Genomic DNA, 47,330 nt, shown 5'->3' with positions numbered 1-47,330 from the left:
TCAATTAACACTAGTCCCCACTCCTCGTTTTTTCTTTTGTGTTGTGTTTCGCGTTTACCTGGGTTTCACCCGCTACCTGCGCTTCGGGCGCCCGGCGATGTGCCGGGCGCCCTTCGCGCTGCCTTGAGGACGGTGTCCTCAGTCGTCGTCCCTGCCGTTCTGGAAGTCGAACGGGTTCTGCGGGGTGGCCGGTGCCGTGGGCGGCCCCGAGGTGGGCGGCTGGGTCGTCGGCTGGTCCGTGGGCTCCTGCGTCTCGGTCTCCGTGGGCGGCGCCGAGGTCGGCGGCTCGCTCGGCGTCTCCGACTCGGTCGGCGAGCTGGAGGGCGACTCCGAGGGCGACTCGGAGGGGCTCTCGCTGACGGTCGGAGTGTCCGTCGGGGCGACGGCCGCGCCCTGCGTGGTCTTGAGGTCGAAGGGAACCTTCTCGGTCACGCCGAAGGTGTACGCGGCCCAGATCTGCGCCGGGTAGCCACCGCCGTTGATACGGCCGGGCGGCGGGAGGAGTCCGGTCGCCCCCGTCATCGACACGTGCGCGTTGCCCCGTTCGCCGAACAGGCCGACGGAGGTGACCAGGTCGGGCGTGTAGCCGGTGAACCAGGCGGACCGGTTCTCGTCCGAGGTACCGGTCTTGCCCGCCACCTGCTGGCCGTTGCGCAGCGGGTTGTTGGCCACCGACTGCCGGGCGGTGCCGTCGTCGACCACGCCGGTGAGCACGGAGGACACCGTGTCGGCGGCGTTGCGGCTGATCACCTGGCCGCCGATCGGGTTCGGCATCTGCACCGTACGGCCCTTGCTCTCCGCCGACTTGATGAGGGTCGGGGTGACCTTCTTGCCGTGGTTGTCGAGGGTGGCGTAGATGCCGGCCATCTCCAGCGGGCTGGCGCCCATGGAGCCGAGCGTCTGGGCGGGAACCGCCTGCATGCCCTTGGTGTCCATGCCGAGCTGCTTGGCCGTGTCCATGACCTTGCTCATGCCGACGTCCACGCCCATCTGCGCGAAGACGGAGTTCACGGACTTGTTCATGGCCTGCTGGACGGTGATCTTGCCGTAGTCGGCGTCGTCCTCGTTGGGCGGCGCGAAGCCGACCTCGGTGCCGTGGTCGGTCACCGGGTGGCGGCTGGTGCCGTCGTAGACGGTGTTCGCGTCGATGGGACGGCCGTCCTGCGTGGTGGCGCCCTGTTCCAGCGCGGCCGCGAGGATGACCGGCTTGAAGGTGGAGGCGGGCTGGTAGTCGGGCCGGGTGGCGTTGTTGGTCCAGTGCTTGAAGAGATCCTCGCCACCGTAGAGCGCGACGACATGGCCCGTCTTGGGGTCGACCGAGACGGCACCGGCCTGGATGTCGCCGTCGACCTTGCGCTTCTTCGGGTCGAGCTTGGAGGTCAGCTGCGACTTGACGGCCTTCTCCAGCGCGGCCTGCTTCTTCGGGTCGACGTTGAGGGTGATGGTCCAGCCCTTGCCGACGACCGCGTTCTCCGCCTGGGAGGCGGTCAGGCCCTGCTGCTTCATGAGCTGCTGCTCAAGCTGCTTGTTGGCGAGGTCGACCAGGTAGCCCGTCTGCCCGTCGAGACCGGGGGCGGGCCTGGGGTCCTTCGGAATGGGGAACTTCAGGGTGGCGCGCTTGGCCTGGGACAGCCAGCCCTGCTTGACCATGTTGTTCAGGACGTAGTTCCAGCGGTCCTTGACCAGCTTCCGGCCGGTGGGCGTGGCGGCCTGCCAGTCGTACTGGCTGGGCGCCTGGAGCAGGGAGGCCAGATAGGCGCCCTGCTCGACCGAGAGCTTCTGGGCGTCCTTGCGGTAGTACGCCTGGGAGGCGGCCTGGATGCCGTACGCGTTGCGGCCGTAGTAGCTGGTGTTGATGTAGCCCGCGAGGATCTCGTCCTTGGTCTTCTCGCGCTCCACCTTGAGGGAGATGACCAGCTCGTTGAGCTTGCGCGTGACCGTCTGGTCCTGGCTCAGGTAGTAGTTCTTGACGTACTGCTGGGTGATCGTCGAGCCACCCTGCTTGCCCTTGCCGGCCAGCGTGTTGATGAGGCCGCGCGCGGTGCCCTTCAGGTCGACGCCGTGGTCCGTGTAGAAGGACTTGTTCTCGGCGGCGACGAAGTCGAGCTGGACCGGCCTCGGCACCTTGGTCAGGTCGACGATCTCACGGTTGACCTGGCCGGAGCGGGCCATGACCTTGCCGTTGGCGTACTTGTAGATGTTGCTCTGCTGCTGGGCGGCCAGATTTCCCTCGGGAATGTCCACCGACAGATACAGCGCGACAAAGGCGCCGAGGCCCAGCAGACAGACGCCGAGGAATGCCCCGAGCATCTTCTTCCAGGTGAAAAGCCCGCGTATCCAGCTCTTGGCGGGCTTGTCGCCGGGCGCCGGGGACGGCGAGCGGCCTCCGGGTGCCGCGCGGCGGCCGCCACGCTGACGCGCTCGTCTCTCTTCCGCTCGTCCCATGGGTCCCTTCGCTCCGCTTCCGTCTCGGGGTCAGCTCCGAAAGCTAACACCCCTCTATGTGACAAAGAGCGCCTGATCCGCTCCTTTGGGGACGTGAGAATGAGCACCCCGCCCTATCGGAACCGACGGAATCAAGAGGCCGAAGGTTGCCTCCCGGGGCGCGATCGGTCCCACGAGTTTATTTCCGGACCCACTATGAACCCGGTGTATACACCGTGTGTAGAGTGCTCGCCATGTCCATCGGTCACTCACTCCTGGGACTCCTGGAGTCCGGCCCCCGGCACGGTTACGACCTGAAGCGGGCCTTCGACGAGAAGTTCGGCCACGACCGGCCGCTGCACTACGGCCAGGTCTACTCGACCATGTCCCGGCTGCTGAAGCACGGGATGGTGGAGATCGACGGCGTCGAGTCCGGCGGCGGACCCGAACGAAAACGGTACGCCATCACCGATGCCGGGATAACCGACGTCGAGCGCTGGCTCGCCACCCCGGAGAAGCCCGCCGAGTACCTCCAGTCGACCCTCTACACCAAGCTCGTCCTCGCGCTGCTGACCCGGCGCGACGCGGCCGGACTGCTCGACGTCCAGCGCTCCGAGCACTTGCGCGCCATGCGCGCGCTGACCGAGCGCAAGCGCGGCAGCGACCTCGCCGACCAGCTGATCTGTGACCACGCCCTGTTCCATCTTGAGGCCGATCTGCGCTGGCTGGAGCTGACCGCCGCGCGCCTGGACCGGCTCCGCACGGAGGTGACCTCGTGATACCCCCCGAAGGCTCCCTGCTCCACGCCCGGGACCTGCGCAAGACCTACGGCTCCACCACCGCCCTCGACGGCGCCGGCTTCTCCGTCCACCCCGGCGAGGTCGTCGCCGTGATGGGCCCCTCCGGCTCGGGCAAGTCCACCCTGCTGCACTGCCTCGCCGGGATCGTGCTGCCCGACTCGGGCACGATCACCTATGCGGACCGCGAGCTGACCGCGATGAGCGACGCCGGCCGCAGCGCCCTGCGGCGCGGCGAGTTCGGGTTCGTCTTCCAGTTCGGCCAGCTCGTCCCCGAACTGACCTGCGTGGAGAACGTGGCGCTGCCGCTCCGGCTGAACGGCACCGGGCGCAAGGAGGCCGAGAAGGCCGCGCTGGAGTGGATGGAGCGCCTGGAGGTGGACGACCTCCGGCGCAAGCGGCCCGGCGAGGTCTCCGGCGGCCAGGGGCAGCGGGTCGCGGTGGCGCGGGCGCTGGTCACCGGGCCCCGGGTGCTGTTCGCGGACGAGCCGACCGGCGCGCTGGACTCGCTCAACGGCGAGCGCGTGATGGAGCTGCTCACCGACGCCGCCCGCTCCACGAACGCGGCCGTCGTCCTCGTCACGCACGAGGCCCGGGTCGCCGCCTACTCGGACCGCGAGATCGTCGTACGCGACGGCCGCACCCGGGACATGGAGCGGGCCGGATGAGCCTGCGGCAGTACGCCCGCGCCCTGGGGATGGGGGTCCGGTTCGCCGTGACCGGAGGGCGCGAGGGGTGGGTCCGCACGGCACTGACGGCGGTCGGTGTCGGTATCGGAGTGGCGTTGCTGCTGCTGACGACCGCGATCCCGCGCATGATGGACGCGCGCGGCGACCGCGAACTGGCGCGCCAGGACATCGTGTTCAGTACGAGGGACCGGCCGAAGGCGGACAACACGGTGGTCGTCGCGGCCACCGACACCGCATGGCGCGACAAGGACGTCCGGGGCCGGCTCCTCGATCCGGAGGGCCCGAAGGCCCCGCTGCCGCCGGGTCTGAGCCGTTTCCCGGCCAAGGGCGAGATGGTGGTCTCCCCCGCGCTGCGGGACCTGCTTGCCTCCCCGGACGCCCGGCTGCTGCGCGAGCGGCTGCCGTACAAGATCACCGGGACCATCGGCGAGAGCGGTCTTGTCGGCCCGCGCGAACTCTCCTACTACGCCGGTGCCGAGGATCTGAAGCCCCGGGCGGGCGGCGCCCGCACGAACCGGCTGACCCACTTCGGGCAGACCCAGTCCTGGCAGGGCAAGGACGACCCGGTGCTGCTCCTGCTGACGTCGGTCGTCTTCGTGACGCTGCTGCTGCCGGTCGCCGTGTTCATCGCGGCCGCCGTGCGCTTCGGCGGCGAACGGCGCGACCGCAGGCTGGCCGCACTCCGGCTGGTGGGCGCCGACGGCCGTACGACCCGGCGCATCGCGGCGGGCGAGGCGCTGGCCGGGTCGGTGCTCGGACTCCTCCTCGGCGCGGGACTCTTCCTGGCCGGACGTCAGCTGGTGACCCTGGTGGAGATCCGGGGCGAGAGCTTCTTCCCGAGCTATGTCACCCCCTCCCCCGCCCTGGTCCTGCTGGTCGCGGTGGCGGTCCCGGTGTGCGCGGTGCTGGTCACCCTGTTCGCGATGCGCACGGTGGTGGTCGAGCCGCTCGGCGTGGTGCGTTCGGCCACGGCCGCCCGGCGCCGGCTGTGGTGGCGGCTGCTCCTGCCGCTGTCCGGTCTGGCCCTGCTCTGGCCGATGATCGGCAAGGGCCGTACGCACGGCGACTTCAACCAGCTCCTCCTCATCGGCGGCGTCCTGCTGCTCCTGGTCGGCGTGACCGCGCTGCTGCCCTGGATCGTCGAACGGGGCGTCAGCCGGCTCGGCGCGGGCCCGCTCTCCTGGCAACTGGCCGTGCGGCGGCTCCAGTCGAGCGGCGGCATGGCGGCCCGTACGGTCAACGGCATCGCGGTGGCGGTGGCCGGGGCGGTCGCGCTCCAGATGCTGTTCGCGGGCGTGCAGAGCCAGTACATGAAGGACACCGGGCACGACCCCGGCCGTGCGCAGATCGAGGTCGACCTCACCGACCGCACCGACCCCGCCTCGGCCACCGAGGCGTTCGCCCGGACCAAGGGCGTGCGGGCGTCGGTGGGGCTGGCCACCACGCATCTCGGCGACAAGCCGCTGGAACCCGCCTCCTACCTCGACCTGGTCGTCGGCGACTGCGGCGCCCTGCGGGAGCTGGCCCGGCTGCCGTCCTGCCACGACGGTGACATGTTCGCCCTGAACAGCCCCGACAACTCCGGCGCGTTCGACCGGCGGATGCGTGAGGCCGGGCTGCGGCCCGGTCAGCGCGCCTGGATCGACCCGCGCTTCGTGGGCGGTCCCGGTCTCGCGGTCCCGCTGCGCCTCCCGGCGTCGGTTCCGCACGTGGCCTTCCGCGGGGATTCCCTGATGCCGAGCGTCAACGGGCTGCTGATCACCCCGTCCGCGCTGCCCGCCGCGGCGAAACCGGCGCTGTCCGGCCGGGTCTTCCTGCGGCTGGACCCGGCGGTGCCGGACGCGCGGGAGTACGCCCGCAACACCGCCGCGCGGGTGGACCCGGTCGCGGACGTCCTCGCCTGGGTGCCGACCACGACCGACGGGGGGTTCGCCTCCCTGCGCACCGGTCTGTTCATCGGCGCGACCTGTGTGCTCGCGCTGATCGGCGCGAGCCTGCTGGTCTCCCAGCTGGAGCAACTGCGCGAGCGGCGCAAGCTGTTGTCGGCGCTGGTGGCCTTCGGCACCCGGCGCCGGACCCTGGGTCTGTCGGTGCTGTGGCAGGCGGCGGTGCCGATCGCGCTGGGCGTCGCGCTGGCCTCGGTGGTGGGCATCGCCCTGGGCGCCGTGCTGCTGCGCATGACGGCGACGCCGGTACGGGTGGACTGGACGAGCGTGCTGTCCCTGACGGGCGTGGGCGCGGCGGTGGTCGCGGCCATGACCCTGCTCAGCCTGCCGCCGCTGCTGCGGCTGACGCGGCCCGAGGGGCTGCGCGCGGAGTAGTCCCCGGGGGCTGAACAGCCCTCAGGGACGGGCGGGGCTCCACGGTGCTTCACAGGGGCCCCGCGGTGCTTCACAGGGGCCCCGCCCTCTCACGCCTCCGCGTCCAGCACCCGGACCGGCAGCGGGCGCAGCGACTCCCGCAGGGCGGCGGCCAGTTGCTGGTACTCGCTGCCCCGGGCCGCGCCCGCGCGCATCGCGAGGCCGACCCGGCGGCTGGGGGCCGGGTCGGCGAAGCGGGCGGTGCGCAGCCGGTCGCCCCGGGCGGTCTCCAGCTCCATCGCGGTACGCGGCAGCAGGGTGCAGCCGAGCCCGCCCGCGACCAGCTGGACCAGGGTGGAGAGCCCGGCGGCCGTGGTGGTGACCGGCGCGGCGGCCGGGCGCCCGCCGCGCCCCGCGCCCCGGAACTCGCGCCCCGCCTCACGGCAGATCTCCAGCGCCTGGTCGCGCAGACAGTGGCCCTCGTCCAGGAGGAGCAGGTTCAGCTCCTTCAGCGCCTCGCGCGGGATGACGCCGTCGCCGCCGCCGAGCGGATGGTCCGGCGGGGTGACCAGCACGAAGTCCTCGTCGAACAGCGGGAGTTCGGCCACCCCAGGCACGGCGAGCGGCACCGCGAGCAGCAGCAGGTCGAGCCGGCCGGAATGCAGGCCCTCGACCAGGTTCGCGGTCTGCTCCTCGTGCACCTGGAGGTCGAGCTGCGGATAGCGCTCGTGCACCAGGCGCAGCACGGTCGGCAGCAGATACGGCGCGACGGTGGGGATGACCCCGAGCCGCAGCATCCCGGTGAACGGCGCGCGCACCGCCTCGGCCTCCTCAAGGAGCGCCCCGACCTCGGCGAGCACCGCCCTGGCCCGCACCGCGAGGCGTTCACCGGCGGGCGAGAGCAGCACCTTGCGCGTCGTACGCTCGACGAGGGTCACGCCGAGCGTCTCCTCCAGGGCCGAGACCGCGCCGGAGAGGGCGGGCTGGCTCATCCCGATGGCCGCCGCCGCGTCCCGGAAGTGCAGCTGCTCCGCCACGGCCGCGAAGGCCCGCAGCTGCGCCAGACTCGGCTGCTTCCGGGTGCCGCTACCACTGGTCACTGATAACCACCTCCGATCAATGACACCGAGTGTAGCTATTTCCCTAATCAATGCACCCTGTGCCACGATCAACCCAGTCCAACCCATGGGAAGCACCTCCCGACCAGGGGTGCTTCCTCGCTGCAAGGAGAGCAAGTGCTCACTGTCGGTGACAAGTTCCCCGAGTTCGAACTGACCGCCTGCGTCTCGCTGGAGAAGGGCAAGGAGTTCGAGGAGATCCACCACAAGTCCTACGAGGGCAAGTGGCTCGTCGTGTTCGCGTGGCCGAAGGACTTCACCTTCGTCTGCCCGACCGAGATCGCCGCGTTCGGCAAGCTGAACGACGAGTTCGCCGACCGTGACGCGCAGATCCTCGGCTTCTCCGGCGACTCGGAGTTCGTGCACCACGCCTGGCGCAAGGACCACCCGGACCTGACCGACCTGCCGTTCCCGATGATGGCGGACTCCAAGCACGAGCTCATGCGCGACCTGGGCATCGAGGGCGAGGACGGCTTCGCGCAGCGCGCCGTCTTCATCGTGGACCCCAACCGCGAGATCCAGTTCACCATGGTGACCGCCGGCTCCGTCGGCCGTAACCCCAAGGAGGTCCTGCGGGTCCTCGACGCGCTCCAGACGGACGAGCTGTGCCCGTGCAACTGGACCAAGGGCGAGACCACCCTGGACCCGGTCGCCCTGCTGGCCGGTGAGTGACCCATGTCCCTCGACTCGTTGAAGTCCCGCGTCCCGGACTACGCCAAGGACCTGAAGCTCAACCTGGGCTCGGTCATCGGCAACTCCGACCTTCCCGCGCAGCAGCTGTGGGGCACCGTGCTGGCGACCGCCATCGCCTCGCGCTCCCCGATCGTCCTGCGCGAGCTGGAGCCGGAGGCGAAGGCGAACCTCAGCCCTGAGGCGTACGACGCGGCCAAGTCCGCGGCCGCCATCATGGCGATGAACAACGTCTTCTACCGCACCCGGCACCTGCTGTCGGACCACGAGTACGGCACCCTGCGCGCCGGCCTGCGGATGAACGTCATCGGCAACCCCGGCGTCGACAAGGTCGACTTCGAGCTGTGGTCCTTCGCGGTGTCCGCGATCAACGGCTGCGGGATGTGCCTGGACTCGCACGAGCAGGTGCTGCGCAAGGCCGGTGTCGAGCGCGACGTGATCCAGGAGGCGTTCAAGATCGCCTCCGTGGTCCAGGCGGTCGGCGTCACGCTGGACGCGGAAGCCGTTCTGGCCGAGTAATCGGCTCTGTCGGCCGCCGGGGCCTCGCTCACTCCTTGTGGGCGAGGCCCTCGGTGTTTTCCTGGGCGTCCCCGGGGGCTTCGTCCCCGGACCCCCCGTCGGCCTGAACGGCCTCGTCCTCAAGCGCCGGACGGGCTGGAAAATCCACAGGCAAGCCGGACGGTTGCTCCCCCATCGAGTACTGCCGCAGATACCCCACCACCGTGTTCGTCACCGCCACCAGCGGCACCGCCACCACCGCCCCGCCGATGCCCGCCACCATGCCGCCCGCCGCCACGGTGAGCACCACCGCGAGCGGGTGGACGCGTACCGCGCGGCCGAGGATGAACGGCTGGAGGATGTGGCCCTCGATCTGCTGGACGGCGAGCACGACCACCAGCGTCATGACGGCGGTGAAGACGCCCTGGGTCACCAGCGCGACGACCACCGCGAGCGCCCCGGAGGCGACCGCGCCGACCAGGGGGATGAAGGAGAACAGGAAGATGAAGACGGCCAGCGGCACGGCCATCGGCACGTTGAGGAAGTAGATGCCGAGGCCGATGAAGATGGCGTCGATGAGGGCGACCAGGACCGTGCCCCGGACGTAGGCGGTCAGGGTGCTCCAGGCGCGCGGACCGGCACCGGCGACACCCGGGCGGGCGGCGGCGGGGACGAGCTTCAGGAACCACTGCCAGATGCGCCTGCCGTCGTAGAGCAGGAACAGCGTCGAGAAGAAGACCAGCAGGATGCCGGTCAGGGCCTCGACCACGACCTGGACTCCTTCGAGCCCGGCGGACGTTATCTGGTCGGTGTTGGCCCCGATGGCCTCGCGCAGGCTCTTGGCGATTTGGTTGATCTGCTTGTCCGTCACATGGAACGGGCTCTTCAGCAGCCAGTTGCGCAGGTCGTCGATGCCGTTCTGGATCTGGTCGGAGAGCGTGTCGATGTTCTCCATGACCTGCCACGTCACGAACCAGCCCATCAGGCCGATGATGACGAACCCCGATATGGCGCTGAGCGCGGTGGCCGGGCCCCGGGGCAGGCCGTAGCGCATCAGCCGGGCGACCGTCGGCTGGAGCAGGGCGGTGACCAGCAGCGCGATGACGAAGGCGAACACCACCAGCTGGACCGCGCTGATGACCCGCATGAGCACCCAGACGGTGCCCGCGAGGACCAGCAGCCGCCAGCCCGCCTCGGCGGCGACCCGTACGCCCCAGGGGACGGCCTGCGCGGGGTCCGGGCGGCGGTCGGCGCCCGCCTGATGGGGCACCACGGCCTTGACGGGGTCCACGGGTTCGGCGGGCGGTCCGGCCGGCGGGGCGTGTTCCTTCTCCACCTCGGCGCGGAGCTCGTCAAGACGCTCGCTCATCTCGGTCAGACCGGCACCCAGCCGGCCGAGCCACCCTGGCATTCGCGACATCATCCGTCCCTCTTCCCCGCGTCCCGGGGGCGCTGCGAGCCGTCCGGGTACGACCGTACAACGCGAAAGCCCCTCCCCCTAGGACGGGGAGGGGCTGTGCGGGGTTGAGCCGGGTGGCGGCCTAGTACCAGCTGTTGGCCTGCCAGAACGACCAGGCCTGGCAGGGGCTGCCGTACCGGCTGTTCATGTAGTTCAGGCCCCACTTGATCTGGGTGGCCGGGTTGGTCTGCCAGTCGGCGCCGACCGAGGACATCTTGGAGCCGGGCAGGGCCTGGAAGAGTCCGTAGGCGCCGGAGGAGGCGTTGACCGCGCGGTAGTTCCAGCTCGACTCGTGGTTCACGATGTTGCTGAAGCACTGGAACTGGTCGCCCGCGACCATCTGACGGGCCATCGCCTGGATCTGCGCGACGGTGTAGCTGCTCTGCGGGGCGAAGCTGGAGGCGTCGCGGACGTCGTCGCGGCTGGCCTCGGCGGCGGCCTTGGTCTCGGCGCGCTCCTTGGCCAGCTTGGCCGCCTTCTCGGCGGCCTCCTTCTTCGCGATCGCCGTCTCGGCGGCGGCCTTGCGGGCCGCGGCCTCGGCGTCCTTCTTGGCGCTCGCGTCGGCCGCGATGGCCTGGGCATCGGCCTGCTGCGTCAGGGACGCGGTCTGCACCTCGGCCTGCTGACCCGCGGGGATGTCCGCGAGAAGCGTGGCGTCCGCTGCAGTCGCCTCGGGGTCGTTGGGCTGCGCGACGCTGCCCGAGGCAACTCCGACGACGCTGCCTACGGCGGTGACCGCGGTGGCGGAGGCCACTGCGAATCCCCGGACCGAAATCCGGCTCACACGGTTTCCTTCCAGCATCGCCCGCTTCGGTGACCCTGGCGGACGCAATCGTGCCCTTGGCGCTGGCCTCCCAACTGAGGGTCACGGGAGACACGGGCCCGATGGACAACTCCCTTGAGGGGAGCGCCGCGTGGTGCTCGGGCGGCATACGACGGAAGTATGGAGTTGGAATCGTGCTCCCGGTGGTGCCGCACCCTCCCTGCCAGGGGCGAGGGCGGTACCCGGGGGTACAGGTGTGTCGTATGCGGGGCCTGACAGGAATGAGACTCTGCCGTAACCGGACGGCGGGTGGCAATTCAGAGTTGCGTGTGAAAGCTCACACCTCGTTTGGCCCAGGGGATTTCAGGAAACGCCCGCGCATGAAGACGCCGCCCGGCTAAGCTCTTCGGCTTCGCCGGGCGGCGTCCTGGGGTTCCGAGCAGGCGTCAGATGTGGCCGTCCTCCAGCATTTCGGTCACAAGCGCCGCGATCTGGGACCTTTCCGAACGGTTCAGGGTGACATGCGCGAACAGCGGATGCCCCTTGAGTTTCTCCACGACGGCCACCACACCGTCGTACCGCCCGACACGCAGGTTGTCGCGCTGGGCCACGTCATGGGTGAGGACCACCCGCGAGTTGGCGCCGATGCGGGACAGCACCGTCAGCAGGACGTTCCGCTCCAGGGACTGGGCCTCGTCCACGATCACGAACGCGTCGTGCAGGGAGCGGCCGCGGATGTGGGTGAGCGGCAGGACCTCCAGCATCCCGCGCGCGGTGACCTCCTCGATGACCTCGCGGCTGGTGACCGCCGAGAGCGTGTCGAAGACGGCCTGGGCCCAGGGGCCCATCTTCTCCGCCTCGCTGCCCGGCAGATAGCCCAGCTCCTGCCCGCCGACCGCGTACAGCGGCCGGAAGACCATCACCTTCTGGTGCTGCCGGCGCTCCAGGACCGCCTCCAGGCCCGCGCACAGCGCCAGCGCCGACTTGCCGGTGCCCGCGCGGCCGCCCATGGAGAGGATGCCGATGTCCGGGTCGAGCAGCAGGTCGAGCGCGATGCGCTGCTCGGCGCTGCGGCCCTTGATGCCGAACGCCTCGCGGTCGCCGCGCACCAGCCGGACGTTGCCCTCCGGGGTGACCCGGCCGAGCGCCTTGCCGCGCTCGGACTGGATGGTCAGACCGGTGTGCACGGGGAGGTCGGCGGCCTCCGGGACGTACACATGGCCCTCCTCGAAGAGGACGTCCACCTGGTCGCCGGGGAGCGTCAGCTCCGACATCCCGGTCCAGCCGGAGGCGTCCGTGATCGCCAGTTCCGCGCGGTACTCCTCGGCCAGCAGGCCGACCGAGGACGCCTTGATGCGCAGCGGCAGGTCCTTCGACACCACGGTGACGTCGAATCCCTCGGCCTGGAGGTTCCGGGCCACCGCGAGGATGCGGGAGTCGTTGTCCCCCAGGCGATAGCCGGTGGGCAGCACGCTGGGGTCCGAGTGGTTGAGCTCGACACGGACGGTCCCGCCCAGTTCGCCGGTCGGGATCGGGGCGTCGAGGCGGCCGTGCCGGACCCGGTAGTCGTCCAGCAGGCGCAGGGCCTGGCGGGCGAAGTAGCCGAGCTCGGGATGGTGCCGCTTGGCCTCCAGTTCCGTGACCACCACGATGGGGAGCACGACCTCGTGTTCCTCGAAGCGGGTCAGGGCGTTGGGATCGGCCAGCAGGACGCTGGTGTCGAGAACATAGGTGCGCCGGTCGGGCTTGCGGCGCTTTGTGCTGGTCACCACGGAAGGACGTACCCCCTCGGATGAGGTCGGGGAGCGACGAAGAGGAGCTGGACCGGTTTCCGGCCCCCGCGTGCGGCGGGCCGGACACCGGCCCTCCGCGGCTGCTTCCGCGCGGGGACCGCACGGTCGGGCTGGTGCAAAGGGCCTCCCGGGCGGACGGCCCCGAGCCGCCCGCTGAGATACGACACCCGTGGTTCGGGCGTCGACCTGCCTTCGTTATGCCCGGCAACCCCCGCCACCATGCCGAACCCCCCTCTGGCACGCCGGTGAACTCGGTGTTACATCCGGGTGGAGGGGGGTATACGGGGCGATCGTCTCGTCGGCGGGGTCCGTCAGCCGCCGAAGCGGCGGTGGCGGGCGGCGTAGTCGCGCAGGGCCCGCAGGAAGTCGACCTTGCGGAAGGCCGGCCAGAAGACGTCGCAGAAGTAGTACTCGGAGTGGGCGGTCTGCCACAGCATGAAGCCGGACAGGCGCTGCTCGCCGCTGGTGCGGATGACCAGGTCGGGGTCGGGCTGGGCGCCGGTGTAGAGGTGGCGGCCGATCATGTCGATGTCGACGGACTCGGCCAGCTCCTCCATGGAGACGCCCTTGTCCTGGGCGTCGAGGAGCATGGAGCGCACGGCGTCGGCGATCTCCTGGCGGCCGCCGTAGCCGATGGCGACGTTGACCACTATCCCGTCGACCTCGCGCGTCGTCTCCTCGGCCTCCTTGAGGGTGCGCTGCATCCCGGCCGGCAGCAGGTCGAGGGTGCCGACGTGGTGCACGCGCCAGCGGCCGTCGGCGGCGAGGGTGCGTACGACGTCCTCGATGATGCCGAGCAGCGGGCCCAGCTCGTCCTGGGGGCGGTCGAAGTTGTCCGTGGACAGCAGCCACAGGGTGACGACGCCGACGTCGGTCTCGGAGCACCAGCCGAGGAATTCCTCGATCTTCTCGGCCCCGGCCCGGTGCCCGTGGACGGTGCTGGAGCCCGCCGCCTTCGCCCAGCGACGGTTGCCGTCCATGATGACGCCGATGTGCTTGGGCACCTGAGCGTGGTCCAGGTGACCTTCCACCCGGCGCGCGTAGAGCCTGACGAGCAGGCCGCGCAGCTTGTCGCGCAGGTTCACGTGTGAGCCCCTCCAAAACGGCCGCGGTTGCGGTCCCCGCGGAGGCCGAGCCTACCCCCGCCCATGGTGCGCCGGTGGCCGGGGGTTTCGGTGCCGGAGCCGTCCCCGAAGAAAAACGGGCCGGTCCGTGGGGGGGAGACGGACCGGCCCGAGGGGGGGTTTCCACCATAACCCTTCGTGAGGGATGGTGCGTGCATCAGCGCGCCACAACTACTCTGCGGAGTCACCCGATAGCGGCCTGGTGGGCATGGAATGCTTGATTCAGTAGCCTCGGATGGCTGATTCACGACGGAATCACAGGAGAAGCGGCCCGATAGACAACGAACAACAGGGTTTGAGCCGTCTCGGTGACCGCGTGGCGAGTTGTCCCGGGTCCCCCCTGGGAGCGACCCCTTCAGCGAACGGCGGACTTGACGATTCCGCTCCGGGACAGGGGGACTTCAGGGGGCCGCGGGGTCCGGCGGGCACCCGTGTCCGGGGTTCTGGTTTTGCTGCCGCGAACGGGGGGTGGCGGGCGGTGGGACGGCCGGCGCCCCGGCGCGGATAACGATGTGGTCACCGCCGGGCCGGCTCCCCCGGTTTCCGGGCGTCGAAGAGGTGCCGGGTGCTGTGGGCGACGAACGGTCCCTCCTCGGTGATCCGCTCGTGCAGCGCGCGCAGCCTCGGCTCGTACGCCTCGACGGTGAACCCCGGGACCATCCAGACGACCTTGCGCAGGAAGTGGACGACGGCGCCGATGTCGTGGAACTCCATCCGCAGCCGCTCGGCGCGCAGGCCGGCGATCTCGAGCCCGGCCGCCTCGGCCCCGGCCCGCTCCCGCCCGGGGTCGCGGCCGGTGCGGACCTCCTCCGGCTGGGGTCCGAGGAAGTACTCGACCAGCTCGAAGGCGCTCGCCGGTCCGACGTGCTGCGCGAAGTACGTACCGCCCGGGCGCAGCACCCGCGCGATCTCCGCCCAGTCGGGGGACACCGGGTGGCGGCTGAGGACCAGGTCGAAGGTGCCGTCGGCGTACGGCAGCGGGGCGCCGTCCGGCACCTCGGTCACGACGACGCCGCGCGGGCGGAGCAGTGCGGTGGCCCTGGCCGCGTTCGGCCGCCGGCCCTCGGTGGCGGCGATCAGCGCGGGGCGGGCCGGCGCTGCCACGCCCAGCGCGAAGTCCAGCACCTCGCCGCCACCGGTCTGCACGTCCAGCGCGGCCTCGGCACGGGCGAGGCGGTCGCCTGCGGAGCGGGCGTATCCCCAGGAGGGGCGTTCCTCGGTCGCGCGGCCCTCGAACCAGGAGAAGTCCCAGCCGTCGGTGGGGGCGGTGGCGGCTTCGGTGACGAGGGTGTGGAAGTCGGTGGGGGCGGGCCGGGCTTGGTCGGTGGCGGGCCGGGCGGGGGCGGGGGCGGGGGCGGTCATGGGGGCCATGGTGGCAGCGGGCTCCCGGGGTCGTCGTCTCCTTTTTCCGTGACCGGGATTCCGTCATTCCGTGCTTCGTGGGTGGGTACGGTCACGGCGGAGGTGGTGCGGGGATGGGGCGGCGGTGGCGGGACGGGGCGGGGACGCTGACGGTGCACGGGGCGGGGGGTGCGGTGGAGGTTCCGCTGGAGATCGCGGCGTCCTACCGGGCGCGGACCCGGGGGCTGCTCGGGCGCGACGCGGTGGACGGCGCGATGCTGCTGACGCCGGCCGGGAGCGTGCACACCTTCCGGATGCGGTTTCCCATCGACGTGGCGTACCTCGACCGGCGCCTCACCGTGATCGCGGTGCGCACGATGGTGCCGGGGCGCCTGGGGCTGCCCCGGCCGCGCTCCCGGCATGTCCTGGAGGCGGCGGCGGGGGCGATGGCGGGGTGGGGAGTGGGGGCGGGCGTACGGGTGTCGGTGTCGGGGGCCTCTACTGGCCGGTCTGACCGCTCTGACCGGTCTCGCCGGTGCGGGGGAAGCTGACCTCGACCCGGCGGTTCTTCTTCCGGCCCGCCTCCGTGGAGTTGTCGGCGATGGGGTACTGCTCGCCGTAGCCGCGTACCTCGAACGTCACGTCCGGGTCGTTGAGGTCCTGGTCGAGGACGGCCTGTACGGCGTTGGCGCGGCGCTTGGACAGGACGTCGCCGTGTGCGGACGAGCCGAGGTCGTCGGTGAAGCCGAACACCCTGATCCGTGTCGCGTTCTGCTTCTTGATCTCCTCGGCGATGGTCGCGATACGTGCCTTCGCGTCCGACCCCAGCTTGGCGCTGTCCTTCCCGAACAGCACCTCCGCCTGCAGCGCGAACGTCACATCCGCGTTCGTGTCCTCCCGCCGCTCGTCCCCACTCTGATCCTCCACCACCGACTTGATGTCCAACACCTTCGGCTCCGCCAGCGTTCCCCCCTCCGGGAGCTTCAGATCCGGGTCCGTGGGGTCGACTTTGACGGGGGCGCTGGCTGTGGGCTCCGTCCCCGGGGGCTTACCGGGGGTGGTGTCGTCGGCCTGGGCGGGGGTGTCGAGGAGGAGGGTGGCGGCGAGAAGGGCGAGGGGGAGCGCGAGGCGGGGGATGGTGGTCATGGGGGGCCTCATCAGGAGAGCTTGATGGGGACGCTGGAGAACGTGGGCAGTTGGAGGGTCAGCTCCTCCGTGCCGGAGGGCGGCGACGGGAACTGCATGAAGACGGGGATGCTCTGACCCGACTGGATCGTCGTCAGGCCGGTGGTCGTCAAGGGGCGCCCCTCCGTGTCGCGCAACACGTAGTAGCGCTTCTTGCCCTGTGGGTCCACGAGCGTGGCGCCGCCCAGCGATGTGCCGTGCTGCACGATCTCGGTCTCGTCGCCGCGCAACGCGGACGGGATCACGAGAGACTGGCTGCCGTCGTTCTTGAAGTTCCCGTTCAGGGTGACGAAACCACCCGAGTCCCGCTCAACGGACGTGATTTGAAGAAGGAGGCCGTCCTGGCCCCTGAGTTCGGCCAGCGGCTCCTGCGACTCGCCTTCCTGGGGAGTGGGCCGGGAGGCGCCGCCCTTGGGAGCGGAAGCCCGGGAGTCAGGCTTCTTCTCGTCTCCGCCACCCCCGCAGGAAGCCGCGCCGAGGACCAGACCGGCCGCAACGGCCAGCGCGGCGATCCCCCTCCCCGCCCTGGCACTGAACCCACCGTTCATCGCACCGCTTCCTTCGTTCCTAGTCGTCTCGTTCGTCAGTCGGCCAAGTGGACGTCGAAGAGGTCTTCGGGCTTGGGAAGGCTTTCCTCGTCATCCGGTTTCAGGTCCCAGTCCTTCCCCCCGCAGGTGAGGCGCGGCAGCGCGTCACCTTCTCCGGGGAGTCGGTACGTGCATCGGAAATCGATCACGGCGGTGGCGGAAGCCGTCGCCTTGAGGTTTTCCGTTCCGGGCACGATGGAGTCGCCGACCGTCTTGTTGGTCGTGACCTCGACCGTGTAGCGCAAGGGCGGCCAGTCGCAGCTCTCGACGCGTGCGTCGTTCCGAGCGGCCAGGTCGGCCGCGGGCCCGCACGGGTTGTCGACCTCCACGTCGCCGGAGAAGATCTTCGGCCATTGGGTGGGGTCGAGCAGGTCGTCCGCCCATGCACCCGCCAGCTGGTCACGTACGTCCTGCGCGGCTGCCAAGGCTGCGGCGTCCGCGGCCGTCTGGGCGCCGGACCGGTTCACCGCGGCCTGGCCGACGGCGAGGTACGCGAGCGCAAGAAAAAGCAGGCCCGCCACCACCGTGATGTAGATGGGAAAGGCCTGCCCGGAATCGCCGTTTCGGAAAGGAAGCCTCACACGATTTTGTTGATCTGCGCCAGGATCTTGTCGAGGATCGCGGAACCGATGCTGGTGCCCGTCACCGCCAGCACGATCGCCACCACCACCGCGATGATCCCCAGATACTCCACCGCGGTCTGGCCCTTGTCGTTCGCGTGGCGCTGTAGCGCGGTCACCAGTTTCAGGATCGGATCGCTCATGACGCTTCCCTCCGGCTCGGGCTCCGATCCGTTCACCGTAGGGCGGGAGGGGTGGGAGGGCCGAGGGTCCAGGGGCCCAGGAGGGGGCCCAGTCGGTGGGGTGGGGGGGCATTTCAGTTCACCCCCAGCCAGAGGGCGGTGGCGCGGCCACGGGTGGTGGTGTGGAGTTTGGCGAAGATGTGGTTGATGTGGTTCTTGACCGTCTTCTCGGTGATGAAGCAGGCGGCGGCGATCTGCCGATTGGTCAGGCCGGACGCGACGAGGTCCATGATCTCCGCCTCTCGGGTACTCAGTTGAAAGCGCGACCGGAAAGACTGTCCCACAGGGGATTGCAGACGCGAAAGGCTTTTGCCGGACAACTCCCCTACGGGAGAGAGTTTTTGCGAGGGGGCATGTGCATTCGCATCGCCTCCCAGATGGGACAGCAACGCCCGCGCCGCCCCCGGCGTCACATGCGGCCGCCCCTCACTGACGTCCCGTACGGCCCGTACCAACTGCTCCGCCGAGAACTCCCCGTGCACCAGATACCCCCCCGCCCCCAGCCGCATCGCTTCCCGCACGGTCTCCGCCTCGTGGCTGTAGGTCAGCATCATGACGGGGGCGACCCGCACCAGGTGCGGCAACGCGGGGATTCCGCCGACGCCGGGCATGCGGACGTCGAGGAGGACCACGTCGGGCCGGTGCCGCAGCGCGGCCTCGTACGCCTCGCGCCCGTCCGCCGCCTCCGCGACGACCGTGGTGTCGGGCCGGCCGGAGAGCAGCGCGGTGAGGCCCGCGCGGATGACGGGGTTGTCGTCGGCGATCAGCAGCCGGAGGCAGGCGGGCGGGGCGGGGGCCGGGAAGTCCTCCCGCGACGGGGTCCGTGGGCACATCAGTCGGTCCTCTCCGTCGGAGGCGGCAGGGGTACGTCCACCCGTACCTCCGTGCCGCCGCCCGCACCCGGGGCCACCACGGCACGGCCCCCCGCCGACTCCGCCCGTTCGGTCATGCCGAGGAGGCCGAAGTGGCCGGTGCCGCGCAGCCGTTCGAGGGTGGTGCCGGCGGGCAGGCCCCGGCCGTCGTCGCGGACGGTCAGCCGGAGCCGGCCGTCGTGCACGGCGGCCGTCACCTCGGCGCGGCTCGCGCGGGCGTGGCGGTGGACGTTGTCCAGGGCCTCGGTGGCGATGGCGAGAAGGGTGCGGGTGAGGGGCGGGGGCAGGGGTGGGAGGGGGGCGGGGGCACGGCAGGTGACGGGCAGCGTGGTGCGGGTGGTGAACTTGCTTGCCAACCGGTCGAGTTCCGCCGTCAGGTCCGGCGGCGGCGCCGTCTCCTCGCGCAGGTCCGTCAGCAGCGCCCGCGACTCCGCCGCCGCCCTGCGGGCCGAGCGGGACACCAGGGACGCCTGGTCGCGCAGGAGGGCCGGGTCGGGGGCGGGGCCGGCGGCGGTGGCCGCGAGGGCGTCGGCGGCGAGGGCGACTCCGTACAGGGTCTTGGTCAGGGAGTCGTGCATCTCGCGGGCGAGGCGGGCGCGTTCGGCGTGGACGGCCTCGGTGGCCGCGAGCCGGGCGCGTACGGCGGTGAGGGCCTGGGTGGCGGTGCCGTAGCGGAGCATCAGGTTGCGCAGGGTGGAGCCCATCGCGCCGGTGACGACGCACAGGCCGGGCAGCAGCAGCGACTCGGCCGGGCCGGTGTGCTCGCCCCCCTTCAGCGTGGCGTGGACCAGGAGGAGGATCAGGGACTGGAGGGACGCGAAGCAGGCGGCGCCGCGCCAGCCGTAGAGCAGTCCGGCCAGCAGCGGGGTGCAGCCGCTGACGTAGGCGAGGGTGGTGTCCGGGCCCGCCGAGACGAGCAGCAGCGAGCCGAAGAGGGTGTCGGCGGCGAGCAGCGCGGGGTGCCGCAGAAGGAGGGGGCCGAAGCGCTCCCAGTCGCGGAAGAGGACGTACGACCCCATGAACGTCACGACGACCGCCGCCCCCACCAGCCGGGCGCCGAGCCCGGGCGCGGCGTTGAGCAGCGCGGCCGGCGCGGCCAGCACGATCATGGCGAGCCGGAACCCGAAGACCTGCCGGCAGAGCGCCTGAAGAGCCCGGACCTGGAGCCGCTCGGGGGGCTCGGGCAGGAGGCGCGCCGCGCTCTCCCCTCGCGCCGCGTTCTCCCCCGACGCGATGTCCTCCCCCGGCACCGGAACCGCCCCCGCCACCCCCTCACCGCCCCCGCTCGCCACCCCCCTCACTTCCCCGCCAGCGACCCGAAGTCCACGCCCGAGCCGAGGATCAGCCCCGCTCCCAGCAGCAGCATCGTCGCCGGGACCATGAACGTGGTGATCATGAGCGTCGCCTTGGGGACCGCGCGGGCGGCCTTGCGGCGGGCGTTCTGGGCGTCGGTACGGCGCATGTCCTTGGCCAGGGAGACCAGCGTGTCGACGATGGGGGCGCCGAGTTCCTCGCCCTGCTGGAGGGCGGTGACGAACATGGCGACCTGTTCGGAGTCGTTGCGGCGGCGCAGTTCGGCGAAGGCCTGGCGGCGGGTCATGCCGAGGTCCATCTGCCGGAGCGTGATGCGCAGTTCGTCGGCCCAGGGGCCCTCGTAGCGGGTGGAGACGCGGTCGAGGGCCTGGCGGAAGCCGAGGCCGGCGCTGACGACGACGGCGAGGACGTCGAGGAAGTCGGGCAGGGTGCGTTCGATGACGTCCCTGCGGACGCGCATCGCGGACCAGAGCCCGACCTCGGTCCACAGCGCGCCGAAGGCGAGCAGCAGCAGGGCGACGAACCACTGGCCGCGCAGCAGGAAGACCAGGAAGCCGGTGGCGCCGAGCGCGCCGTAGACCGCGCGGCGGGCGGCGTAGCGGTCGATGGTGAGGCCGCCGGGGTTGCCCGCGAGGTCGATGCGGCGCCGGTAGCGGGCGACCAGGCGGGGGCCCATCACGCGCAGCACGAAGGGCGCGTACCGCATCCCCATGCGGTCGATGACGGAGTCCACCGCGCCGGTGCGGGTGGCGCCGATCTCCAGGGCGAGGGCGAGGTCGCCGGGCAGCTTGGCATCGGCGCGGTACATCCGGACGCCGGTGAAGGCGCCCCAGACACCGAGGGCGGCGACGAGTGCGAGGAGGAGTGCCATGCGGTCGCTCACCCCCTCACACGTCGATCCGGCTCATCCGGCGGATGAGGAGGAAGCCGAGGGCGTACAGAGCGAAGGCGATGATCACGCAGGCCTGGCCGACGGGTGAGCCGGTCATGCGTTCCAGGGCGCCGTCCTTGACGCCGTTCATCAGGAAGAGGGCGCCGATGCCGAGGGCGGGTACGGCGTACGAGGTCATGGTCACCTGGGAGAGCTGGGTACGGATCTCGCGCCGGGTCTCCTTGCGCTCCTCCAGCGTCTCGGTGAGGTTGCGCAGCGCGGAGACCACCTGGCCGCCCGCACGGTTGGCGAGGACCAGCGTGGTGACGAGGACGACGAGTTCGCGCGAGGGGAGCCGGTCGGCGAGTTCGCCGAGCGCGTCGTCCATGGACTGCCCGATGGCCAACTGGTCCGATACGCGCGCCAGTTCCTCGCCCGCCGGGGCCTCCAGCTCCTCCGCCGCCATGCCGATGGCGGTGCGCAGGGCCAGTCCGGCCTGGGTGGCGTTGGCCAGGATGCGGGCCAGTTCGGGGAGTTGGCCGATGAACCGCTCGATGCGCTTCTGCCGCTGCCAGTTGAGGAACTGGATCGCGGCCCAGATGCCGAGGAGTCCGGCGATGGGGCCGAAGAAGGGTGCGAGGGTGGCCTCGCCGATGATCCACAGCCCGGCGACCACGGCGAGCAGGTAGACGAGGAACTCGCCCGGGGTGATGTCCAACCCGGTGGCGGCGAGCCGTAGTTCGAGTCTGCGGCCGGGTCCGGTACGGCGCAGCCGGCGGTCCAGGCCGCGGAAGTGCCGCCTGCGGCCGCCGGACGTGAGCTGCCCGGTGTGCGTGAGCCGGTCGACGAGGGCGGCGCGCCGGGCCCGCCCGGCGGCGTAGCTCTGCACGCCGAGGACGGCCAGGACGCAGGTCAACAGCGTGATGCCGGTGGTGAGCCGGACGAGCGTGGGGAGATCCATGGGGCCTACCTGGCTTCTCGGGTGGCGAGCTGGGCGTCGGTGCGGGCGACGCCGAACGCCTGCGGGACGGGCTGGCTCGCCATGTGGAGGCGGTCGGCGGTGCGGCGGGGCAGCGGGAAGTACTGGAAGGCGCCGGGCACCCGGCCGTCGGTGGTCAGGGGACGGGCGTCGAAGCGGGCGACGGTGGCCAGGCGGTACGGCTCGCCGCCGTGGCTGTCGAGGAGGGCGATCTCGGTGATGCGGCGGGCGCCGTCCGCGAACCGGGTGAGCTGGACGAGCACGTCCACCGCGCTGTTGATCTGGTCGTGCAGCGCGGCGAAGGGCACCTCCACGTCCGACATGGAGGCGAGGGTCTGCAGCCGGGTGAGCGCGTCCTCGGCGCTGTTGGCGTGCACGGTGGCCAGCGAGCCGTCGTGGCCGGTGGACATGGCCTGGAGCATGTCCAGGGACTCGCCGCCGCGCACCTCGCCGACCACGATCCGGTCGGGCCGCATCCGCAGCGAGTTGCGCACCAGGTCGCGGATGGTGATCTGCCCGCTGCCCTCGACGTTGGGCGGCCGGGACTCCAGGCGCACCACATGGGTCTGCTGGAGCTGGAGTTCGGCGGAGTCCTCGATGGTGATGATCCGCTCGTGCGCCGGGATCATCCCGGACAGGGCGTTGAGCAGGGTGGTCTTCCCGGTGCCGGTGGCACCCGAGACGATGATGTTGAACTTGGCCTGCACGAGCCCCGCGAGCAGGTACACCATCTGCTCGTCCAGCGAGCCGAAGCCGATCAGCTCCTGGAGCGTGAAGGAGCGCGGGAAGCGGCGGATGGTGAGGACGGGCCCGGTCAGCGACAGCGGCGGGATGATGACGTTGACACGCTCGCCGGACGGCAGCCGGGCGTCGACCATCGGATTCGACTCGTCCACCCGGCGGTTGACGGTGGAGACGATCCGCTCGATGGTCTGCATCAGCTGGTCGGCGGAGGCGAAGCGCAGCGGGAGACGTTCGACGCGGCCGCCGCGTTCGACGAAGACCGCGTCGGGGCCGTTGACCATGATCTCGGTGACCGAGGCGTCCTCCAGGAGCGGTTCGAGGATGCCGAGGCCGAGTGCCTCGTCCACCACCCGGCGGATCAGCTGGGCGCGTTCGACCGTGGACAGGACCGGGCCCTCGCGGCTGATGATGTGCCCGAGGACCCGCTCCAGGCGTGCCCGGCGCTCGGCGGGGGCCAGCGCGCTCATCTCGGCGAGGTCGATCTCCTCCAGGAGCTTGGCGCGGTAGGAGGCGACGAGGTGGCCGTCCTCGCCCCGGCTGCCCTGCTCCTCGGGGGAGTTGATGCGTGCCCGCAGACTCATGGGTCGGCTGCTCCTCGCTCCTGGTCAGTGGTCGAGCGGCATGGTGGCGGTCTTGTGGGCGGCGCCGAAGCTCCATCCGGGCACGAGCCGGGGTATGTCCACGGAGGCCGTGACGGTGACCGAGTCGTCCCCGGCCGCGCTCGCGCAGCTCACCGTCAGGCCTCCGCTGACCGCGCCCGCGCACGCGGCCTGGGCGTCCTGCCGCAGGGAGGCGGCGCGGGCCCCGGCGCGGGCGGCGGTGGAGGCCTGCTCGGCGGCGTAGGCGACGGCGCCGATCTGGAGTCCGGCGATGCCGACGATCAGCAGGACGGGGAGGAACCCCAGGTACTCGATGGCGACTTGGCCCCGGTCGCGGGCCCGGTCCCGCGTCCGCCGGCGCACCCCGTCCCGCCTCCGCTCACGTCCGTACCGCATCTCAGTGCTTCACCTCCTCCACGGCACCGGCGTGGCCGTGCACCGTGACCGGGAAGTCGATGGAGCCGGGGAAGAGGACGGGCACCTTGAGGGAGACGTCGGCCGTGACGAACCCGGAGCCGCCGCACGTCACCGTCGCGCCCCCTCTCCAGTCCCCCGACAGGTGCTCAAGGGCGGCCGTGCGGCAGGCGGCCTCGCGCGCGCCGCCGGGCGCCGCCGCCGTGCCCGCCCGTACGCCCTCGTCGGCAGCATTCCCCGCGAGCGTGAAGGCGTACCCCGTGAGCACGCACTGCCACATGAGCACCAGGGTCAGCACGATCAGCGGAGTCATCCCCACGAGCTCGACGGCGACCTGCCCCCGGTCCCCGCCCGCCCTCGGCGGCCCGTCCCCGGCCACGGTCCTCATCGCGGCCTCACTCCTTCCGCCGCCGGAAGCCGGCCGCGCCCCGGTCGCCGCGCTGCCGCTCGCCGCGCTGCCGGCCGCCCCGGTGGGCGGGGCCCTCCGGGGGCCTGGCGAGGCCGAGTTCACCGGCGAGGCTCCACAGGGCCTGCTTGACGGTGCTGCGGTGGTCGAGTTCGTGCAGCCGCCCGGAGTCCACGACGCCCTGGAGTTCCTTGAAGGCGGCGGGCACGGTCGTACGGGCCAGGGCGGTGCCGGTGATGCGCTGGACGAGCGCGGGCTGGATCTCGGTGGACCGGCTGAACCGGTTGATCACCACGGTGGTCTCCTCGGCCTTGCGGATCTGGAGCCGGTCCCACATGCGCACGGTCCGCTTGGCGGCGCGTACGGCGATCACGTCCGGGGTGGCGACCAGGAGCGCGGTGTCGGCGCCCTCCACGGCGGCCGCGGTGGCGCCGGTCAGCTGGGCGCCGCAGTCGAGGACGACGACCTCGTAGCGCGAGCGCAGCGCGGCGACGGTGTGCCGTACGGCCCGGTCGGTGACCTCCTCGCCGCGCTCGCCCTCGCCGGGCGCGAGGAGCAGGGCGAGCCCGGAGTCGTGCCGGAAGACGGCGTCGGCGAGGACGCGCGGCGAGATGTCGCTGATCGCGGCGAGGTCGACGACCGAGCGGCGGAACTGCACATCGAGGTAGGAGGCGATGTCGCCGGTCTGGAGGTCGAGGTCGACGAGCGCGGTGCTGCGGCCCGACGCCTGGGCGGCGAGGGCGAGTTGGATGGCGACCAGGCTCGCGCCGACCCCGCCCTTGGCCCCGCTGACGGTGACGACGGTGCCGCCGGGGCCCTCGACGGCGCCGTGCCCGAGGTGGCGCCGTACCCCGGTGGACCACTGGGCCACCGCCTGGACGCGGTGGGCGAGTTCCTCGTACGACAGCGGCAGCGCGACCAGGCCGCGGGCGCCGGCGTCCATGGCGGCGGCGAACAGGGCGGGTCCGGCGTCGGTGGTGACGAGGATGACGCCGACGGCCGGGAAGCGCAGGGCGATGTCGCGGATCAGCTCCAACGCCGGTACGGGACCGATGCGTTCATGGACGACGACGACCTCGGGCAGTTCGTCCACCGACTCCGCGGCGAGCCGGGCCAGGGTGTCGGCCAGCTGGGTGGAGTCACCGGCCGGCGGCAGCGGTTCGGCGTCGGGGAGCTGGCTGAGCAGGGTGGTGAGCGTGCGGACGGCGTCCGGGTCGGCGCCGGCCGGGAGAATCCTGGTGGGCATCCGGGCGGCCTCTCACTTGTCCGTCGCGAGTTCGTAGGTGCGGTCCCGGTCGGGTACGGCGGGGTCGCCGCCGGGGGCCACCAGGGCGAGCCGGACCCGCTTGGCGAAGGACTCGGCGTAGGTGACGCGCTGGGCGTCCAGGGTGGAGAGCGCGAAGGTGATCGGGACGGCGTCGGTGGGCTGGTTCTTGTCGTCGTCCGGGTCCAGGGCCTTGATCTCGCCGACGTCGATGACGCGCGCGTCCGTGACGATGATCTTCGACTGGTCGGGGTCGCCCTCCTTCCGCCCCTCGAAGGTGGCGTAGACGTTGACCCGGGCCCCGGCCGTGATCTTGCCCGCGACACCGGTCGCCGCGTCGATCATGATCGCGACCTCCTGCTGCCCGGGGCGCAGCGCGGGCCGGTCCACGATCATGTCGCTCTGCAGCAGCGAGCCGGGGCGCAGCGTGGTCACCGCGATCTTGCCGCGCAGCTGCGCGAGATCGGTCACCGCGTTGTCCGACAGCCACCGTTTCGGCATCCGGATCTTCTCGAACTGCCCCGCGTTCAGCGCGGTGTACGGCGGCACCGCCGACCGCACCCGGTACGCGGTCACCTCGGGGCCGACCTTGGACTGCACGTCGTGGACGACGGAGAGCACGCCGGCGAACGCGCCGAGCGCGCACAGAACCGACAGGATCAGGAGTATCACGCCGCGGCGCTGACGGGAGTTCATGAACCGTGCAACCTCATTGGGGGAATCGGTCGTGCGGGATATGAGCGCGGGGGCCGGGCGGCCGGTCAGGCGGGGGCGCGTCGTTCCAGGGCGCGGGGTTCGGGCGGGTGGTGGGCCGGCGGGGTGGCGGAGCAGAAGACGCAGAGGTCGCCGATGACGTCGACGCCGCACCAGTGGCAGACGGACTGCCGTACCGAGGTGACGAGTTGGTAGAGGACGGAGAGGTCGGCCAGATGGGCGCAGAACTCGATCAGGCGCTCGGTGCCCCACCAGTCGGCGGACTCGGCGGGCAGCGGGACCTCGCGCATCCCTTGGGTGCCCCAGGAGTTGATGAGCGAGGCGGTCCAGTCGGACTGGAGCCGGCCCTTGGCCAGGAGCAGCCAGGTGCCGAACTCCGGGCCCTTGAGGGCGGCGCCGGGGACGGCCTTGACGAGCTGCGGCTCGGGGTGGGCGGCGACGGCGAACTGGGTGCCGGGCAGCCAGGACTTGGCGTGTGCCTTGAGGTCCACCGGTACGCGGTCCAGCCGGGCGACCGAGCCGAGGACGGCGCCGGCGTGGACGTAGTGGGTGAGCAGGCGGCCTGCGGAGGCGAGCACGCCGGGGCTCAGGTCACAGGAGGCGAGCTGGCGTAACTGCCGGGCCAGGACGGCGACTCCGAGGGGTGGCAGCTCGGGCCGGAACAGGGCGACGCGGTCGCTCTCCAGCAGGGCGCGCAGGGTGTACAGACGGCGCAGCACCGGTTGCGGGGTGGCCTGCGAGCAGACGACGACCAGATGGCCGAACTGCTCGATGAGGGACTGGAGTTCCGGCAGGGTCTGGTCCAGCGGGCGCCGGTCGAGATCGCGCAGCACCACGGCGGGCATGGTCCGTTCGTCCTGCGCCGGCAGCGCCAGGTCGGCGCTGGTCACGGCAATGGCAGTTGGCACGCGCAGCTCCCCGCTCTTCGCATCACCCGCCCCACGGGTGATCACTCCCCTGGGCCGGGACGACTTCATTGCGTGACTACCTGAGCACTGTATCCACGGCTCGATCACGGGAGAACAGCGTTTGGGTACCTCGTGGGGAACTTGCCAGGCGCAAGTCGCACCAAACCGGGACGTGTTGATCAGGAGTTCGAAGTACCCCCGTTACGCGGCGACTTGACAGCCGGATTGGTCTGGACCAACTTGTACTCCTGGGGTGGATGTTCTTTCCCGCCCCCTCTCTTCTCCGAGAACTCCCCCACTGGAGGCTCCACTTGGACCTCGTATCCGTCATGCCCGGACGCGGCGGACGCGTCCGGGCCCGTACCTGGTCGGCGGCGGCCACGCTCGCCCTCGCGGTCGCGGGCATCTCCGCCGCCCCGGCCAGCGCGGCCGACGTCAACAACGCGAAGAACGCCGGGTTCGAATCCGGTCTGAGCGGCTGGACCTGCTCGGCGGGCAGCGGCACGACCGTCTCCTCCCCGGTGCACGGCGGCTCCGCCGCCCTCAGGGCGACCCCGGCCGGGCAGGACAACGCCCAGTGCACGCAGTCGGTCGCCGTGAAGCCGAACTCCACGTACTCGCTGAGCGGTTGGGTGCAGGGCGGCTACGCCTACCTCGGCGTCACCGGCACCGGCACCACCGACGTGTCGACCTGGACCCCGGACTCCCCGTCCTGGAAGCAGCTCACGACCAGCTTCACCACGGGCCCCTCCACCACGTCCGTGACGCTGTACACCCACGGCTGGTACGGCCAGGCGGCCTACTACGCCGACGACATCCAGGTCTACGGCCCCGACGGGGGCGGTGGCGGCGGCGACAACCCGACCGTCCCGGCCGCGCCGGGCGGGCTCGCCGTCTCCGGTACGACCTCGTCCTCGGTCTCGCTGGCCTGGAACACGGTGTCCGGCGCGAGCGGCTACAACGTCTACCGGGACGGCGCGAAGGTGGCGTCGGCGAGCGGGACCTCGGCCACGGTGTCCGGCCTGTCCGCCTCGACCTCGTACTCCTTCCAGGTCACGGCGGTGAACGCGGCCGGTGAGTCGGTGAAGTCGCAGGCGGTCACGGCGACCACGGCGTCCACCGGTGGCGGGGGCGGCGGCGGGGGCGGCACGCTGCCCAAGCACGCCGTGACCGGCTACTGGCAGAACTTCAACAACGGCGCGCAGGTCCAGAAGCTCTCCGACGTGCCGTCGTCCTACGACATCGTCGCGGTCGCCTTCGCGGACGCCACCTCCACGCCGGGCGCGGTCACCTTCAACCTGGACTCCGCGGGCCTGAACGGCTACACGGTCGACCAGTTCAAGGCCGACATCAGGGCCAAGCAGGCGGCCGGCAAGAAGGTGATCGTCTCCGTCGGCGGCGAGACCGGCACGGTGTCCGTCAACGACGCGACCTCGGCGGCGAACTTCGCCAACTCGGTCTACTCCCTGATGCAGACCTACGGCTTCGACGGCGTCGACATCGACCTGGAGAACGGCCTCAACCCGACGTACATGACGCAGGCGCTGCGCTCCCTGTCGTCGAAGGCGGGCTCCTCGCTGATCATCACGATGGCCCCGCAGACGATCGACATGCAGTCGACGTCGGGCTCCTACTTCCAGACGGCCCTGAACGTCAAGGACATCCTCACGGTCGTCAACATGCAGTACTACAACAGCGGTTCCATGCTGGGCTGCGACGGCAAGGTCTACAGCCAGGGCTCGGTGGACTTCCTCACCGCCCTCGCCTGCATCCAGCTGGAGGGCGGCCTCTCCCCCGCCCAGGTCGGCCTCGGCCTCCCCGCCTCCACCCGCGCGGCCGGCAGCGGCTACGTCTCCCCCACGGTGGTCAACAACGCCCTCGACTGCCTCACCCAGGGCACGTCCTGCGGCTCGTTCAAGCCCTCCCGCACCTACCCGGCCCTGCGCGGCGCGATGACCTGGTCGACCAACTGGGACGCGACGTCGGGCAACGCCTGGTCCGGCCCGGTGGGCACCCACGTCCACGCCCTGCCGTAACCCCGCCCGACCCCGCACACGAGGGTGCCCCGGACCGCCACCGGTCCGGGGCACCGTCATGTGGCCCGGGGGTGAGGAGATACCCGTTCGGGTCACTGGCCGACGTGGCCGCCATACGGGTCTACGCCGTCATGGAGTTCGGGCGGCTGCGGCCGCTGGGGGACGTACTCCCGCAGGGCGAGCCGCTCCGCCACGAGCTGTCGGAGTGGCCGGCCGTGGTCCCCGGGCTGCCGTGAAGGCCCCGGGCGGGGTCTTCACGGCAGAGCTCACGGAGTGATCAGGCTTCCTCGAAGTACGCGTCCAGTACCGCGTCCAGTTCCGTTTCCCACTGTGCGAAGTCGGAGCGGGACTTCGCCTCGATCTCGATGGGGTACCAGCGCTGGTCGGGGGTGTGGACGGTGATCGTGAAGCGCTTGCCGAAGCGGGGGGACTCCGTTTCGACGGCGGCGATCTCCGCCCAGGTGAACTCGCAGTTCTCCTCGTCGAGGGTGAGATGGACGCCGGTGCGGTCCGCCAGTATGCGGGCGCGGCGGTCGGAGGCTTCGAAGGCCGGGCCGTCCACGGCGTCGGTCCCCTCCGGCTCGTCCCGCGCGTCCGCTTCCGGCTCGTCCGGCGCGTCCGCCTCGGCGCCGGCCTTCGCCGGGGGCTCCGCCTCGGTGCCGGCCTTCGCCGCGGGCTCGGCGTCGGCGTCGGTCTCGGTGTCGGCGGCGGCCTTCGCCGGCCGTTCCTCCTCCGGCACCGGCCCGTCCGCCTCGGCCTCCGCGACCGGGCCGTCCGCCTCCGGCTTCGGCTCCGGCTTCGCCGGTGGCGTCAGGCCGGGGATGAAGGCCGGGTCGAATCCGGCGCCCGTGAGGGGCTCGCCCTTCACGGGCTTGCTGCTCGATCCTATGCGCTGGTCCACGGCGGCAGTATGGACGACTTACCTGTGCCGGAACCACCCGACGCTCCTTTCCCACCGGTAAGTCCCCAACGCACCCGTCAGACGAACACGCTCACCACCGCCGCCACCGCGAACCCGGCGACCGACAGCACCGATTCGAGGACGGTCCACGTCTTCAGGGTGTCCCGCTCGCTGATGCCGAAGTACTTGGCCACCATCCAGAAGCCGCCGTCGTTGACGTGCGAGGCGAAGATCGAGCCCGCCGAGATCGCCATGATGACCAGCGCGGCGAAGGCGGCCGAGTGGTGGCCCTCCGCCAGCAGCGGCGCCACGATGCCCGCCGTCGTCACGATCGCCACCGTCGCCGAGCCCTGTGCGACCCGCAGCACCAGCGAGATCAGATACGCCAGCACGATCACCGGAAGCCCCACGCCGTGGAACGTGTCCGACAGCGCCTGCGCGACCCCGCTCGCCTTCAGCACGGCGCCGAAGATCCCGCCCGCGCCGACCACGAGCAGGATGTTGCCGACCGGCTTGAGGGAGGCGGTGGAGACGTTCTCCAGGGACTTGCGGGACCAGCCGCGCCGGATGCCGAGCAGGTAGTACGCGAGCAGCAGCGCGAGGGTGAGGGCCACGAAGGGGTGGCCGAAGAACTCGATGACCGAGCGGCCGGTGGAGGGGTCCAGCGCGACCGAGGAGAAGGTCGCGGCGAGGATCAGCACCAGCGGGGTGCCGATGATGCCGAGCACCACGCCCAACGGGACGGGCTTCTCCTGGGGTTCGGGGGCGGCGACCAGTACCTCACCGTCCGGGACCGGCGCCTCGGCGGCGGGCGCCCCCCGCTGTCCCACGACCGCCACCCGCTCCGCCGCGACCGTCCGCCGCGCCTCCTCCGCCGCCTCGACCATGTCCTGCGGCACGGGGACGAAGATCCGCCGCCCGACCCACGCGGAGTACGCCCACGCGGCCAGCACCGCCGGTATGCCGCACACGATGCCCATGAGGACCACCCAGCCGAGCTGCACGTGCAGCAGGCCCGCCGCGGCCACCGGGCCGGGGTGCGGGGGCAGGAAGGCGTGGGTCATGGAGAGGCCCGCGAGCAGGGGGAGGCAGTAGAGCAGGATCGACTTGCCGCCGCGCTTGGCGGCCGCGTAGACCAGCGGGGCCAGCACGAAGATGCCGACGTCGAAGAAGACCGGGATGCCGAAGATCAGGCCGGTGAGGCCCATGGCGAGCGGCGCCCGGCGTTCGCCGAACAGCCGCAGCAGCCGGGCCGCCAGCACCTCCGCGCCTCCGCTGACTTCGAGGATCGCGCCGAGCATGGTGCCGAGGCCGATGATGATCGCGACGTGGCCGAGGATGCCGCCCATGCCGGACTCCAGCGTGGAGACGGCGTCGGAGCGCTGGACGGTGCCGAAGAGTTCGGTGACCGAGAGGCCGGACAGCAGGCCGACGGTGATGGAGACCGCGAGCAGGGCGACGAAGGGCTGGAGTCGCACCTTGATGATCAGGAAGAGCAGCAGGGCGATGCCGATCCCGGCGACCGTCAGGAGGCCGGGCGTGCCGTCGAGGAGGAGGAGCAGTCCGCCGGTGTGGGGTGGTGCCGCGGGGGCCGGCGCGGCGGCGAGGGAGAGGGACATGAGAGGGGGTCCTCTGCGTGAGTACCGTACGTGCATCGGGCTTTCGGGCAGGGTGGAGCGCGGCACGGCACCCCGAGGGGGATGCCGTGCCGTGTACCTGGTGCGGGTGGTGCGGGTGGTGCGAACTCGGCCGCGTACGGCCAGGACGCGAACTCAGCCGAGTACGGCCAGCGCGTCGATCTCGATGAGGAGCCCCGCCGGAAGCCCGACGTAGACCGTCGTACGGGCGGCGGGGGGCTGGGTGAGCCCCTGCTCCTCGAAGTAGGTGTTGTAGATGCCGTTCATCTCGGCGAAGTGGTCCACGTCCGTCAGATAGACGCGGATCATCATCACGTCGTCCCAGCCCGCGCCGCCCTCTTCGAGGATCGCCTTGACGTTGGCGAGGGTCTGGAGGGTCTGCTCGCGCAGGGTGGGTCCGGCGGGGGTGGGCGCCTTGCCCTCCTCGGCCGGGAGGAAGCCGACCTGGCCCGCGACCTGGAGGATGTTGCCCTTCTTCACCCCGTGGGAGAACTTCGCGGGCGGGGTCGTGTGGGTCTTCGGGGTGAGCGCGATCTTGTCCGTCATGGGGTGGGGTCCTTCACTGGGGTTCTTCCGGAGTACTCGCCGCTGATCGCGTCCGCGGTACGGCGCACCTGCGGGAGCAGGGCGAGGAGTTCGTCGGCGGTGACGACGACGTTCGGCGCGGAGACCGACATCGCGGCGACCACCCGTCCGTCGGCGCCGCGGATCGGGGCCGCGACGCAGTTGATGGACTCCTCGTGGCCGCCGAGGTCGGTGGCCCAGCCCTGTTCGCGCACCTTCTCCAACTCGCGCAGGAAAGCGGCCGGGTTGGGGGTGGAACGGGCCGTGTAGAGGGGGTAGTCGAGCCGTTCCGCGAGGGCGCGGCGCTCGGGTTCGGGCAGGTCGGCGAGGAGGAGTTTCGCGACGGCGGCGACGGTGAGGGCGACGGGCTTGCCGACGCGCGAGTACATCCGCACCGGATAGCGGCTGTCCACCTTGTCGATGTACAGCACCTCGTTCTCCTCGTGGACGGCGAGGTGCACGGTGTGCCCGCAGGCCTCGTTGAGGCGTACGAGGTGGGGGTGGGCGATCTCGCGGACGTCGAGGCTCTCCATCGCCTCCTGGGCGAGGGCGAAGAGGCGGGCGCCGAGCCGGTAGCGCTGGTCGGACTGGCGGTAGACCAGGCCGTGTTCGTGCAGGGTGCGCAGCAGGCGCAGCGCGGTGGACTTGTGGACGCCGAGCCGGCCGGCGACCTGGCCGAGGTCGGCGGGGCCCTCCGCGAGCAGCGGAAGGATGCTCAGGGCGCGGTCGACGGTCTGGCTCATGGGGTGCTCGTCTCCTCGGTGACCTGGCCGGTTCCGGTCCAGCCGGGGCCGAGACGCAGTCTCTCCCATGCCCGGTCGTCGAGGGCGGCCAGCCGGTCGGCGTGGTCGCGGGCGGGCGGGGCGGCGAGGTCGCCGGGGGCGGTGAGGGCGGCGGCGGCCATGAGGTGGCCGTGCCGCAGCCGGTCGCGTACGGGGAGGCCGCGCAGGGTGGCGGAGAGGAAGCCGGCGGCGAAGGCGTCGCCGGCGCCGACGGTCGCGACCACGTCGACGGTGAGGGCGGGGACGTGCGCGGTGCGCTCACCGGCGTCGGTGCGCTCGTACACCGTGGCGCCGTGCGGCCCCTCCTTGACGACCAACACGCCTGGTCCGGGCAGCAGGTGCCGTACGGCGTCGGCGCCGCCCCGCGCGCCCCAGGCGTCCTCCGCCTCGTCCGCGCCCACGAACACGATGTCCGCCCCCCGCGCCAGCTCCAGCAGCACCGAGGCGTCGGAGGCGTTCCGCCACAGCGCGGGCCGGAAGTTCACGTCGAAGGAGACCAGCGGCCGTCCCGGCCGGCGCGAGGTGAGCGCGCGCATCAGGTCCAGGCAGCCGTCCGACAGCGCGGCCGTGATCCCGGACAGGTGCAGCACGCGCCCCGCGTCCACCGCCGCGAGGTCCACGGTGTCGAGGGACATCGCGGAGGCGGCCGATCCGGCCCGGTAGTAGGCGACTTCGTGGGCGTCGGTGGCGCGGTCGGCGGCGGTGCGGAAGTAGACGCCGGTGGGCCGGTCGGGGTCCACGCGTACGGCGCTGGTGTCGACGCCGTGGGAGGCGATCCGCTCCACCAGGTGCGTGCCGAAGCCGTCGGCGCCGACGCGGCCGACCCAGCGGGCGGAGTGCCCGGCGGCGGCGAGGGCGCAGACGACGTTGGACTCGGCGCCGCCGATGCCCCGTTCGAAGGCGGGCACGTCGGCGAGGCGGCCGGGACGGGTGGGCAGGAAGGCGACCATGGACTCGCCGAGGGCGACGACGTCCACGGCGTCGTGGTCGGCGCTCGGCTGTCCGTCGGCGGTCACGATGGTCCTGGCTCCTGTCCGTGGGCCCGGAGGTCCGGGGGCCTGGGTCCCGGGCTTCGGGGTTCCAGGGTCCGGGGTTCCAGGGGTCCGGGGTGACGACTTCGTTGACCCCGTGTTGGCCGAGATGTTAGACAGCACTCAGCGACATACGCAATGGACGTTGCGCATATCGCAACACCGCAGATCAGGAGGCTTTCATGGCCCGTGAGACCGGCACCGACCCGCTGTCCCGGCTCGCCGGGGAACGGGTCGACCACCGCTTCAAGGGCCTCCCGCCGGACGCCGCCGGACTGACCGTCGCCGAGCTGACCGAGCAGCGCCGCAACCTCTTCACCGACGGCTTCTCCACCCCCGTGCTCGCCCTGTCCGCCGAGCGCCTGGAGCACAACCTCGCGCTGATGGAGGCGTACACCGAGCGCCACGGACTCGCCTTCGCCCCGCACGGCAAGACCTCGATGGCCCCGCAGCTGTTCGCGCGCCAGGTGGAGCGCGGCGCCTGGGGCATCACGGTCGCGGTGCCCCACCAGGTGTGGGTGGCAAGGGAGTTCGGCGTCGAGCGGATCTTCCTGGCCAACGAGCTGGTGGACGCGGCCGCGCTGCGCCGCCTCGCCGCCGAGCTGAGCGCCGACCCCGCCTTCCGCTTCGTCTGCTACGTCGACTCCGTGCGCGGGGTCGAGCTGATGGACGCGGCCCTCGCGGGCGCCGGGCGTCCGGTGGACGTGGTGGTGGAGCTGGCCGGGGGCGAGGGGGCGCGCACCGGTGCCCGTACGGAGGCGGACTGCCTGGCCGTCGCCGCCGCCGTGGCCGCGACGAGCACCCTGCGCCTGGTCGGCGTCGCGGGCTACGAGGGCGAGGTGCCGAAGGCCGATCCGGAGCGGGTCGCGGCCTATCTGCGCCGGCTCACCGCTCTCGCCGCCGCCCTCGACGCGGAGGGCCGGTTCGCCGGGGCCGACGAGATCGTGGTGAGCGCGGGCGGCAGCGCCTGGTTCGACCAGGTGGCCGAGGTGTTCGCGGAGATCCCCGAACTATCGCGCCCGGTACGGAAGTTGCTGCGTTCGGGCGCGTACGTCTCCCATGACGACGGGCACTACCGCCGCATCACCCCCTTCAACCGGGTGCCCGAGGAGGGCGCCCTGGAGCCCGCGTTCCGGCTGTGGGCCCAGGTGGTCTCCCGCCCCGAGCCCGGCCAGGCGTTCGTCAACGCGGGCAAGCGCGACGCGGCGTACGACCTCGATCTGCCCGAGGCACAGGTGGTGCGCCGGGACGGGGTGGAGCGGCCGGCGACCGGGGTGGAGGTGAGCGCCCTGTCGGACCAGCACATGTGGCTGCGCACCACACCCGAGGCCGATGTCATGGTGGGCGACTGGATCGGCTTCGGGCTGTCCCACCCCTGCACGTCCTTCGACAAGTGGCCGCTGATCCCCGTCGCGGAGGCGGACGGCACGGTCGTGGAATACATCCGCACGTTCTTCTAGGAGGCCGGGGCCGTGGACCAGCTCGTCATCCGGGACGCCGATGTGGTGGACGGCAGCGGCGCGCCCTCCTACCGCGCCGACGTGGTGATCGACCGGGGCCGCATCGTCCAGATCGTCCAGGAGGCCGCGGCGGCCGGCTGCCAGCGCCCGCGCGCCATGCGCGAGCTGGACGCCGAGGGGCTGGTCCTCTCCCCCGGCTTCATCGACATGCACGCCCACTCCGACCTGGCCCTCCTACGGGACCCGGACCACAGCGCCAAGGCGGCACAGGGCGTCACGCTCGAAGTCCTGGGCCAGGACGGGCTGTCGTACGCCCCGGTGGACGACCGCACGCTTGAGGAGGTGCGCCGGGCCATCACCGGGTGGAACGGCTACGGCGACGACATCGACTTCGACTGGCGCTCGGTCGGCGAGTACCTGGACCGGCTGGACCGGGGCATCGCGGTCAACGCCGCCTACCTGATCCCGCAGGGCACCGTCCGCGCCCTGGTCGTCGGCTGGGAGGACCGCCCGGCGACCCCGGCCGAGCTGGACCGGATGCGCCAACTGGTCGCGGAGGGGCTGGAACAGGGTGCGGTCGGCCTGTCCTCCGGGCTCACCTACACCCCCGGCATGTACGCCGGGAACGCCGAACTCACCGCACTCTGCCGGGTGGTGGCCTCCTACGGCGGCTACTACTGCCCCCACCACCGCTCCTACGGCGCGGGCGCCCTGGAGGCGTACGCCGAGATGGTGACGCTGACCCGGGAGGCGGGCTGCCCGCTCCATCTCGCCCACGCCACCATGAACTTCGGCGTGAACAAGGGCCGCGCCCCCGAGCTGCTGGCCCTGCTGGACGACGCGCTGGACGCGGGCGCCGACATCACCCTGGACACCTATCCGTACACCCCCGGCTCCACCACCCTCGCGGCCCTGCTGCCCAGTTGGGCGAGCGAGGGCGGCCCGGCGTCGGTCCTGGCCCGCCTCGCCGACCCGGCGACGGCCACGCGCATCCGGCACGACCTGGAGGTCACCGGCGCGGACGGCTGCCACGGGGTGCCGGTGGAGTGGGAGACGATCGAGATCTCGGGCGTGAGCGACCCGGCACTCGCCCACCATGTCGGCCGCACGGTAAGGGAGTTGGCGGACGAACGCGGCGAGGAACCCTGGACCACCGCGCACCGGCTGCTGACCGGGGACCGCCTCGGCACCACGATCCTCCAGCACGTCGGCCACGAGGACAACGTCCGCGCGATCATGCGCCACCGCGCCCACACCGGCGGCTCGGACGGCATCCTCCAGGGCACCAAGCCCCACCCCCGCGCCTACGGCACCTTCCCACGCTATCTCGGCCACTACGTACGGGAGTTGGGCGTCCTCACCCTGGAGGAGTGCGTCGCCCGCCTCACCGCCCGGCCCGCGGCCCGGCTGCGGCTGCCGGACCGGGGCCTGGTACGCGAGGGCTACCGCGCCGACCTGGTGCTGTTCGACCCGCAGACGGTCGGCGCGGGCGCCACGTTCGCCGCCCCGCGCACACCGCCGACCGGAATCCCGTACGTCCTCGTCGACGGCCGCTTCGTCATCGAGGACGGCCGGCGCACCGACGTCCTCGCGGGCCGGTCGGTACGACGCACTCCCCTGTGACCACCCGGCCCCGCCACACCCGAGCCTCGACGCGCCGGCCCGTGGTCCTGGAGTATCACCACGAACTCCGCCGCAGCCGACACCGCACACGCCTCACGAAGGGTCCGACCCATGCTCCCCGCCGACCGGATCCGAACCCTCCTGAGAGAGCACGACGACCCCGATCACCTGGAACGCCCCGAGAACTTCGACCTGCCATCCGCGAGGGACGCCTTCGCCCGGCTGGTGAGCGCCCTTGAGGAAGCCTTCGGGCCGTCATGCTCCAACGGCCTCGGCCAGGACACCAGTTACTACGGCGGCATCAAGATCCCGGTGGAGGCGACGGGCCTCGGCCGGCCTCTGTGGGTCCAGATGAGCAACTTCGGCGCCTACTTCGTCACCGCGGGAACGGGCGCCCACTGGGGCGCCCCCGACTGCGAAGGGGACCCGCCCGGGGAGTTCTCGACGTGGCTCGACCAGGTCTGCACCGCGGCGGGGTGCACCTTCGTGCCGGTCCAGCTGCTTCTGGAGCCGTACGACGGGCCGTCGGAGCTGGCAGGATTCCACGACGCGGAGTTGGCAACGGCACTGGAGGCGTTCGTCGCCGCGGGCGGTGACTTGGGCATCGACGGCGACGAAGACGAGGAGGAGGAGCTTCGGCCGGACACCTGGCACGACCGCTACTTCGAGTACATGTGAGAGGTGCCCGCCGTCCAGGGCCGGTGGAAGCGTGGAGCACTTCCCTCACCCCGGGCCGGCGGGCACCGGCCGTCACACGGTGGACCGGGGCCGAAAGACCTACGGCTTGGGCAGCACGCACCCCGCCGCGCCCAGGTTCAGCTTGTTGCCGGTCGTGAAGCAGGCCGGTATCTGATAGGTCTCCTCGGCGTAGTTGATGCCCTGCCGTACGGTCACCGTGCCGTTCTCGTCCACCTCGCAGGGGTTGTTGACCGTGCAGCGCCCGCCGTCCTCGTTGCCGGTGTTGTTCACCGCGACGACCTTGCCGGTGGCGGTGTCGATCACGGGTGAGCCGGAGGTGCCGCCGATGGTGTTACAGGCGGCGGTGTAGCGCAGCGAGTCCTTCCAGGTCCAGTCGCCCTCCTTGAGGCGGTACACGAACCCGTCGGCGTTGCAGCTGTAGATCCGCTTCCAGTAGCCGGAGACGACCTTGATGGCGCTGCCGGCCACCGGGTGACTGTCGTTCAGGACAAGCGCGTTGATGCCGTACGCGCTCTTGATGGCCGCGTAGGTGGTGGTCAGCCGGTAGAGGGTGACGTCGGTGTCGGTCATGGTCGAGTAGACGACCTGGTTGGCGCGGAGCGTGGCGACCTTGGTGCCCGCGGAGTCGAGCAGTCCGAAGGTGCGGCTGGAGGACTGGCCGGTGATGACCTCGCCGGGCTCGGGGAAGCCGGTCTCCAGGCAGTGCCCGTTGGTCAGCACGAGCGCGGGGTCGGAGTCGGCGGAGCCGGGGAGCCGGACGACGGAGCCGGAGCAGTTGCTGAGCGAGACGGTCCCGGCGAAGTCGACGGCCACCGCCTTGAGTCGGGGCGCGGCCTGGGCCGGTGACGCCGGGGAAGCCGGTGACGCCAGCAACGCCGGCGACGCCGGCGAAGCCGCGGCCGCCGGAACCGCGCCGAGCCCGGCGAGTGCCAGGGCGGACAGCGCGGCCAGGAGAGGCTTGTTCATGTGGGGGGTCCTCTCTGCGGATCGGACGGCCGGAGATCTTCCGGCCGTCCGTCTTGTCATGCGCATTGTCATTGCGCACACAAGAGAGGACAAGAAGGCATCCCTTCACACCCGCCCCCGGCACACCCCCTCAGGTATTTGGTGAGGACCCCTTCCCAAACCCTTGCGACCCCCCGCCCCCACTGTTACGTTGACGCGCATTCTTTGGTTAGGACTCCTTCCTAACCAGCAAAACGCCAGGTCGGACAGCAGGGACTACCAACATGATCGAAGCCGTACCGGACCCGGCAGCGTCGCCGGGCCCCGTCGGACCGCCGCCGGGCGGAGCGACGGCCGCGCAGCCGGAAGGAGCGAGCGGTGTTCACACTCGCTGAGGCCAACCTCCGGCTGAACGCCCAGCCCGTCGACTACGCACTGATCGCCGTGTACTTCACCTTCGTGCTGGGCATCGGCGTCCTCGCCCGCCGCAAGGTCGCCTCCAGCATGGACTTCTTCCTCTCCGGCCGCTCCATGCCGGCATGGGTCACCGGACTCGCCTTCATCTCCGCCAACCTGGCGGCGGTCGAGATCCTCGGCATGACGGCGGACGGCGCGCAGTACGGCCTGCCCTCGGTGCACTACTACTGGATCGGCGCCATCCCGGCCATGGTGTTCCTCGGCCTGGTGATGATGCCGTTCTACTACGGCTCCAAGGTCCGCAGCGTCCCCGAGTTCCTGCTGCGCCGCTTCGGCCGCTTCGCCCACCTCGTCAACTCGCTGAGCTTCGCGCTCGCCCAGGTGCTGATCGCGGGCGTGAACCTCTACGCCCTCTCCACGGTCGTCAACCTGATGCTGGGCTGGCCCACCTGGCTGTCGATCCTCGCCGCGGGCGTCATCGTCCTCGTCTACACCCTGCTCGGCGGGCTGTCGGCGGCGATCTACAACGAGGTCATGCAGTTCTTCGTCATCCTGGCGCTGCTGCTCCCGCTCACCTTCGTCGGGCTGCACCGGGTCGGCGGCTGGAGCGGACTGGTCGGCAGGATCGAGCACGACAACACCAACTCCGCGCTGCAGCTGCACTCCTGGCCGGGCACCAACCTCACCGGCATCGGCAGCTCCACGCTCTCCGTGCTCGGCATCGTCCTCGGCCTCGGCTTCGTGCTCTCCTTCGGCTACTGGACGACCAACTTCACCGAGGTGCAGCGCGCGCTGTCCGCCAAGAGCATGTCCGCCGCCCGGCGCACCCCGCTGATCGGCGCGTACCCCAAGACCCTGCTCATCCTGCTGATCATGATCCCGGGCATGGTCGCCGCGGTGCTCTCGCCCCAGCTCGCCGCGCTCAAGGCGGCCAACGCGGCGGACCCCTCGGTGCAGAGCCTGGGCGGGGTGTCCTTCAACAACTCCATCGAGCTGCTGATGCGCGACCTGCTGCCCAACGGCATGCTCGGCATCGCCATCGCGGGCCTGCTCGCCGCCTTCATGGCGGGCATGGCGGCCAACGTCAGCTCCTTCAACACGGTCGTCACCTACGACATCTGGCAGACGTACGTGAGGAAGGACCGCCCCGACGCGTACTACCTGCGCGCGGGCCGCGTACTCACGGTGGTCGGCTGTCTGGTGGCGATCGGGACCGCGTTCATCGCCGGGAACTTCGGCAACATCATGGACTACCTCCAGACGCTCTTCGGGTTCTTCAACGCGCCGCTGTTCGCCACGTTCCTGCTGGGCATGTTCTGGAAGCGCATGACCCCGGCGGCCGGCGGCGTCGGGCTCATCGCGGGCACCACCGCCGCGGTCACCGTCGACCTGCTCAACCGCACCGGTGTGCTGCACCTCTCGGGCCAGGGTGCCAGCTTCCTCGGCGCGATCGCCGCCTTCACGGCCGACATCCTGCTCAGCGTCGCCGTCTCGCTGGTGACCAAGCCCAAGAGCGACGCCGAACTGACGGGCCTGGTCTGGTCGTTGACCCCGCGCGAGAGCCGCGTCCACGAGACGACCGGGGAGGACGCGGGCTGGTACCGCAGGCCCGGCGTGCTCGCCGTCGGCGTACTCGCCCTCGCCACCGTCTTGAACATCGCCTTCTGGTGAGAAGCGGAGACCCCACGATGCCCGAGAACGAACCCCGGCGGACCGCGCCCCTGAAGGGCGTGCACCTCCTGCTCGACCTGCGCAGCATCATCGCGGCCCTGTTCGGGATCTACGGAACCGTCCTCACCGCGATGGGCGCGCCCGGCGCGAGCGCGGCGGACCTGCGCAAGACCGGAGGCTGGAACGTCAACCTCTGGTGCGGCCTCGCCATGCTCGCCTTCGCGGCCTCCTTCGCCGCGTGGACCCTGCTGCGGCCCCTGCGCGAGCCCGCCGGGGAGCCCGTGCCGGAAACCCCGGACACCCCGGAAACCCCGGAGCCCGCTCCCCTACCCGCCGCCTGACCTGCCGGCCTGTCCGCCCGGCGCCCGGCTGACCGGCGCCGGGCGGACAGTGCCGTCCGCTCCAGACCGAGGATTCCCATGACCCAAGTCCCCACCCGCGTCCTCTCCGACGGCGTGCCGGTCCCCGTCGTCGGCTTCGGCACCTATCCGCTCCAGGGAGCCGAGGCGGAGGCGGCCGTACGCGACGCCTTCGAGGCCGGCTACCGCCTGATCGACACCGCCGCGAGCTACGGCAACGAGGCCGCCGTCGGCCGGGCGGTCGCGACCGGCGGCCTGCCCCGCGAGGAGGTGTTCCTCACCAGCAAGGTGCGCGGCAGCGCCCACGGCTACGACGAGACCCGCCGGGCGTTCGCCGAGTCCGCCGGCCGGCTCGGCGTGGACCACCTCGACCTCTACCTCATCCACTGGCCGCTGCCCCGCCTGGACAAGTACGTCGACTCCTGGCGCGCGCTGATCGACCTCCGCGCGGAGGGGCTGGTGCGCTCCATCGGGGTCAGCAACTTCACCGAACGGCACATCGACCGGCTGCGCGAGGAGACCGGCGTGCTGCCCTCGGTCAACCAGATCGAGCTGCACCCCCGCTTCCCGCAGGCCCGGCTGCGCGCCGCCCACGCCGCCCGGGGCATCGCCGTCCAGAGCTGGAGCCCGCTCGGCCGGGGCAGCGAGCTCCTCGCCGAGCCCGCGGTCGTGGCGGCGGCCGAGCGGCACGGGGTGACCCCGGCGCAGGTGGTCCTGCGCTGGCATCTGCACCTCGGCGCGCTGCCGATCCCCAAGTCCGGTTCGGCGGAACGCCGTCGGGCCAACCTGGACCTCTTCGGCTTCGCGCTGGCCGAGGAGGAGATCGCCGCCCTGTCCGCCCTGGAGCAGGGCCGTACCGGCGGCGACCCGGAGACCCACGAGGAGTTCTGAGGGCGGCCGGCGGGCAGGCCCTCCGTCACCAGTGGTGCCGGTGCCGCCCTCCGCCGCCGCCACCGTGCGTGGGCCAGCCGGCGCTGAAGGTCGGCGTCGGCATGCCCCTCGGGACCGTGGCCGTCGCGGTGGGCGCGGCCGTCGGTGGCGCCTCCTTCGCGGGCGCGGTGCTCGCGGGGGCGCTCGGGGCGGCGGAGGTGGGCGCGGCCGGCTGCGGGGTGGCGCGCAGCGGGGTGGCCTGGGCCGGCGCGGCGGAGGGCACGCCGGCCGGCGCCGAGGACTGCGGTCCGGCCGCGTCCGGCGCCCCGCTCGACGCCTCGGACACGCCGGGGGTGGCCCGGTCGGAGGTCGCCGGGCGGTCGCCTCCGGAGGAGGACGTCACCAGGCCCGCGATCGCGGCGGCGGCCCCGACCGTGCCGACCACGGCACCGGCCACCGCCACCCGTCGGCGCCCGCTGCCACGCTGTCGCCGCGCGGCCGCCCGGGAGCCCGCCGCGGCCGGGGCGGGCGACGCGGCCGGCGCGGCCGGCGGCTCCATCTGGGGCGTGATGACCGGGAGTTCGCGGGTCGCGTCGTAGGCCTTCTGCCAGCCGTGGGCGACGGCCGGATCGGCGTACTCGTCGTACGAGGGGGCCGCGGCGGGCTGCGGCTGGTACACGGTGGGCGCGACCGGGGCCGCGCCGGCCGCCTCGTGCGCGCCGTACGCCCGCGTCTCGTACTCGCGTTCGCTAGACATGATCGCGAATTCTAGAGACGTGGAGGGCCCCCGGGACACCCCCGGTACGTCTCCGGAACGGCCGGCGGCGAAACCCCCGCAAAACCGGCGCGGCCCACGTGGTGCAAAACACGACGCGGCGCCCGCCCCCGGCCCGTAAGCTCGCGTCATGCAGGTGATCCAGTCGACCAAGCTCGCCAACGTCTGTTACGAGATCCGGGGCCCGGTGCTCGAAGAGGCGATGCGTCTGGAGGCGGCCGGTCACCGCATCCTGAAGCTCAACACCGGCAACCCGGCCGCCTTCGGCTTCGAGTGCCCCCCGGAGATCCTGGAGGACGTCCTCCGCAACGTCTCCACGGCCCATGGGTACGGCGACGCCAAGGGTCTGCTCGCCGCCCGCCGCGCGGTGGTGATGCACAACCAGACCCTGGGCATCGAGACCGACGTGGAGCACGTCTTCATCGGCAACGGCGTCTCCGAGCTGATCGTCATGGCCATGCAGGCCCTGCTCGACGACGGCGACGAGGTCCTGGTCCCCGCCCCGGACTACCCCCTGTGGACGGCGGCCGTCTCCCTGTCCGGCGGCACCGCCGTGCACTACCGGTGCGACGAGCAGGCCGACTGGATGCCCGACCTCGCCGACATCGAGCGGAAGATCACCGACCGCACCAAGGCCCTGGTGATCATCAACCCGAACAACCCCACGGGCGCGGTCTACGACGAGGCGATGCTCCGGGGCCTGACCGACATCGCCCGCCGGCACAATCTGCTGGTCTGCTCCGACGAGATCTACGACAAGATCCTGTACGACGGCGCCACCCACACCCCCACCGCCAAGGTCGCCCCCGACCTGCTCACCCTCACCTTCAACGGCATGTCGAAGGCGTACCGGGTGGCCGGCTACCGGGTCGGCTGGATGGCGGTCTCGGGCCCGCGCGCCCACGCCGCGTCCTACATAGAGGGCCTGACGATCCTGGCGAACATGCGGCTGTGCGCCAACATGCCGGGCCAGCACGGAGTCGCCGCCGCGCTCAGCGGCCGCCAGTCGATCAACGACCTGGTGCTGCCGGGCGGCCGGCTCAAGGAACAGATGGACACGGCGTACGAGCTGCTGACCCAGATCCCGGGCGTGAGCTGTGTACGGCCCAAGGGCGCCCTCTATCTCTTCCCGCGCCTGGACCCCAAGGTCTTCAAGGTCAAGGACGACCGGCAGCTGGTCCTGGACCTGCTGCGCGAGGAGAAGATCATGGTCGTCCAGGGCACCGGCTTCAACTGGCCCGAGCCGGACCACTTCCGGGTCGTCACCCTGCCGAACGTCGCGGATCTGACGGACGCGGTGACCCGGATCGGGACGTTCCTGGACGGTTACGGACAGCCGTAAGCGCGCGGAAGCGGCACCGCCCGTGACGGCCGGGCCGCCGTCCGTGACTCGACTCAACTTTAGACTGAATCCAAGCTAGGATGGTTTCCTGTCAGCGCAGAGGAGGCCGTCCCATGTACGAGGCGATCCGCACGAAGTCGGTCCACAGCACCCCCGCGGCCTCGGACTTCCCGCACCGCTCGCGCGAGGAGGAGCTGGACATCCAGCTCGCCGGACACCTCGCCGCGCTGCTCGCCGTCACGGACGAACTGCGCGGGACGGCCCCGGACCCCGGCCTGGACACGGCCGCCGAACGCCTCGCCGCCGAGGTGACCCGGCTGCGCGACGGCCGTCCCCCGGTGCGGGCGGTTCCGGCGGCGTCCGGCGACCCCGCGCGGCTGCACCGCCGGGCGCACACGCTCGCCGGGCGCGCCCTGGTCGTCGCCGCCTCCCGCGCGGACACGGCCGCCGCGATCCTCGCCGCCGAGCGGATGGACGCCCACGCGGGCTCGCAGACCGCGCCGGCCGCGCCGAGGCAGCTCAGCGCGGCCCGCTGACCCCGCTCAGCCCAGGCGCCGTACCAGCGCGCGGTACTGGTCCCACAGCTCCCTCGGGGTGTGGTCCCCGAAGGTGTTCAGGTGGTCGGGGACCAGCGCGGCCTCCTCACGCCAGATGTCCCGGTCCACCGTGAGCAGCAGATCGAGCTCGGCGTCGGACAGGGCGAGCCCGTCGGTGTCCAGGGACTCCCGGGTCGGCAGCACGCCGATCGGGGTCTCGACGCCCTCGGCGCGGCCGTCGAGCCGGTCCACGATCCACTTCAGGACACGGCTGTTCTCACCGAACCCGGGCCACACGAACCGGCCCTCGCCGTCCTTGCGGAACCAGTTGACGTAGTAGATCTTCGGCAGCTTGGACTGGTCCTTGTCCTTGGCCACGTCGATCCAGTGGGCCATGTAGTCGCCCATGTTGTAGCCGCAGAACGGCAGCATCGCGAAGGGGTCGCGGCGCAGCTCGCCCACCTTGCCCTCGGCGGCGGCGGTCTTCTCGCTGGCCACGTTGGCGCCGAGGAAGACACCGTGGTCCCAGTCGAAGGACTCGGTCACCAGCGGTACGGCGGTGGCGCGGCGCCCGCCGAAGAGGATGGCCGAGATCGGCACGCCCCGGGGGTCCTCCCACTCGGGCGCGATGATCGGGCACTGGTCGGCGGGGACCGTGAAGCGGGCGTTGGGGTGGGCGGCCGGGGTCTCCGACTCCGGCGTCCAGTCGTTGCCCTTCCAGTCGGTGAGGTGCGCGGGCGGCTCCTCGGTCATGCCCTCCCACCAGACGTCGCCGTCGTCGGTGAGGGCGACGTTGGTGAAGACCGCGTTGCCCCACAGGGTCTTCATCGCGTTGGCGTTGGTGTGCTCGCCGGTGCCGGGCGCGACGCCGAAGAAACCGGCCTCGGGGTTGATCGCGTAGAGCCGGCCGTCCTCGCCGAAGCGCATCCAGGCGATGTCGTCACCGATGGTCTCCACGCTCCAGCCGGAGACGGTGGGCTCCAGCATGGCGAGGTTGGTCTTGCCGCAGGCGGAGGGGAAGGCGGCGGCGACGTACTTGGACTCGCCGTGCGGGGGCGTGAGCTTGAGGATCAGCATGTGCTCGGCGAGCCAGCCCTCGTCGCGGGCCATGACGGAGGCGATGCGCAGGGCGTAGCACTTCTTGCCGAGCAGGGCGTTGCCGCCGTAGCCGGAGCCGTAGGACCAGATCTCGCGGGCCTCGGGGAAGTGCGAGATGTACTTGGTCCCGTTGCACGGCCAGGGCACGTCCTCCTGGCCCTCCGCCAGCGGGGCGCCCAGCGAGTGGACGGCCTTCACGAAGTCGCCCTCCGCGCCCAGCTCGTCGAGCACGGCGCTGCCCATGCGGGTCATCGTGCGCATGGAGACGACGACGTACGGCGAGTCGGTGATCTCCACGCCGAGCGCGGAGAGCGGGGAGCCGAGCGGGCCCATGCAGAAGGGGACGACGTACATCGTGCGGCCGCGCATCGAGCCGCGGAACAGACCGCCCTCGCCGCCGGCGCCCTGGAAGATCTCCCGCATGTCACCGGGGGACTTCCAGTGGTTGGTCGGACCGGCGTCCTCCTCCTTCTCGGAGCAGATGAAGGTCCGGTCCTCGACCCGGGCGACGTCGGTCGGGTCGGAGGCGGCGTGGTAGGAGTGCGGGCGCTTCACGGGGTCCAGCTCGGTGAAGGTGCCCTTGCCGACCAGCTCCCGGCACAGGCGCTCGTACTCGGCCTCGGAGCCGTCACACCAGACCACGTTGTCCGGCTGCGTCAGTTCGGCGATCTCGTTGACCCACGAGACCAGTTCCTGATGGGTGGTGGGGATGACGGTGGGAGCCGCGTTGTCGCGCGCCACGATCGCTCCTAGGTGAGGGTTTCCGCGACCCCGGTGGGGGTCTCCTTCGGTCGGCCCCGGCAGGGAGGCGTCGAGCACCCCCGGGGGCCGCGGCCCGGATGCCGTACGGCGTCCCGGTCAGGTGGCCGCTCATCCGGTGCCGATCGCACTCATTTGATCATCCGACGGGAGCGCCCATCTGTCCATAGGGCGTCACAGGTGAGCGGAGTGAGCACCGCCACGCCGTCCGTGTTCCCGCTGGACAGCCCGGCCGCGCTTTGCTTTCGCATGATGATTTGCTGGCGCATTCTTTACGCGCGGGGGCCTCGCCGCGCGTGAGACGATGACCTTGGACGCATACGGCGGGGGTCTGATCCGTAACTTACGGTTCCGTAGGTACGATGCGGCCCATGACTGCGTCCGCTCCCGCCGCGCTCTCCCTGCCAGAGTCCGTCAAGCCCCGGCTCCGCGGCTGGCTGCACCTCGGGATGTTCCCGGCCGCGCTCATCGCGGGTCTGGTGCTCACCGCCCTCGCCGACTCCACCCGGGGCAGAATCGCCTGCGGTATCTACGCCCTGACGGCGTGTCTGCTCTTCGGGGTGAGCGCGCTGTACCACCGGGGGGACTGGAGCCCCCGGATGGACGGCGTCCTGCGCCGCCTCGACCACGCGAACATCTTCCTGATCATCGCGGGCACCTACACCCCGCTCACCCTGCTGCTCCTGCCCGGCGCCAAGGGCCAGTGGCTGCTGTGGGGGATCTGGGGGGCGGCGGCCGCCGGGATAATCTTCCGCGTCTTCTGGGTCGGCGCCCCGCGCTGGCTCTACACCCCGTGCTACATCGCCATGGGCTGGGCCGCGGTCTTCTTCCTGCCCGACTTCCTGCACACCGGCGGCGTCGCCGTCCTGGTCCTGGTGATCACCGGCGGGCTGCTCTACAGCGCCGGCGGCATCATCTACGGCATCAAGCGCCCGAACCCCTCACCGCGCTGGTTCGGCTTCCACGAGGTGTTCCACTCCTTCACGCTCGCGGCGTTCATCGTGCACTACGTCTGCATCTCGCTGGTGGCGTACCAGCACGCGTAACCACTCCCCCCACCCTTCCGGCCACGGCGCTTCAGCCGTGGCCGTTTTTCATGCCCCGCCACTTTTTTTCATGCCCCGCCGCTTTCCCGTACCTGACAGTGAACCCCTATTGACTGCTGCAAGC

General features: G+C 71.5%; 46 protein-coding genes. 17 read left to right on the top strand and 29 right to left on the bottom strand.

The features are described 5' to 3' along the window. Positions 1-138: 138 nt before the first annotated feature. Entirely contained in the window at positions 139-2,445 is a 2,307-nt protein-coding gene (locus AB0898_RS09175) for a transglycosylase domain-containing protein (RefSeq protein WP_366802201.1), read from the bottom strand. A gap of 233 nt (positions 2,446-2,678) precedes the next feature. On the opposite strand from AB0898_RS09175, the gene AB0898_RS09170 reads away from it, so the two are divergent. Genes AB0898_RS09170 through AB0898_RS09160 form a run of 3 tightly spaced genes read left to right on the top strand, consistent with a single transcriptional unit; the run spans position 2,679 to position 6,231 of the window. Beyond that, the gene (locus tag AB0898_RS09170) at positions 2,679-3,203 is read left to right on the top strand and encodes a PadR family transcriptional regulator (protein ID WP_366802200.1); all 525 of its coding nucleotides are present in this window, start codon (positions 2,679-2,681) and stop codon (positions 3,201-3,203) included. Beyond that, complete coding sequence (locus AB0898_RS09165; RefSeq protein ID WP_366802199.1) at positions 3,200-3,889, top strand: ABC transporter ATP-binding protein; 690 nt, start codon at positions 3,200-3,202, stop codon at positions 3,887-3,889. Before AB0898_RS09170 ends, AB0898_RS09165 begins: the two co-directional genes overlap by 4 nt. Continuing rightward, the gene (locus tag AB0898_RS09160; protein WP_366802198.1) at positions 3,886-6,231 is read left to right on the top strand and encodes an FtsX-like permease family protein; all 2,346 of its coding nucleotides are present in this window, start codon (positions 3,886-3,888) and stop codon (positions 6,229-6,231) included. The genes AB0898_RS09165 and AB0898_RS09160 overlap by 4 nt, the downstream gene beginning before the upstream one ends. Positions 6,232-6,320: 89 nt before the next feature. On the opposite strand, the gene AB0898_RS09155 is transcribed toward AB0898_RS09160, so the two are convergent. Continuing rightward, entirely contained in the window at positions 6,321-7,310 is a 990-nt protein-coding gene (locus tag AB0898_RS09155) for a LysR substrate-binding domain-containing protein (protein ID WP_366802197.1), read from the bottom strand. A gap of 135 nt (positions 7,311-7,445) precedes the next feature. On the opposite strand from AB0898_RS09155, the gene AB0898_RS09150 reads away from it, so the two are divergent. Both AB0898_RS09150 and AB0898_RS09145 read left to right on the top strand, forming a co-directional pair. Next, entirely contained in the window at positions 7,446-8,000 is a 555-nt protein-coding gene (locus tag AB0898_RS09150) for a peroxiredoxin (RefSeq protein WP_199585123.1), read from the top strand. 3 nt (positions 8,001-8,003) lie between these two features. Beyond that, the gene (locus AB0898_RS09145) at positions 8,004-8,537 is read left to right on the top strand and encodes an alkyl hydroperoxide reductase (protein WP_366802196.1); all 534 of its coding nucleotides are present in this window, start codon (positions 8,004-8,006) and stop codon (positions 8,535-8,537) included. Between the two features lie 28 nt (positions 8,538-8,565). Here AB0898_RS09145 and AB0898_RS09140 read toward each other — a convergent pair whose 3' ends face one another. The 5 genes from AB0898_RS09140 to AB0898_RS09120 all read right to left on the bottom strand — a co-directional run bounded on the left by AB0898_RS09140 (position 8,566) and on the right by AB0898_RS09120 (position 15,026). Continuing rightward, on the bottom strand, positions 8,566-9,927 hold the full coding sequence (locus AB0898_RS09140; RefSeq protein WP_407078305.1) for an AI-2E family transporter: 1,362 nt from the start codon (positions 9,925-9,927) through the stop codon (positions 8,566-8,568). 130 nt (positions 9,928-10,057) lie between these two features. Continuing rightward, positions 10,058-10,777, bottom strand: coding sequence for a transglycosylase SLT domain-containing protein (locus tag AB0898_RS09135; RefSeq protein WP_366802194.1), 720 nt, complete (start codon positions 10,775-10,777; stop codon positions 10,058-10,060). A gap of 407 nt (positions 10,778-11,184) precedes the next feature. Beyond that, entirely contained in the window at positions 11,185-12,510 is a 1,326-nt protein-coding gene (locus tag AB0898_RS09130) for a PhoH family protein (RefSeq protein ID WP_366802193.1), read from the bottom strand. 332 nt (positions 12,511-12,842) lie between these two features. Continuing rightward, positions 12,843-13,616, bottom strand: a complete 774-nt coding sequence (locus AB0898_RS09125) for an isoprenyl transferase (RefSeq protein ID WP_366802192.1) — start codon at positions 13,614-13,616, stop codon at positions 12,843-12,845. A 555-nt stretch (positions 13,617-14,171) separates the two neighbouring features. Beyond that, positions 14,172-15,026 carry a methyltransferase domain-containing protein gene (locus AB0898_RS09120; RefSeq protein WP_366802191.1) on the bottom strand — a complete coding sequence of 285 codons (855 nt, stop codon included), beginning with the start codon at positions 15,024-15,026 and terminating at the stop codon, positions 14,172-14,174. A gap of 104 nt (positions 15,027-15,130) precedes the next feature. Here AB0898_RS09120 and AB0898_RS09115 point away from each other — a divergent pair, with 104 nt between their 5' ends. Then, positions 15,131-15,547 (top strand): DUF192 domain-containing protein, encoded by a 417-nt coding sequence (locus AB0898_RS09115; protein WP_366802190.1) that lies wholly within the window; start codon positions 15,131-15,133, stop codon positions 15,545-15,547. Here the strand turns inward: AB0898_RS09115 and AB0898_RS09110 are convergent. The 14 genes from AB0898_RS09110 to AB0898_RS09045 all read right to left on the bottom strand — a co-directional run bounded on the left by AB0898_RS09110 (position 15,495) and on the right by AB0898_RS09045 (position 26,724). Next, a complete protein-coding gene (locus AB0898_RS09110; protein WP_366802189.1) occupies positions 15,495-16,142 on the bottom strand; it encodes an OmpA family protein in 648 nt (215 codons plus the stop codon). The genes AB0898_RS09115 and AB0898_RS09110 overlap by 53 nt on opposite strands. Positions 16,143-16,153: 11 nt before the next feature. Then, a complete protein-coding gene (locus AB0898_RS09105; RefSeq protein WP_366802188.1) occupies positions 16,154-16,729 on the bottom strand; it encodes a hypothetical protein in 576 nt (191 codons plus the stop codon). Between the two features lie 35 nt (positions 16,730-16,764). After that, complete coding sequence (locus tag AB0898_RS09100; protein WP_366802187.1) at positions 16,765-17,349, bottom strand: pilus assembly protein TadG-related protein; 585 nt, start codon at positions 17,347-17,349, stop codon at positions 16,765-16,767. Next, positions 17,346-17,531 carry a hypothetical protein gene (locus tag AB0898_RS09095; RefSeq protein WP_366802186.1) on the bottom strand — a complete coding sequence of 62 codons (186 nt, stop codon included), beginning with the start codon at positions 17,529-17,531 and terminating at the stop codon, positions 17,346-17,348. Before AB0898_RS09095 ends, AB0898_RS09100 begins: the two co-directional genes overlap by 4 nt. 113 nt (positions 17,532-17,644) lie before the next feature. Further along, a complete protein-coding gene (locus AB0898_RS09090; protein ID WP_366802185.1) occupies positions 17,645-18,403 on the bottom strand; it encodes a response regulator transcription factor in 759 nt (252 codons plus the stop codon). Beyond that, positions 18,403-19,551 (bottom strand): sensor histidine kinase, encoded by a 1,149-nt coding sequence (locus tag AB0898_RS09085; RefSeq protein WP_407078311.1) that lies wholly within the window; start codon positions 19,549-19,551, stop codon positions 18,403-18,405. Before AB0898_RS09085 ends, AB0898_RS09090 begins: the two co-directional genes overlap by 1 nt. A 188-nt stretch (positions 19,552-19,739) precedes the next feature. Beyond that, complete coding sequence (locus tag AB0898_RS09080; RefSeq protein ID WP_366802184.1) at positions 19,740-20,627, bottom strand: DUF5936 domain-containing protein; 888 nt, start codon at positions 20,625-20,627, stop codon at positions 19,740-19,742. A gap of 16 nt (positions 20,628-20,643) precedes the next feature. Continuing rightward, the gene (locus AB0898_RS09075) at positions 20,644-21,588 is read right to left on the bottom strand and encodes a type II secretion system F family protein (RefSeq protein ID WP_366802183.1); all 945 of its coding nucleotides are present in this window, start codon (positions 21,586-21,588) and stop codon (positions 20,644-20,646) included. Positions 21,589-21,593: 5 nt separating this feature from the next. Continuing rightward, positions 21,594-22,931: a CpaF family protein gene (locus AB0898_RS09070; RefSeq protein WP_366802182.1), complete on the bottom strand. Its 1,338-nt coding sequence runs from the start codon at positions 22,929-22,931 to the stop codon at positions 21,594-21,596. A gap of 24 nt (positions 22,932-22,955) precedes the next feature. Then, on the bottom strand, positions 22,956-23,345 hold the full coding sequence (locus tag AB0898_RS09065) for a TadE/TadG family type IV pilus assembly protein (protein WP_366802181.1): 390 nt from the start codon (positions 23,343-23,345) through the stop codon (positions 22,956-22,958). A gap of 1 nt (position 23,346) precedes the next feature. Continuing rightward, on the bottom strand, positions 23,347-23,751 hold the full coding sequence (locus AB0898_RS09060; protein ID WP_366802180.1) for a TadE family protein: 405 nt from the start codon (positions 23,749-23,751) through the stop codon (positions 23,347-23,349). Between the two features lie 7 nt (positions 23,752-23,758). Next, entirely contained in the window at positions 23,759-25,015 is a 1,257-nt protein-coding gene (locus AB0898_RS09055) for a P-loop NTPase (RefSeq protein WP_366802179.1), read from the bottom strand. A gap of 12 nt (positions 25,016-25,027) precedes the next feature. After that, complete coding sequence (cpaB, locus tag AB0898_RS09050; RefSeq protein ID WP_366802178.1) at positions 25,028-25,729, bottom strand: Flp pilus assembly protein CpaB; 702 nt, start codon at positions 25,727-25,729, stop codon at positions 25,028-25,030. 65 nt (positions 25,730-25,794) lie between these two features. Continuing rightward, complete coding sequence (locus tag AB0898_RS09045; RefSeq protein WP_366802177.1) at positions 25,795-26,724, bottom strand: hypothetical protein; 930 nt, start codon at positions 26,722-26,724, stop codon at positions 25,795-25,797. Between the two features lie 260 nt (positions 26,725-26,984). Here AB0898_RS09045 and AB0898_RS09040 point away from each other — a divergent pair, with 260 nt between their 5' ends. Together AB0898_RS09040 and AB0898_RS09035 are read left to right on the top strand one after the other, a co-directional pair. Next, the gene (locus AB0898_RS09040) at positions 26,985-28,691 is read left to right on the top strand and encodes a glycoside hydrolase family 18 protein (protein ID WP_366802216.1); all 1,707 of its coding nucleotides are present in this window, start codon (positions 26,985-26,987) and stop codon (positions 28,689-28,691) included. Between the two features lie 104 nt (positions 28,692-28,795). After that, the gene (locus AB0898_RS09035; RefSeq protein WP_366802176.1) at positions 28,796-28,927 is read left to right on the top strand and encodes a hypothetical protein; all 132 of its coding nucleotides are present in this window, start codon (positions 28,796-28,798) and stop codon (positions 28,925-28,927) included. Positions 28,928-28,968: 41 nt separating this feature from the next. On the opposite strand, the gene AB0898_RS09030 is transcribed toward AB0898_RS09035, so the two are convergent. From AB0898_RS09030 to AB0898_RS09010, 5 genes are all read right to left on the bottom strand, one after another. Continuing rightward, positions 28,969-29,592 (bottom strand): hypothetical protein, encoded by a 624-nt coding sequence (locus AB0898_RS09030; RefSeq protein WP_366802175.1) that lies wholly within the window; start codon positions 29,590-29,592, stop codon positions 28,969-28,971. 77 nt (positions 29,593-29,669) lie between these two features. Next, on the bottom strand, positions 29,670-31,211 hold the full coding sequence (locus tag AB0898_RS09025) for an SLC13 family permease (RefSeq protein ID WP_366802174.1): 1,542 nt from the start codon (positions 31,209-31,211) through the stop codon (positions 29,670-29,672). 153 nt (positions 31,212-31,364) lie between these two features. Then, complete coding sequence (locus tag AB0898_RS09020) at positions 31,365-31,775, bottom strand: RidA family protein (RefSeq protein WP_366802173.1); 411 nt, start codon at positions 31,773-31,775, stop codon at positions 31,365-31,367. Beyond that, on the bottom strand, positions 31,772-32,536 hold the full coding sequence (locus AB0898_RS09015) for an IclR family transcriptional regulator (protein ID WP_366802172.1): 765 nt from the start codon (positions 32,534-32,536) through the stop codon (positions 31,772-31,774). The genes AB0898_RS09020 and AB0898_RS09015 overlap by 4 nt, the downstream gene beginning before the upstream one ends. Next, complete coding sequence (locus AB0898_RS09010) at positions 32,533-33,591, bottom strand: sugar kinase (protein WP_366802171.1); 1,059 nt, start codon at positions 33,589-33,591, stop codon at positions 32,533-32,535. Before AB0898_RS09010 ends, AB0898_RS09015 begins: the two co-directional genes overlap by 4 nt. Positions 33,592-33,788: 197 nt before the next feature. Between AB0898_RS09010 and AB0898_RS09005 the strand changes: the two genes are divergently transcribed. The 3 genes from AB0898_RS09005 to AB0898_RS08995 all read left to right on the top strand — a co-directional run bounded on the left by AB0898_RS09005 (position 33,789) and on the right by AB0898_RS08995 (position 37,367). Further along, positions 33,789-35,066 carry an amino acid deaminase gene (locus AB0898_RS09005; protein WP_366802170.1) on the top strand — a complete coding sequence of 426 codons (1,278 nt, stop codon included), beginning with the start codon at positions 33,789-33,791 and terminating at the stop codon, positions 35,064-35,066. Positions 35,067-35,078: 12 nt separating this feature from the next. Beyond that, complete coding sequence (locus AB0898_RS09000) at positions 35,079-36,689, top strand: D-aminoacylase (RefSeq protein WP_366802169.1); 1,611 nt, start codon at positions 35,079-35,081, stop codon at positions 36,687-36,689. Positions 36,690-36,800: 111 nt separating this feature from the next. Then, the gene (locus AB0898_RS08995; RefSeq protein ID WP_366802168.1) at positions 36,801-37,367 is read left to right on the top strand and encodes a hypothetical protein; all 567 of its coding nucleotides are present in this window, start codon (positions 36,801-36,803) and stop codon (positions 37,365-37,367) included. Positions 37,368-37,466: 99 nt separating this feature from the next. Here the strand turns inward: AB0898_RS08995 and AB0898_RS08990 are convergent, their stop codons facing one another. Next, positions 37,467-38,354 (bottom strand): serine protease, encoded by an 888-nt coding sequence (locus AB0898_RS08990; RefSeq protein ID WP_366802167.1) that lies wholly within the window; start codon positions 38,352-38,354, stop codon positions 37,467-37,469. Between the two features lie 357 nt (positions 38,355-38,711). On the opposite strand from AB0898_RS08990, the gene AB0898_RS08985 reads away from it, so the two are divergent. From AB0898_RS08985 to AB0898_RS08975, 3 genes are all read left to right on the top strand, one after another. Beyond that, positions 38,712-40,421, top strand: a complete 1,710-nt coding sequence (locus AB0898_RS08985; RefSeq protein ID WP_366802166.1) for a sodium:solute symporter family protein — start codon at positions 38,712-38,714, stop codon at positions 40,419-40,421. Between the two features lie 17 nt (positions 40,422-40,438). Continuing rightward, the gene (locus tag AB0898_RS08980) at positions 40,439-40,762 is read left to right on the top strand and encodes a hypothetical protein (RefSeq protein ID WP_366802165.1); all 324 of its coding nucleotides are present in this window, start codon (positions 40,439-40,441) and stop codon (positions 40,760-40,762) included. A gap of 78 nt (positions 40,763-40,840) precedes the next feature. Continuing rightward, complete coding sequence (locus tag AB0898_RS08975; protein ID WP_366802164.1) at positions 40,841-41,671, top strand: aldo/keto reductase; 831 nt, start codon at positions 40,841-40,843, stop codon at positions 41,669-41,671. A 25-nt stretch (positions 41,672-41,696) separates the two neighbouring features. Here the strand turns inward: AB0898_RS08975 and AB0898_RS08970 are convergent, their stop codons facing one another. Further along, positions 41,697-42,407, bottom strand: a complete 711-nt coding sequence (locus tag AB0898_RS08970) for a hypothetical protein (RefSeq protein WP_366802163.1) — start codon at positions 42,405-42,407, stop codon at positions 41,697-41,699. 148 nt (positions 42,408-42,555) lie between these two features. On the opposite strand from AB0898_RS08970, the gene AB0898_RS08965 reads away from it, so the two are divergent. Together AB0898_RS08965 and AB0898_RS08960 are read left to right on the top strand one after the other, a co-directional pair. Continuing rightward, positions 42,556-43,767, top strand: coding sequence for a pyridoxal phosphate-dependent aminotransferase (locus AB0898_RS08965; RefSeq protein WP_366802162.1), 1,212 nt, complete (start codon positions 42,556-42,558; stop codon positions 43,765-43,767). 113 nt (positions 43,768-43,880) lie between these two features. Then, positions 43,881-44,303: a hypothetical protein gene (locus tag AB0898_RS08960; RefSeq protein WP_366802161.1), complete on the top strand. Its 423-nt coding sequence runs from the start codon at positions 43,881-43,883 to the stop codon at positions 44,301-44,303. Positions 44,304-44,309: 6 nt separating this feature from the next. Here AB0898_RS08960 and AB0898_RS08955 read toward each other — a convergent pair whose 3' ends face one another. Continuing rightward, positions 44,310-46,142 (bottom strand): phosphoenolpyruvate carboxykinase (GTP), encoded by a 1,833-nt coding sequence (locus tag AB0898_RS08955; RefSeq protein ID WP_366802160.1) that lies wholly within the window; start codon positions 46,140-46,142, stop codon positions 44,310-44,312. A 380-nt stretch (positions 46,143-46,522) separates the two neighbouring features. On the opposite strand from AB0898_RS08955, the gene AB0898_RS08950 reads away from it, so the two are divergent. After that, entirely contained in the window at positions 46,523-47,206 is a 684-nt protein-coding gene (locus tag AB0898_RS08950; protein ID WP_366802159.1) for a hemolysin III family protein, read from the top strand. Positions 47,207-47,330 lie beyond the last annotated feature (124 nt).

This window comes from Streptomyces sp. NPDC005435 (genome assembly GCF_040703155.1).
GTDB lineage: Bacteria > Actinomycetota > Actinomycetes > Streptomycetales > Streptomycetaceae > Streptomyces.
This window is presented reverse-complemented; position numbering and strand designations above follow the sequence as displayed.

Bases quoted from the DNA above. Each gene is read 5' to 3' on its own strand.
- AB0898_RS09060 (WP_366802180.1), bottom strand. From the start codon at position 23,751: ATGAGGACCGTGGCCGGGGACGGGCCGCCGAGGGCGGGCGGGGACCGG.
- AB0898_RS09025 (WP_366802174.1), bottom strand. From the start codon at position 31,211: ATGTCCCTCTCCCTCGCCGCCGCGCCGGCCCCCGCGGCACCACCCCAC.
- AB0898_RS09140 (WP_407078305.1), bottom strand. From the start codon at position 9,927: ATGCCAGGGTGGCTCGGCCGGCTGGGTGCCGGTCTGACCGAGATGAGC.
- AB0898_RS09175 (WP_366802201.1), bottom strand. From the start codon at position 2,445: ATGGGACGAGCGGAAGAGAGACGAGCGCGTCAGCGTGGCGGCCGCCGC.
- AB0898_RS09090 (WP_366802185.1), bottom strand. From the start codon at position 18,403: ATGTGCCCACGGACCCCGTCGCGGGAGGACTTCCCGGCCCCCGCCCCG.
- AB0898_RS09070 (WP_366802182.1), bottom strand. From the start codon at position 22,931: ATGAGTCTGCGGGCACGCATCAACTCCCCCGAGGAGCAGGGCAGCCGG.
- AB0898_RS09135 (WP_366802194.1), bottom strand. From the start codon at position 10,777: ATGCTGGAAGGAAACCGTGTGAGCCGGATTTCGGTCCGGGGATTCGCA.
- AB0898_RS09015 (WP_366802172.1), bottom strand. From the start codon at position 32,536: ATGAGCCAGACCGTCGACCGCGCCCTGAGCATCCTTCCGCTGCTCGCG.
- cpaB (WP_366802178.1), bottom strand. From the start codon at position 25,729: ATGAACTCCCGTCAGCGCCGCGGCGTGATACTCCTGATCCTGTCGGTT.
- AB0898_RS09110 (WP_366802189.1), bottom strand. From the start codon at position 16,142: ATGACCACCATCCCCCGCCTCGCGCTCCCCCTCGCCCTTCTCGCCGCC.
- AB0898_RS08990 (WP_366802167.1), bottom strand. From the start codon at position 38,354: ATGAACAAGCCTCTCCTGGCCGCGCTGTCCGCCCTGGCACTCGCCGGG.
- AB0898_RS08950 (WP_366802159.1), top strand. From the start codon at position 46,523: ATGCGGCCCATGACTGCGTCCGCTCCCGCCGCGCTCTCCCTGCCAGAG.
- AB0898_RS08980 (WP_366802165.1), top strand. From the start codon at position 40,439: ATGCCCGAGAACGAACCCCGGCGGACCGCGCCCCTGAAGGGCGTGCAC.
- AB0898_RS09085 (WP_407078311.1), bottom strand. From the start codon at position 19,551: ATGATCGTGCTGGCCGCGCCGGCCGCGCTGCTCAACGCCGCGCCCGGG.
- AB0898_RS09045 (WP_366802177.1), bottom strand. From the start codon at position 26,724: ATGAAGTCGTCCCGGCCCAGGGGAGTGATCACCCGTGGGGCGGGTGAT.
- AB0898_RS09095 (WP_366802186.1), bottom strand. From the start codon at position 17,531: ATGAGCGATCCGATCCTGAAACTGGTGACCGCGCTACAGCGCCACGCG.
- AB0898_RS08970 (WP_366802163.1), bottom strand. From the start codon at position 42,407: ATGTCTAGCGAACGCGAGTACGAGACGCGGGCGTACGGCGCGCACGAG.
- AB0898_RS08995 (WP_366802168.1), top strand. From the start codon at position 36,801: ATGCTCCCCGCCGACCGGATCCGAACCCTCCTGAGAGAGCACGACGAC.
- AB0898_RS09115 (WP_366802190.1), top strand. From the start codon at position 15,131: ATGGGGCGGCGGTGGCGGGACGGGGCGGGGACGCTGACGGTGCACGGG.
- AB0898_RS09080 (WP_366802184.1), bottom strand. From the start codon at position 20,627: ATGGCACTCCTCCTCGCACTCGTCGCCGCCCTCGGTGTCTGGGGCGCC.
- AB0898_RS09145 (WP_366802196.1), top strand. From the start codon at position 8,004: ATGTCCCTCGACTCGTTGAAGTCCCGCGTCCCGGACTACGCCAAGGAC.
- AB0898_RS09120 (WP_366802191.1), bottom strand. From the start codon at position 15,026: ATGGCCCCCATGACCGCCCCCGCCCCCGCCCCCGCCCGGCCCGCCACC.
- AB0898_RS08960 (WP_366802161.1), top strand. From the start codon at position 43,881: ATGTACGAGGCGATCCGCACGAAGTCGGTCCACAGCACCCCCGCGGCC.
- AB0898_RS09005 (WP_366802170.1), top strand. From the start codon at position 33,789: ATGGCCCGTGAGACCGGCACCGACCCGCTGTCCCGGCTCGCCGGGGAA.
- AB0898_RS09055 (WP_366802179.1), bottom strand. From the start codon at position 25,015: ATGCCCACCAGGATTCTCCCGGCCGGCGCCGACCCGGACGCCGTCCGC.
- AB0898_RS09040 (WP_366802216.1), top strand. From the start codon at position 26,985: ATGCCCGGACGCGGCGGACGCGTCCGGGCCCGTACCTGGTCGGCGGCG.
- AB0898_RS09160 (WP_366802198.1), top strand. From the start codon at position 3,886: ATGAGCCTGCGGCAGTACGCCCGCGCCCTGGGGATGGGGGTCCGGTTC.
- AB0898_RS09065 (WP_366802181.1), bottom strand. From the start codon at position 23,345: ATGCGGTACGGACGTGAGCGGAGGCGGGACGGGGTGCGCCGGCGGACG.
- AB0898_RS08965 (WP_366802162.1), top strand. From the start codon at position 42,556: ATGCAGGTGATCCAGTCGACCAAGCTCGCCAACGTCTGTTACGAGATC.
- AB0898_RS09105 (WP_366802188.1), bottom strand. From the start codon at position 16,729: ATGAACGGTGGGTTCAGTGCCAGGGCGGGGAGGGGGATCGCCGCGCTG.
- AB0898_RS09075 (WP_366802183.1), bottom strand. From the start codon at position 21,588: ATGGATCTCCCCACGCTCGTCCGGCTCACCACCGGCATCACGCTGTTG.
- AB0898_RS08975 (WP_366802164.1), top strand. From the start codon at position 40,841: ATGACCCAAGTCCCCACCCGCGTCCTCTCCGACGGCGTGCCGGTCCCC.
- AB0898_RS09020 (WP_366802173.1), bottom strand. From the start codon at position 31,775: ATGACGGACAAGATCGCGCTCACCCCGAAGACCCACACGACCCCGCCC.
- AB0898_RS09170 (WP_366802200.1), top strand. From the start codon at position 2,679: ATGTCCATCGGTCACTCACTCCTGGGACTCCTGGAGTCCGGCCCCCGG.